The 57,671-nt window shown below is 62.3% G+C and carries 45 protein-coding genes, 3 tRNA genes, 2 pseudogenes and 1 riboswitch (1 of these 51 running past the window's edge); of the genes and pseudogenes, 18 read left to right on the forward strand and 32 right to left on the reverse strand.

Features of this window, described 5'->3' with window-relative positions:
* The 3 genes from AC19YR_RS00005 to emhR form a co-directional block, all read right to left on the reverse strand.
* Window positions 1–496, reverse strand: a 496-nt coding sequence (locus AC19YR_RS00005) for a T6SS effector phospholipase Tle3 domain-containing protein (RefSeq protein ID WP_500596678.1), incomplete at its 3' end; no start/stop codon positions are given.
* A 266-nt stretch (window positions 497–762) separates the two neighbouring features.
* Window positions 763–1,650 carry a DMT family transporter gene (locus AC19YR_RS00010; protein WP_500596680.1) on the reverse strand — a complete coding sequence of 296 codons (888 nt, stop codon included), beginning with the start codon at window positions 1,648–1,650 and terminating at the stop codon, window positions 763–765.
* Between the two features lie 144 nt (window positions 1,651–1,794).
* Complete coding sequence (gene emhR, locus AC19YR_RS00015; protein ID WP_095108179.1) at window positions 1,795–2,427, reverse strand: efflux system transcriptional repressor EmhR; 633 nt, start codon at window positions 2,425–2,427, stop codon at window positions 1,795–1,797.
* Between the two features lie 266 nt (window positions 2,428–2,693).
* On the opposite strand from emhR, the gene emhA reads away from it, so the two are divergent.
* Genes emhA through adeC form a run of 3 tightly spaced genes read left to right on the forward strand, consistent with a single transcriptional unit; the run spans window position 2,694 to window position 8,461 of the window.
* Complete coding sequence (emhA, locus tag AC19YR_RS00020) at window positions 2,694–3,851, forward strand: efflux RND transporter periplasmic adaptor subunit EmhA (protein ID WP_141233956.1); 1,158 nt, start codon at window positions 2,694–2,696, stop codon at window positions 3,849–3,851.
* Window positions 3,852–3,854: 3 nt separating this feature from the next.
* A complete protein-coding gene (gene emhB, locus AC19YR_RS00025) occupies window positions 3,855–7,001 on the forward strand; it encodes an efflux RND transporter permease subunit EmhB (RefSeq protein WP_500596682.1) in 3,147 nt (1,048 codons plus the stop codon).
* Window positions 7,001–8,461 carry an AdeC/AdeK/OprM family multidrug efflux complex outer membrane factor gene (adeC, locus tag AC19YR_RS00030; protein ID WP_500596684.1) on the forward strand — a complete coding sequence of 487 codons (1,461 nt, stop codon included), beginning with the start codon at window positions 7,001–7,003 and terminating at the stop codon, window positions 8,459–8,461. The genes emhB and adeC overlap by 1 nt, the downstream gene beginning before the upstream one ends.
* 272 nt (window positions 8,462–8,733) lie before the next feature.
* Here adeC and AC19YR_RS00035 read toward each other — a convergent pair.
* The 6 genes from AC19YR_RS00035 to alaS all read right to left on the reverse strand — a co-directional run bounded on the left by AC19YR_RS00035 (window position 8,734) and on the right by alaS (window position 13,543).
* A tRNA-Arg gene (locus AC19YR_RS00035) sits at window positions 8,734–8,810 on the reverse strand.
* A gap of 72 nt (window positions 8,811–8,882) precedes the next feature.
* Window positions 8,883–8,959, reverse strand: a tRNA-Arg gene (locus tag AC19YR_RS00040).
* 106 nt (window positions 8,960–9,065) lie between these two features.
* Window positions 9,066–9,156: transfer RNA gene (locus AC19YR_RS00045), tRNA-Ser, on the reverse strand.
* A 62-nt stretch (window positions 9,157–9,218) separates the two neighbouring features.
* Window positions 9,219–9,407 carry a carbon storage regulator CsrA gene (gene csrA / locus AC19YR_RS00050; RefSeq protein ID WP_002554426.1) on the reverse strand — a complete coding sequence of 63 codons (189 nt, stop codon included), beginning with the start codon at window positions 9,405–9,407 and terminating at the stop codon, window positions 9,219–9,221.
* A 187-nt stretch (window positions 9,408–9,594) separates the two neighbouring features.
* Window positions 9,595–10,836, reverse strand: a complete 1,242-nt coding sequence (locus AC19YR_RS00055; protein ID WP_095108174.1) for an aspartate kinase — start codon at window positions 10,834–10,836, stop codon at window positions 9,595–9,597.
* Between the two features lie 88 nt (window positions 10,837–10,924).
* Window positions 10,925–13,543, reverse strand: coding sequence for an alanine--tRNA ligase (gene alaS, locus AC19YR_RS00060; RefSeq protein WP_095108173.1), 2,619 nt, complete (start codon window positions 13,541–13,543; stop codon window positions 10,925–10,927).
* Between the two features lie 317 nt (window positions 13,544–13,860).
* Window positions 13,861–14,032: riboswitch (FMN riboswitch) on the forward strand.
* A 116-nt stretch (window positions 14,033–14,148) separates the two neighbouring features.
* On the opposite strand from alaS, the gene AC19YR_RS00065 reads away from it, so the two are divergent.
* Window positions 14,149–14,658, forward strand: coding sequence for a 6,7-dimethyl-8-ribityllumazine synthase (locus AC19YR_RS00065; protein ID WP_095108172.1), 510 nt, complete (start codon window positions 14,149–14,151; stop codon window positions 14,656–14,658).
* 73 nt (window positions 14,659–14,731) lie between these two features.
* On the opposite strand, the gene astE is transcribed toward AC19YR_RS00065, so the two are convergent.
* The 7 genes from astE to AC19YR_RS00100 all read right to left on the reverse strand — a co-directional run bounded on the left by astE (window position 14,732) and on the right by AC19YR_RS00100 (window position 22,455).
* Window positions 14,732–15,739 (reverse strand): succinylglutamate desuccinylase, encoded by a 1,008-nt coding sequence (gene astE / locus AC19YR_RS00070; protein WP_500596687.1) that lies wholly within the window; start codon window positions 15,737–15,739, stop codon window positions 14,732–14,734.
* Window positions 15,740–15,751: 12 nt separating this feature from the next.
* Window positions 15,752–16,039: a topoisomerase II gene (locus AC19YR_RS00075; RefSeq protein WP_095108170.1), complete on the reverse strand. Its 288-nt coding sequence runs from the start codon at window positions 16,037–16,039 to the stop codon at window positions 15,752–15,754.
* A 59-nt stretch (window positions 16,040–16,098) separates the two neighbouring features.
* On the reverse strand, window positions 16,099–17,445 hold the full coding sequence (astB, locus tag AC19YR_RS00080; protein ID WP_095108169.1) for an N-succinylarginine dihydrolase: 1,347 nt from the start codon (window positions 17,443–17,445) through the stop codon (window positions 16,099–16,101).
* Between the two features lie 78 nt (window positions 17,446–17,523).
* Entirely contained in the window at window positions 17,524–18,993 is a 1,470-nt protein-coding gene (astD, locus tag AC19YR_RS00085; RefSeq protein WP_500596857.1) for a succinylglutamate-semialdehyde dehydrogenase, read from the reverse strand.
* Window positions 18,990–20,015 carry an arginine N-succinyltransferase gene (gene astA / locus AC19YR_RS00090; protein WP_095108167.1) on the reverse strand — a complete coding sequence of 342 codons (1,026 nt, stop codon included), beginning with the start codon at window positions 20,013–20,015 and terminating at the stop codon, window positions 18,990–18,992. The genes astD and astA overlap by 4 nt, the downstream gene beginning before the upstream one ends.
* Window positions 20,016–20,076: 61 nt before the next feature.
* A complete protein-coding gene (aruF, locus tag AC19YR_RS00095; RefSeq protein WP_500596689.1) occupies window positions 20,077–21,096 on the reverse strand; it encodes an arginine/ornithine succinyltransferase subunit alpha in 1,020 nt (339 codons plus the stop codon).
* Window positions 21,097–21,234: 138 nt separating this feature from the next.
* A complete protein-coding gene (locus AC19YR_RS00100) occupies window positions 21,235–22,455 on the reverse strand; it encodes an aspartate aminotransferase family protein (RefSeq protein ID WP_095108165.1) in 1,221 nt (406 codons plus the stop codon).
* Window positions 22,456–22,764: 309 nt separating this feature from the next.
* On the opposite strand from AC19YR_RS00100, the gene AC19YR_RS00105 reads away from it, so the two are divergent.
* Together AC19YR_RS00105 and AC19YR_RS00110 are read left to right on the forward strand one after the other, a co-directional pair.
* Window positions 22,765–27,849, forward strand: a complete 5,085-nt coding sequence (locus AC19YR_RS00105; RefSeq protein WP_500596691.1) for a dermonecrotic toxin domain-containing protein — start codon at window positions 22,765–22,767, stop codon at window positions 27,847–27,849.
* 98 nt (window positions 27,850–27,947) lie between these two features.
* Window positions 27,948–33,860, forward strand: coding sequence for a dermonecrotic toxin domain-containing protein (locus AC19YR_RS00110; protein WP_500596692.1), 5,913 nt, complete (start codon window positions 27,948–27,950; stop codon window positions 33,858–33,860).
* Between the two features lie 91 nt (window positions 33,861–33,951).
* On the opposite strand, the gene argR is transcribed toward AC19YR_RS00110, so the two are convergent.
* The 6 genes from argR to AC19YR_RS00140 all read right to left on the reverse strand — a co-directional run bounded on the left by argR (window position 33,952) and on the right by AC19YR_RS00140 (window position 39,191).
* Window positions 33,952–34,932, reverse strand: coding sequence for a transcriptional regulator ArgR (gene argR, locus AC19YR_RS00115; protein ID WP_095108162.1), 981 nt, complete (start codon window positions 34,930–34,932; stop codon window positions 33,952–33,954).
* 102 nt (window positions 34,933–35,034) lie between these two features.
* Complete coding sequence (locus AC19YR_RS00120; protein WP_095108161.1) at window positions 35,035–35,799, reverse strand: ABC transporter ATP-binding protein; 765 nt, start codon at window positions 35,797–35,799, stop codon at window positions 35,035–35,037.
* Between the two features lie 27 nt (window positions 35,800–35,826).
* Window positions 35,827–36,939 (reverse strand): succinylglutamate desuccinylase/aspartoacylase family protein, encoded by a 1,113-nt coding sequence (locus tag AC19YR_RS00125; protein WP_095108160.1) that lies wholly within the window; start codon window positions 36,937–36,939, stop codon window positions 35,827–35,829.
* 2 nt (window positions 36,940–36,941) lie between these two features.
* The gene (locus AC19YR_RS00130; protein WP_095108159.1) at window positions 36,942–37,640 is read right to left on the reverse strand and encodes an ABC transporter permease; all 699 of its coding nucleotides are present in this window, start codon (window positions 37,638–37,640) and stop codon (window positions 36,942–36,944) included.
* A complete protein-coding gene (locus AC19YR_RS00135) occupies window positions 37,637–38,326 on the reverse strand; it encodes an ABC transporter permease (protein ID WP_095108158.1) in 690 nt (229 codons plus the stop codon). The genes AC19YR_RS00130 and AC19YR_RS00135 overlap by 4 nt, the downstream gene beginning before the upstream one ends.
* Before the next feature lie 91 nt (window positions 38,327–38,417).
* A complete protein-coding gene (locus tag AC19YR_RS00140) occupies window positions 38,418–39,191 on the reverse strand; it encodes an ABC transporter substrate-binding protein (protein ID WP_095108157.1) in 774 nt (257 codons plus the stop codon).
* A 134-nt stretch (window positions 39,192–39,325) separates the two neighbouring features.
* On the opposite strand from AC19YR_RS00140, the gene AC19YR_RS00145 reads away from it, so the two are divergent.
* Window positions 39,326–39,775: a hypothetical protein gene (locus AC19YR_RS00145; protein WP_141233955.1), complete on the forward strand. Its 450-nt coding sequence runs from the start codon at window positions 39,326–39,328 to the stop codon at window positions 39,773–39,775.
* Window positions 39,776–39,786: 11 nt separating this feature from the next.
* Here AC19YR_RS00145 and acs read toward each other — a convergent pair whose 3' ends face one another.
* Entirely contained in the window at window positions 39,787–41,742 is a 1,956-nt protein-coding gene (acs, locus tag AC19YR_RS00150; protein ID WP_095108156.1) for an acetate--CoA ligase, read from the reverse strand.
* Between the two features lie 415 nt (window positions 41,743–42,157).
* On the opposite strand from acs, the gene AC19YR_RS00155 reads away from it, so the two are divergent.
* From AC19YR_RS00155 to AC19YR_RS00175, 5 genes are all read left to right on the forward strand, one after another.
* A complete protein-coding gene (locus AC19YR_RS00155) occupies window positions 42,158–42,421 on the forward strand; it encodes a DUF2790 domain-containing protein (protein ID WP_095108155.1) in 264 nt (87 codons plus the stop codon).
* Window positions 42,422–43,127: 706 nt separating this feature from the next.
* Window positions 43,128–44,375: a ribonucleotide-diphosphate reductase subunit beta gene (locus AC19YR_RS00160; RefSeq protein WP_095108154.1), complete on the forward strand. Its 1,248-nt coding sequence runs from the start codon at window positions 43,128–43,130 to the stop codon at window positions 44,373–44,375.
* A gap of 197 nt (window positions 44,376–44,572) precedes the next feature.
* Window positions 44,573–45,499: a hypothetical protein gene (locus tag AC19YR_RS00165; protein ID WP_500596696.1), complete on the forward strand. Its 927-nt coding sequence runs from the start codon at window positions 44,573–44,575 to the stop codon at window positions 45,497–45,499.
* A gap of 108 nt (window positions 45,500–45,607) precedes the next feature.
* A complete protein-coding gene (locus AC19YR_RS00170) occupies window positions 45,608–45,925 on the forward strand; it encodes a helix-turn-helix domain-containing protein (RefSeq protein WP_500596698.1) in 318 nt (105 codons plus the stop codon).
* A 192-nt stretch (window positions 45,926–46,117) separates the two neighbouring features.
* On the forward strand, window positions 46,118–47,209 hold the full coding sequence (locus AC19YR_RS00175) for a diguanylate cyclase (protein ID WP_500596699.1): 1,092 nt from the start codon (window positions 46,118–46,120) through the stop codon (window positions 47,207–47,209).
* Here the strand turns inward: AC19YR_RS00175 and AC19YR_RS00180 are convergent.
* Window positions 47,169–47,504 carry a DUF2025 family protein gene (locus AC19YR_RS00180; protein WP_095108150.1) on the reverse strand — a complete coding sequence of 112 codons (336 nt, stop codon included), beginning with the start codon at window positions 47,502–47,504 and terminating at the stop codon, window positions 47,169–47,171. The two genes, AC19YR_RS00175 and AC19YR_RS00180, sit on opposite strands and share 41 nt — an antisense overlap.
* A 325-nt stretch (window positions 47,505–47,829) precedes the next feature.
* On the opposite strand from AC19YR_RS00180, the gene AC19YR_RS00185 reads away from it, so the two are divergent.
* Window positions 47,830–48,954: a glycerophosphodiester phosphodiesterase gene (locus AC19YR_RS00185; protein WP_500596701.1), complete on the forward strand. Its 1,125-nt coding sequence runs from the start codon at window positions 47,830–47,832 to the stop codon at window positions 48,952–48,954.
* Complete coding sequence (locus tag AC19YR_RS00190) at window positions 48,944–49,648, forward strand: helix-turn-helix transcriptional regulator (protein WP_500596703.1); 705 nt, start codon at window positions 48,944–48,946, stop codon at window positions 49,646–49,648. Before AC19YR_RS00185 ends, AC19YR_RS00190 begins: the two co-directional genes overlap by 11 nt.
* 1 nt (window position 49,649) lies before the next feature.
* Here AC19YR_RS00190 and AC19YR_RS00195 read toward each other — a convergent pair whose 3' ends face one another.
* Window positions 49,650–50,537 carry a sterol desaturase family protein gene (locus AC19YR_RS00195; RefSeq protein WP_500596704.1) on the reverse strand — a complete coding sequence of 296 codons (888 nt, stop codon included), beginning with the start codon at window positions 50,535–50,537 and terminating at the stop codon, window positions 49,650–49,652.
* Window positions 50,538–50,690: 153 nt separating this feature from the next.
* Between AC19YR_RS00195 and AC19YR_RS00200 the strand changes: the two genes are divergently transcribed.
* Window positions 50,691–50,996, forward strand: coding sequence for a PepSY domain-containing protein (locus AC19YR_RS00200; protein WP_095108146.1), 306 nt, complete (start codon window positions 50,691–50,693; stop codon window positions 50,994–50,996).
* 162 nt (window positions 50,997–51,158) lie between these two features.
* On the opposite strand, the gene AC19YR_RS00205 is transcribed toward AC19YR_RS00200, so the two are convergent.
* Entirely contained in the window at window positions 51,159–51,926 is a 768-nt protein-coding gene (locus AC19YR_RS00205; protein WP_500596858.1) for a methyl-accepting chemotaxis protein, read from the reverse strand.
* A 165-nt stretch (window positions 51,927–52,091) separates the two neighbouring features.
* Window positions 52,092–53,066: pseudogene (locus AC19YR_RS00210) on the reverse strand (HAMP domain-containing protein); the annotation flags it as partial.
* Here AC19YR_RS00210 and AC19YR_RS00215 point away from each other — a divergent pair.
* The gene (locus AC19YR_RS00215; protein ID WP_500596706.1) at window positions 53,065–54,681 is read left to right on the forward strand and encodes an inorganic phosphate transporter; all 1,617 of its coding nucleotides are present in this window, start codon (window positions 53,065–53,067) and stop codon (window positions 54,679–54,681) included. The pseudogene AC19YR_RS00210 and the gene AC19YR_RS00215 sit on opposite strands and share 2 nt — an antisense overlap.
* Window positions 54,682–54,724: 43 nt before the next feature.
* Here AC19YR_RS00215 and AC19YR_RS00220 read toward each other — a convergent pair whose 3' ends face one another.
* Window positions 54,725–55,159: a multidrug/biocide efflux PACE transporter gene (locus AC19YR_RS00220; RefSeq protein WP_095108143.1), complete on the reverse strand. Its 435-nt coding sequence runs from the start codon at window positions 55,157–55,159 to the stop codon at window positions 54,725–54,727.
* Between the two features lie 89 nt (window positions 55,160–55,248).
* On the opposite strand from AC19YR_RS00220, the gene AC19YR_RS00225 reads away from it, so the two are divergent.
* Window positions 55,249–56,103, forward strand: a complete 855-nt coding sequence (locus tag AC19YR_RS00225) for a LysR family transcriptional regulator (protein WP_095108142.1) — start codon at window positions 55,249–55,251, stop codon at window positions 56,101–56,103.
* Between the two features lie 6 nt (window positions 56,104–56,109).
* Here AC19YR_RS00225 and AC19YR_RS00230 read toward each other — a convergent pair whose 3' ends face one another.
* Entirely contained in the window at window positions 56,110–56,322 is a 213-nt protein-coding gene (locus AC19YR_RS00230) for a hypothetical protein (protein ID WP_500596708.1), read from the reverse strand.
* A 96-nt stretch (window positions 56,323–56,418) separates the two neighbouring features.
* On the opposite strand from AC19YR_RS00230, the pseudogene AC19YR_RS00235 reads away from it, so the two are divergent.
* Window positions 56,419–56,901, forward strand: a pseudogene (locus tag AC19YR_RS00235) (GNAT family N-acetyltransferase); the annotation flags it as partial.
* 59 nt (window positions 56,902–56,960) lie between these two features.
* On the opposite strand, the gene AC19YR_RS00240 reads toward AC19YR_RS00235, so the two are convergent.
* The 3 genes from AC19YR_RS00240 to AC19YR_RS00250 form a co-directional block, all read right to left on the reverse strand.
* Window positions 56,961–57,302 carry a hypothetical protein gene (locus tag AC19YR_RS00240; RefSeq protein WP_095108139.1) on the reverse strand — a complete coding sequence of 114 codons (342 nt, stop codon included), beginning with the start codon at window positions 57,300–57,302 and terminating at the stop codon, window positions 56,961–56,963.
* Window positions 57,286–57,561 (reverse strand): prevent-host-death protein, encoded by a 276-nt coding sequence (locus AC19YR_RS00245; protein ID WP_095108138.1) that lies wholly within the window; start codon window positions 57,559–57,561, stop codon window positions 57,286–57,288. The genes AC19YR_RS00240 and AC19YR_RS00245 overlap by 17 nt, the downstream gene beginning before the upstream one ends.
* Window positions 57,562–57,651: 90 nt before the next feature.
* Window positions 57,652–57,671, reverse strand: partial view of a LysE family translocator gene (locus tag AC19YR_RS00250; RefSeq protein WP_500596710.1) — the final stretch only. The gene runs 655 nt beyond the window's last position; only the last 20 of its 675 coding nucleotides appear in the window; its start codon lies off the right edge, out of view; it ends in the stop codon at window positions 57,652–57,654.

Here is a 57,671-nt window from a genome sequence, read left to right on the forward strand (position 1 = left end):
CGAAAAACCCGCCGCCCTTGGCGAAGTGGCGGTCCAGGCGATTGTCGAAAACGTCCTGATACTGGGTGCGCAGCTGGGTCGGGTCACCGTTCTTGTCGCGTTTTATCTCGTTGGGCGCAGCGCGATAGCCCCAGTAGAACGGGATGAAGCAACTGCGGGTGGTTTTATCGGTGCTGCGTTTGTAGAGGTAGGTGTCGGGGTCGTCGGCTACTTCCTCGGCGCTACCGCGCCGCTCCTTCACCGGGGTCGCCTGCGCCGCCGCGAAGTCCGCCCCATAGCGCCCCGCACACAAATCCGGGCGGTGCAGGCGCTCGTTCAAGCCGTGCATCAGCCCGGTTTCCACCGACTCATAGGCAGCGCCAGGGTCATTGACGCCATGCAAGAAAATCACGATGCCGGGCATATCCCGAGGGATGGCGATCAGTCGATCGCTCGGCCGATTCGGCACAAGCCGGGTGCGCAGTTCGGCGATTACGGCGTAGGTGGGGTTGCTCACGGGGGGCGTCCTTGTGTGGCTGAGGGCGACGGACGCTTATCTACGGGAAAGGGATAGCGGTTCGCCTGAGCGCACAAATATGAGCATGGGGAAAGTGAAACCACATGTCGGACGGGGGCCATGCACGAGTAGGAGTGATCCGAAAATGCTCATGCTGCCCGTGGGGTGAGGGCAGGAGCCTGAGCAGAGATTGAACGCCCATGGGTTGCCTAAAATCAAAAGCCCCGGCGTGTGAGCGCCGAGGCTTTTGGCTTTGTGGGCCGCGGTCAGTCTTTTTTGCGCTGCGCCCAGGCCACGGCCAGGCCGCTGAGGCAGATCACCGTGATGCCCACCACCGCGAAGCGGTCGGGGGTGTGGTCGAAAATCAGGTAGCCGTAGAGACCGGCGAAGAGGATCTGCCCATAGCTGAATGGCGCCAGCATGGCCGGGGGGGCGTGGCGAAAGGCCTGGGTCATGAGCATGTGGCCGAACATCCCGCAAGTGCCCAGGCCGATCATGAACAGGCCGTGAACCAGGGTCGGAGTGGTCCAGAAAAACGGCAGGATGGCCGTCATTATCAGGCTGTTGAGGATGCCGGTGAGGAAGTTGCTGGTGGTGGGGCTGTCAATGCCGCTGAGCATGCGCGTGAGCAGTTGGTAGAAACCAAAGCACAGGGCGGCGGCCAGGGGCAGGAGAATCGCCGGGGTGAACAGCGCCCCGCCCGGGCGCACCACGATCAACACGCCGATAAACCCAGCCAGCACCGCCAGCCATTGCGCCCGAGTCACCCGCTCGCCGAGTAAGGGCACCGAGAGCGCGGTGACCAGCAGCGGCGCGAGGAACACCACCGAGGTCGCTTCGGCCAGGGGGATGTAGCGCAGGCCCGTGGTGAACAGCAGGCTGACGCCGATCAGGCACAAGGCCCGCAGCAATTGCAGGCCCGGGCGCTTGGTGCGCACCACCGTGCTGAACCCGGTGCGTGGCACGAAGATCACCAGCATTAGCAGGGTGTGCACCACGTAGCGGATCCACACCACCATGACGATGGGGTAGAAGCCAGAAAGGTATTTGGAAAGGGTGTCGTGGCTGGAGAACAGGAACACCGCCGCCAGCATCAGGGCGATGGCTTTGATCGGCTGTTCGGCGCCCTTGAACAATGGCTTACTCACACTCATTCACAGACTCGCAACAAAATTCCTACAAAATACGTAGTTTGCTACCTATCAACCTAACAGCAGTCGCTATATAAAAGCAGCCCGTTGTTGCAGGGCGAGTGAATAACGCAGGGGCACTCGCCGGGGATATTGACACATGTTGATTCAATTGCGCAGGCTGGGGCTCAGGCGCAGCATGTCCAGGCCCGTCTCGACCCAGCGCTCGGCTTCGGCATGCAGCTGGAAGCTGTCAGGGGCCAGTAGCCATTCATAGAGGATGCCGTCGATATAGGCGTGCAAGGTGATGGCGGCGCGGGCAGTGTCCAGGTCGGCGGGCATCTGGCCACGACTGACGGCATTGCGCAGGGCCAGTTCGATGTGCACGTTGCAGTCCAGGGCGGCCACGCGGCGCTGTTGGCGCAGGTCGCACATTTCATCGGTGAACTCGCACTTGTGGAACAAAATCTCATTGATGCGTCGAGTCTTGGGGTCCAGTGCAACTTGATGAAACAAATGAACCAGCAACTTGCGCATGCAGCCCAGAGGGTCCAATTCTTCTTCGCTCTCGCTCGCCCTGGCCATTTCGTCGAGGGGTTCGCGCAGGGTGTCCAGCATGGCCTGGACCAGGTCCGCCTTGTTGCTGAAGTGCCAGTAGATGGCACCGCGCGTCACCCCGGCGAGGGTGGCGATATCGGCCAATGTGGTACGGGCCACACCCCTTTCATAGAAGGCTTTCTCGGCAGCTTCGAGAATTTGGCTTCGGGTTTCCTGGGCTTCCTCTTTGGTACGACGGACCATGGCAATACAACCTCAATCAGGATGCAGCGGCGATGCGTGAAGGGCATCTGAATAAATGTGGGGCGACGTCTCTCGGGACGCGTCCCCCGGCCTACAATTGCTACCTTTAGCCCTGCTTTGTCAGCACTTTGGCAGTGGTGTCAAGGTGTTTACAAACAACCATGAACGTAAGTATATTCAATAGCAAGCTACTTATCCACCTAGCGCACCTGTCAGCCCTTTCCACATTTCTTGTGCGCACACGCGTACCTGACCCGAGGATCTTCATGCAATTCAAGCCAGCTGTTACCGCTCTGGTCACTGCCGTCGCCCTGGCATCGCTGCTCAGCGGATGTAAAAAGGAAGAAGCGGCCCCCGTCGCTCAAACCCCTCAGGTCGGTGTCGTCACCCTTCAACCCCAAGCCTTTACCCTGACCTCGGAACTCCCGGGGCGCACCACGGCGTACCGCATTGCGGAAGTACGCCCGCAAGTCAATGGCATCATTCTCAAGCGCCTGTTCAAGGAAGGTGGCGAGGTCAAGGTCGGCCAACAGCTGTACCAGATCGACCCGTCCGTGTACGAGGCCACCCTGAAAAGCGCCGAGGCGAACCTGCAATCGACCAAGTCGATCGCCGACCGCTACAAGCAACTGGTCGCCGAGCAAGCCGTCAGCCGCCAGGAGTTCGACACCGCCCAGGCCAACCGCCTGCAATCGGAAGCCGCCCTGCAAACCGCGCAGATCAACGTGCGCTACACCAAGGTGCTGGCGCCAATCTCCGGTCGCGTCGGCCGCTCCTCGGTGACCGAGGGCGCGCTGGTCAGCAGCGGCCAGGCCAACGCCATGGCCGTGATCCAGCAACTGGACCCGATCTACGTCGATGTCACCCAGTCCTCCGTGGAGCTCTTGGAGTTGCGCCGTGAGCTGGAAAGCGGCCGCCTGCAAAAGGCCGGCGACAACGCGGCCAAGGTCAAGCTGACCCTGGAAGACGGCAGCGAGTATCGCCTGGACGGCAAGTTGGAGTTCTCCGAAGTCTCGGTGGACGAAACCACCGGCTCCGTGACCCTGCGCGCCGTGTTCCCCAACCCCGACCACACATTGCTGCCGGGCATGTTCGTCCACGCGCAATTGCAGGCCGGCGTGAACACCGCCGCGATCCTTGCACCGCAGCAGGGCGTAACCCGCGACCTCAAGGGCACGCCGACCGCGCTGGTGGTCGGGCCCGACAACAAGGTTGAACTGCGCCAGCTCAAGGCCAGCCGCACCGTGGGCAGCCAATGGTTGGTCGAAGACGGCCTCAAGGCCGGCGATCGCCTGATTACCGAAGGCCTGCAGTACGTCAAGCCGGGCATCGAAGTCAAAGCCAGCGAGGCGACCAACGTGGCCAAGAGCCCCAAAGCCCCTGCGCAGCCAGCAGACACCGCTGCCGGCAGCAAAGGGGAATAAACCATGTCGAAATTCTTTATCGACCGTCCAATCTTCGCCTGGGTCATCGCCTTGGTGATTATGCTGGTCGGTGCCCTTTCGATCCTGAAACTGCCCATCAACCAGTACCCCAGCATTGCACCGCCGGCCATCGCCATCTCCGTGACCTACCCGGGTGCGTCCGCGCAGACCGTGCAGGACACCGTGGTGCAGGTGATCGAGCAGCAGCTCAACGGGATCGACAACCTGCGTTATGTGTCCTCGGAAAGTAACTCCGACGGCAGCATGACCATCACCGCGACCTTCGAGCAGGGCACCAACTCCGACACCGCCCAGGTCCAGGTGCAGAACAAGCTGAACCTGGCCACACCGCTGTTGCCCCAGGAAGTACAGCAACAGGGCATCCGCGTGACCAAGGCAGTGAAGAACTTCCTGCTGGTGATTGGCGTGGTTTCCCAGGACGGCAGCATGTCCAAGGACGACCTGTCCAACTACATCGTGTCCAACATGCAGGACCCGATCTCGCGTACCGCGGGCGTGGGTGACTTCCAGGTGTTCGGTGCCCAGTACGCCATGCGTATCTGGCTCGACCCGGCCAAACTGAACAACTTCAACCTGACCCCCTCCGACGTGAAGACCGCCGTGGCGGCGCAGAACGTCCAGGTGTCGTCCGGGCAACTGGGCGGCCTGCCGGCCGTCGCCGGCCAGCAACTGAACGCCACCATCATCGGCAAGACCCGCCTGCAAACCGCCGAGCAGTTCAAGGCAATCCTGCTCAAGGTCAACAAGGATGGTTCGCAAGTGCGCCTCGGCGACGTCGCCGAAGTGGGCCTGGGCGGCGAAAACTACAGCATCAGCGCGCAGTTCAACGGTAAACCGGCCTCGGGCCTGGCGGTCAAACTGGCCAACGGCGCCAACGCCTTGGACACCGCTAAGGCACTGCGTACCACCATCGACGGCCTCAAGCCGTTCTTCCCGCAAGGGATGGAAGTGGTGTTCCCGTACGACACCACGCCTGTGGTGACCGAATCGATCAAGGGTGTGGTTGAAACCCTGGTCGAGGCGATCGTGCTGGTGTTCCTGGTGATGTTCCTGTTCCTGCAGAACTTCCGTGCCACGGTCATCACCACCATGACCGTGCCCGTGGTACTGCTGGGCACCTTCGGCATCCTCGCGGCGTTCGGTTTCAGCATCAACACCCTGACCATGTTCGGCATGGTGCTGGCCATCGGCTTGCTGGTGGACGATGCCATCGTGGTTGTCGAAAACGTCGAACGGGTGATGAGCGAGGAAGGCCTGTCACCCAAGGAAGCCACCAAGAAATCCATGGGCCAGATCCAGGGCGCCCTGATCGGTATTGCCCTGGTACTGTCGGCGGTACTGCTGCCGATGGCGTTTTTCAGCGGTTCCACCGGTGTGATCTACAAGCAATTCTCGATCACCATCGTCTCGGCCATGGCCCTGTCGGTACTGGTCGCCCTGATCTTCACCCCGGCCCTGTGCGCCACCATGCTCAAGGCCATTCCCAAGGGCGAGCACGGCACGCCCAAGCGCGGCTTCTTCGGCTGGTTCAACCGCAACTTCGACCGTGGGGTACGCAGCTACGAGCGCGGCGTGGGCAACATGCTCAAGCACAAGGCGCCGTATTTGCTCGCGTACCTGGTGATCGTCGTCGGCATGGTCTGGCTGTTCACCCGCATCCCGACCGCGTTCCTGCCCGAGGAAGACCAGGGCGTACTGTTCGCCCAGGTGCAGACTCCGGCCGGCTCCAGCGCCGAGCGCACGCAAGTGGTGGTCGACGAAATGCGCGCCTACCTGCTCAAGGAAGAATCCGCCGCCGTGGCTTCGGTGTTTACCGTGAACGGCTTCAACTTCGCCGGCCGCGGCCAGAGTTCGGGCATGGCCTTCATCATGCTCAAACCCTGGGATCAGCGTTCTGCGGAAAACAGCGTGTTCAACCTCGCCAACCGCGCCCAGCAGCACTTCTTCAGTTTCCGCGATGCCATGGTGTTCGCCTTCGCCCCGCCCGCGGTACTGGAGCTGGGTAACGCCACCGGTTTCGACGTGTTCCTGCAAGACCGCGCCGGTATCGGCCATGACAAGCTGATGGCCGCGCGCAATCAGTTTCTGGGCATGGCCGCCCAGAGCAAGGTGTTGTCCCAAGTCCGCCCTAACGGTCTGAACGACGAGCCGCAGTACCAACTGACCATCGATGACGAGCGCGCCAGTGCCCTGGGCGTTTCCCTGACTGACATCAACAGCACCCTGTCCATTGGCCTGGGCAGCAGCTATGTCAACGACTTCATCGACCGCGGTCGGGTGAAGAAGGTCTACATCCAGGGCCTGCCGGGCGCTCGCATGAGCCCCGAGGACATCAAGAAGTGGTACGTGCGCAACGCCAGCGGCACCATGGTTCCGTTCTCGGCCTTCGCCAAGGGCGAGTGGATCTACGGTGCACCGAAGCTATCGCGTTATAACGGCGTGGAAGCGATGGAAGTGCTCGGCGCCCCGGCGCCTGGCTACAGCACCGGTGAGGCGATGGCGGAAGTCGAAGCCCTGGCGGCGAAACTCCCGGCGGGGGTGGGCATCTCCTGGACGGGGCTGTCCTATGAGGAACGCTTGTCCGGCTCGCAAGCGCCGGCGCTGTATGCGTTGTCCCTGCTGATGGTGTTCCTGTGCCTGGCGGCGCTGTACGAAAGTTGGTCGATTCCAATCGCGGTCATGCTGGTGGTGCCCCTGGGGATCATCGGAGCGCTGCTGGCCACCAGCCTGCGCGGGCTATCCAATGACGTGTACTTCCAAGTGGGCTTGTTGACGACCATCGGCCTGGCGTCTAAAAACGCCATTCTGATCGTCGAGTTCGCCAAGGAACTGCACGAACAAGGGCGCAGCCTTACCGACGCGGCCATCGAGGCCTGCCGGATGCGACTGCGGCCGATCATCATGACTTCCCTGGCGTTTGTCCTGGGCGTGGTGCCCCTGGCGATCTCCACCGGCGCCGGCTCAGGCAGCCAACACGCCATCGGCACCGGCGTGATCGGCGGCATGATTACGGCCACCGTTCTGGCGATCTTCTGGGTCCCACTGTTCTTCGTCACTGTGTCTTCGATGGGCCGCCGCAAAAACGCGGACCAGGGCGACGCACCTGTAACTCCTAAAGAGGCTGGCTAATGAGCAAGTCGCTACTCTCCCTGGCAGTCGCCGCATTCGTGCTCGGTGGCTGCTCGCTGATACCCGATTATCAGCAGCCCCAGGCGCCTGTCGCCGGGCAGTTCCCGCAAGGGCCGGCGTATTCGCCGGCCCAGGCTGCCAACACGGCCGCCGCCGAGCAGGGCTGGCGCCAGTTCTTCCACGACCCGGCGCTGCAGCAGTTGATCCAGACCGCCCTGCAGAACAACCGCGACCTGCGCGTCGCGGCCCTGAACATCGACGCCTACGCGGCCCAGTACCGCATCCAGCGCGCCGACCTGTTCCCGGCCGTGTCCGCCAACGGCAGCGGCAGCCGCCAACGCACGCCGGAGCGCCTGTCGCAGACCGGCGAGTCGGCCATCACCAGCCAATACTCAGCCACCGTGGGCATCAGCGCCTATGAGCTGGACCTGTTCGGCCGCGTGCGCAGCCTCAGCGAGCAAGCGCTGCAAAGCTACTTCGCCACCGAAGAAGCCCGGCGCAGCACCCAGATCAGCCTGGTGGCCGGCGTGGCGAATGCCTACCTGACCTGGCAGGCCGACAAGGAGCTGCTCAAGCTGACCCAGGACACCCTGGCCGCATACGAAGAAAGCTACCGCCTCACCTCGCGCAGCAATGAAGTGGGCGTGGCCTCGGCCCTGGACCTGAGCCAGTCGCGCACCTCGGTGGAAAACGCCCGCGTACAACTGGCGCGCTACACCCGCCAGGTGGCCCAGGACGAAAACAGCCTGACCCTGCTGCTGGGCACCGGCCTACCGGACAACCTGGGCCAGGGCCAGCCGCTGTCGGCCGACCTGCTGAGCGAACTGCCAGCAGGCCTGCCGTCCGACCTGCTGCAACGTCGCCCGGACATCCTCGAAGCCGAGCGCAAACTCAAGGCCGCCAACGCCAACATTGGCGCCGCGCGGGCCGCGTTCTTCCCCAGTATCAGCCTGACGGCCAATGCCGGCACGCTGAGCCCGGATCTGTCGGGGCTGTTCAAGGGCGGTTCGGGCACCTGGCTGTTCCAGCCGCAGATCAACCTGCCGATCTTCAACGCCGGCGCCCTGCGCGCCAGCCTGGATTACTCGAAAATCCAGAAAGACATCACCGTGGCGCAGTACGAGAAGTCCATCCAGACCGCCTTCCAGGAAGTCTCCGATGGCTTGGCTGCACGCCAGACCTTCAACCAGCAATTGCAGGCGCAACAGGACTTCGTCAACGCCAACCAGGACTACTACCGTCTGGCCGAGCGACGCTACCGCATCGGTGTGGACAGCAACCTGACGTTCCTCGACGCTCAACGCTCCCTGTTCAGCGCGCAACAAGCGCTGATTAGCGACCGTTTGGCGCAGTTGACCAGCGAAGTCAATCTGTACAAGGCTTTAGGTGGCGGCTGGAACGAACAGACCGGGGCCAACACCCCAGTGGCCGAAGAAGCACCGAAGCTCAAGCTGTTCTGATAACAACGCGCTCCGCCCCCATCCGCAGCCCCAAAAAGGCTGCGGTTTTTTTTGCCCGGCTGGCCGACGCCAGTACATCGCACAGCGCCGCCAGCACCTCTCCTAGGGGCCTTACCCCCTCTTTCGCCGCCCCAGCACCGCCAAGCCCTGACAAGCACTACAGCGCACGCCCAAAACCGTCCTACCTGCTCAGCCCCCAACAAAGGCAGCACCACCAAAAAACCGGGACGAAAAAAAACCCCAAACCGCGAGGCCTGGGGCTTTTTCATGTTTGGTGCACTCGACAGGATTCGAACCTGTGACCGCTCGGTTCGTAGCCGAGTACTCTATCCAGCTGAGCTACGAGTGCAATTTGTGTTTTTAGACCAGATCACAACTGGCTTGTAGCAAGTCACCTGCATTGCTGCAACTAACTCTTAAATGGTGCACTCGACAGGATTCGAACCTGTGACCGCTCGGTTCGTAGCCGAGTACTCTATCCAGCTGAGCTACGAGTGCATTTGTTGCCGCGCATTATAGGCCGTCAAATCTTTTTGTAAAGCTCTTTTTCTAGTAAATTCAACAACTTACAGAACAAGCCAGATTACAACGTACTAAAAAATAATGGCGGAGAACGGGGGATTCGAACCCCCGACACCCTTTTGAGGTGTACTCCCTTAGCAGGGGAGCGCCTTCGGCCACTCGGCCAGCTCTCCGCAACACGGGGCGTATATTAACCAGCTTCATCCCCGTTTGCAAACATAAAAAACGATAAAAATTAATGGCTTGGTTCTTCGTCCTTCTCTTTCTTGATCCGCAGGTAAATTTCCTCACGGTGAACCGCCACCTCTTTCGGGGCATTGACACCAATACGCACTTGATTGCCTTTGACACCGAGCACGGTCACAGTGATTTCGCCATCACCAATAATCAGGCTTTCTGCGCACCGACGAGTCAGAATCAGCATACCTTTCTCCTCACGCATTACATTTCAGGGACTACAGTCTGCAAAAAAAAGGCATTCGACCTACAACCAGAATGGTCGCAACCCTACACGCCTAAGTATTGACTAGCGCGAGCAAAAGAACAGGCCAGAGTCGCGCTATTCAAAAAAACAAAGGGCGCGGATCATCCGCGCCCTTTGGGGAAACGCATCACTCGCCCTGTCGGGCCGGTGCGTCCAGTTCGAAAGCCGTGTGCAGGGCGCGCACGGCCAGTTCCAGGTATTTCTCTTCGATCACCACGGAAACCTTGATTTCCGAGGTCGAAATCATCTGGATGTTGATAGTTTCCTTGGCCAGCGACTCGAACATGCGGCTGGCAACGCCCGCATGGGAACGCATGCCGACACCGACGATCGACACCTTGGCGATCTTGGTGTCGCCTACCACTTCACGGGCACCGATCTCGCGCGCAGTGTTCTCCAGCACGGTCTGGGCCGCCTGGTAGTCGTTGCGGTGCACGGTGAAGGTGAAGTCGGTGGTGTTATCGTGCGCCACGTTCTGCACGATCATATCGACTTCAATGTTCGCGGCGCTGATCGGGCCGAGAATCTTGAACGCCACGCCGGGGGTGTCTGGCACACCACGGATGGTCAGCTTGGCTTCATCACGATTGAACGCGATGCCGGAAATGATCGGCTGTTCCATGGATTCCTCTTCATCAATAGTAATGAGGGTGCCCGGACCCTCCTTGAAGCTGTGCAGTACGCGCAGCGGAACGTTGTACTTGCCGGCGAACTCCACCGCACGGATCTGCAGCACCTTGGAACCGAGGCTGGCCATTTCCAGCATCTCTTCGAAGGTGATCTTGTCCAGGCGCTGGGCCTGGGCCACCACCCGCGGATCGGTGGTGTAGACACCGTCCACATCGGTGTAGATCTGGCACTCGTCGGCCTTCAGGGCCGCCGCCAGCGCCACACCGGTGGTGTCGGAGCCGCCACGGCCCAGGGTGGTGATGTTGCCGTGCTCGTCAACACCCTGGAAACCGGCGACCACCACCACGCGACCCGCCTTGAGGTCACCACGGATCTTCTGGTCATCGATTTGCAGGATACGCGCTTTATTGTGCGCGCTATCGGTCAGGATCCGGACCTGGTTGCCGGTGTACGACACCGCCGGGATACCGCGCTTGATTAGCGCCATGGCCAGCAACGCGATGGTCACTTGCTCACCGGTGGAGACAATCACATCCAGCTCGCGGGGAACCGGTTGCTCCTCACCGCTGATCTGCTTGGCCAGATCGATCAGGCGATTGGTTTCGCCGCTCATCGCGGACAACACAACCACCAGGTCATCGCCGGCTTCGCGAAACTTCTTAACCTTGTCGGCGACCTGCTCGATTCTCTCGATAGTGCCGACCGAGGTGCCTCCAAATTTCTGTACGATCAAAGCCATTTCAAAGCCGCCTCTGCCCATGAAGGGCGCCCAATAATCACTCGACAACTACCCGGCCCGCCATGGGACGACAGACCGGGCGGCTGCCTTAAATAGCCTGTTCCACGAAAGGCACGGCCAAGGCCAGCGCCGCATCCAGGGCGCTGGCGTCAGTACCGCCGCCTTGCGCCATGTCTGGACGACCACCGCCCTTGCCGCCCACGGCCGCAGCCGCTTGCTTCATCAGATCACCGGCCTTGAGTTGACCGGTCAGGTCTTTGGTTACGCCCGCAACCAGAACGACCTTTTCCTCATGGACACTGCCGAGCAGGATCACTGCGCGGCCGAGCTTGTTCTTCAACTGATCGACAAGGGCCAATAGCGCCTTGCCATCCTGACCGTCCAGGCGCACGGCCAACACTTTCACACCTTTGATATCCAAGGCAGACGCCGACAGATCGTCACCGGCCGCGCTGGCGGCCTTGGCTTGCAACTGCTCCAGTTGTTTTTCCAGCGCACGGTTGCGCTCCAGCACCGCCGACAGTTTGTCGAGCAGGTTGTCGCGGCTGCCCTTGACCAGGCTGGCCGCTTCCTTGAGCTGCTCTTCGGCAGCGTTCAAGTACGCCAGCGCCTGGGCGCCGGTGACCGCTTCGATACGGCGCACGCCAGAGGCCACGCCGCCTTCGCTGATAATTTTGAGCAGGCCGATATCGCCGGTACGGTTGGCGTGGATACCGCCGCACAACTCCACCGAGAAGCTACCGCCCATACTCAGCACGCGCACTTCGTCGCCGTACTTCTCGCCGAACAGCGCCATGGCGCCTTTTTGCTTAGCGGTTTCGATGTCGGTTTCTTCGGTCTCGACCGGGGTGTTCTTACGAATCTCGGCGTTGACGATCTCTTCCAGGGCCTTGATCTGTTCAGGCTTGATGGCTTCAAAGTGGCTGAAGTCAAAACGCAGGCGCTGACTGTCGACCAACGAGCCCTTCTGCTGCACGTGCTCGCCCAATACCTGGCGCAACGCGGCGTGGAGCAAGTGAGTGGCCGAGTGGTTGAGCGCCGTGGCGTGACGCACGTCAGCATCCACCTGGGTTTCGACGGGGGCGGCAACGGTCAGGCTGCCGGCGCTCATCACGCCGTGGTGCAGGAACGCACCGCCAGTCTTGGTGGTATCACGCACGTCAAAACGCGCGGCGCCCGAGGTCAGGTAACCGCAGTCGCCCACCTGGCCGCCGGATTCAGCGTAGAACGGCGTGCGATCGAGGACGATCACGCCCTCCTCGCCTTCGCTGAGCACGTCAACCGACTGGCCGTCCTTGTACAGCGCGACGATTTTCGCTGCGCCACAGGTGTCGGTGTAACCAGTGAACTGGGTGGCCACGTCAACCTTGACCAGGGTGTTGTAGTCCAGGCCAAAGGCGCTGGCGGAGCGGGCGCGTACACGCTGGGCTTCCATCTCGCGCTCGAACCCGGCCTCGTCGATGGTCAGCTCGCGTTCGCGGGCGATGTCGGCGGTCAGGTCCATCGGGAACCCGTAGGTGTCATACAGCTTGAACACCACGTCGCCCGGCACCACGGAGCCTTTGAGTTCAGCCAGGTCCTGCTCGAGGATTTTCAGGCCGTGTTCCAGGGTCTTGGAGAACTGCTCTTCTTCGGCCTTGAGCACGCGCTCGATGTTGGCCTGTTGCTGCTTGAGCTCCGGAAAGGCTTCGCCCATCTCGGCCACCAGCGCGGCAACGATCTTGTAGAAGAAACTGCCAGTGGCGCCCAACTTGTTGCCGTGGCGGCAGGCACGACGAATGATGCGGCGCAGCACATAGCCGCGGCCTTCGTTGGACGGCAGCACGCCATCGGCGATCAGGAAACCGCACGAACGGATGTGGTCGGACACCACTTTGAGGGACGACTGGTCGTCATTGCTGCAACCAATGGCCTGGGCCGAGGCGCTGAGCAGGTTCTTGAACAGGTCGATCTCGTAGTTGGAGTGCACGTGTTGCAGCACCGCGCTGATCCGCTCCAGGCCCATGCCGGTATCGACCGACGGCGCGGGCAGCGGGTGCAACACGCCATCGGCGGTGCGGTTGAACTGCATGAACACGTTGTTCCAGATCTCGATGTAGCGGTCGCCGTCTTCTTCCGGCGAGCCGGGCGGGCCGCCCCAGATGTCGGCGCCGTGATCGTAGAAGATCTCGGTGCAGGGGCCGCACGGGCCGGTATCGCCCATGGTCCAGAAGTTGTCGGAGGCGTAAGGCGCGCCCTTGTTGTCGCCAATGCGGATCATGCGCTCGACCGGGACGCCAATCTGCTGGGTCCAGATGTCATAGGCTTCGTCGTCGGTGGCGTAGACCGTGACCCAGAGTTTTTCCTTGGGCAGGCCTAGCACACCGGTGAGGAAGGTCCAGGCGTAGGTGATGGCATCGCGCTTGAAGTAATCGCCGAAGCTGAAGTTGCCCAGCATCTCGAAGAAGGTGTGGTGACGGGCGGTATAACCGACGTTTTCCAGGTCGCTGTTCTTGCCGCCGGCGCGCACGCACTTCTGGCTGCTGGTGGCGCGGGTATACGCACGCTTTTCCTGGCCCAGGAAGCAGTCCTTGAACTGGTTCATCCCCGCGTTGGTGAACAGCAGGGTTGGGTCGTTGCCCGGAATCAAAGAGCTGGAGGCGACACGGGTGTGGCCTTGCTCTTCGAAGAAGCGAAGGAAGGCTTCACGGATTTCTGCGCTTTTCATTAGGTTCTTCCACGGAGGCTGCGGCCAAAGGCCAGTGCGCGACGTCATCGGACGGAGCGACGGCAAAGGGCCGCATTATATCGGCGTTAATCAGCAGGTACAGCGTGTTTGTACGATACACAGGCGCAATTGGACGGCCAGGACGATCAATGACGTGAAAAATCGACGAAAGCGAGGGAAAACCCCGGTTTTTGCCGGTGACAGCCGCCCTGATCGGCGCCATTGAGCGAAGAAAGCGATGATTATCATCACCCTCGCCCCATGCACCTGTTGGAAATATATGGTAAAAACTGCCCGCTGCCAGAAAAAGCTGGTGGCAACGTTCTCAGGGCGGGGTGCAATTCCCCACCGGCGGTAATTGCGCGCAATGCGCATAGCCCGCGAGCGCTTGGCGGCACCCACGGCTGTTGCGGTGAGTGGTGCCAAGGTCAGCAGACCCGGTGTGATCCCGGGGCCGACGGTCATAGTCCGGATGAAGAGAGAACGGGATTGGCGCCCAAGGGCCGTAAGACAAATCCTGCCAAGGCAGGGAAAAGTCGTGCGCACCCTTGAAATCCCATTCGATTCATATCGCCCTGTTTTTCACACAAACAGGAGTTCAGAACATGCAACCCACCGCAATCGATAGCAAAAGCAAACACCATCACGGCGAACGCGTCGCCTTTATCCAGGCCTGCTGGCACAAGGAAATCGTCGATCAGAGCCGCAAAGGCTTCGTCGCCGAAATGCTGGTGCAGGGCTATCAAGAAAGTGACATTGATTTCTTCGAAGTCGGCGGCGCCTTTGAAATCCCGCTGCACGCCAAGCTGCTGGCCAAGTCCGGGCGCTATGCCGGCATCGTCGCCGCAGCCCTGGTGGTGGACGGCGGTATCTACCGCCACGAGTTCGTCGCCCAATCCGTGGTCAGCGGCCTGATGCAGGTGCAACTAGAAACCGAGGTGCCGGTGTTCTCGGTGTCCTTGACCCCGCACCACTTCCACGCGGGCGAAGAACACCAGAAGTTCTTCTTCGACCACTTCGTGCACAAGGGCCAGGAAGCTGCGCAGACCTGCGCCGACACGCTGCACAAGATCCGCACCTTGCGCCGTAACGAGCCGCGTGCCGTAGCGGTTTAACCCCACCACGAGCGCCACAAAAAGGGCAGGCCCATAACGGACCTGCCCTTTTTTGCTGTAGCAAGCCTGCTTGCTACAGCAGCGTTTCGGCGTTGTTGGGTACGATCAGGATGCCCGCGCGCAGGCCGTTCTTGACCTTGGGGTTGGGAAAAATGATGCGCGCGCCTTCCTCCTCCACCACCCAGCGCATCTGGGCGATGTCTTCGGCCAGCACGTAGCCGGGTTCCAACTCAGAGAAGTTCTCGATATCGGCCGGCAGGTTCAGTTGGAATTGATCGCTGTGCTTGATGATTTCCCGCGCCACGCTGAACAGCTGCAAGCCGTCGAGGTTGCCGTCGAGCGGCGGCTCGGTGCCTTCGATGATCTGCTGCAGGCGTGTTTCCAGGCGCGAGACGTCCACGCCTTCGTTCTGCCCGAACGGCCGCGCCTTGCCCAGTTCCAGGGTGAAGGCCTCGGCGCCGAGTTTGTCGTAGGTAAACGAGCTGAACACGATGGACGGCTTGTTCTGCAACAACACCGCCTGCATGCCGGCCGCGCGCAGGCGCGCCAGCTCCAGGCGCGAATGGGTGCGGCCTTCCTTCCAGGGGTAGAGGGCGAACTGCTCGATCTTCGAACCGCGGATGGCGGTGTGCAGGTCGTAATGCAAACGGCCACGCTCGGGCAGGCTGAAGAAGGTGCTCGCCAGGCGTTCCAGCTCGCAGGCACGCAGGGCTTCACTGCCACTGCTTTGTTCGTGGCGGCCGTTGAAGAGGCGATTGACGTCCTGCTCGATATAGCGCTCGCCGCGGCGCATGGCCTCGGGGTTGCCGAACAGGAACAGAATGCGTGCGCGGGGCTTGAGGTCGCCCCGGGCGATGGCGTGCAACAGACGGTCGAGCAACTCGATGGGTGCCGTCTCGTTGCCGTGGATGCCCGCCGATAACAGCAGGTCCAGGCCATTGTCGCGGGCTTCGGGAGGCCGCACTTCCAATGCGCCCTCGCTCAGCCAGCGCATACGCACACCGTCGACAGTCAGTTGAGTCTTTTGCGCCGGTTCGCGACCGGCGAGGGTCAGTTCAAGCAGTTTGCCGAGGGCGAGCATAGAACGACTTCCTTAGTGGTCGTGCTGGCAATCCGGGCCATGCACATGGTCTTCGTCGCCAGCGTCGGCCGGTTCCATTTCCAGTTGCAGGCTTACCAGGTTAGTCGCCAGCGGGCGCAGCAGCAGGTTGGCGTATTCCGCGTCGCCTTCTTCCACATCGACGCCAATCAGCAATTGGCCGCGGCCGTCGTGCTGGATCCAGACTTCCTTGCCCTGCCACACCACCGCCACGCGGGTGCAAGAGGTTTGCAGTTGGGTGCCGTCGGTGTCTTCAAGGATCAGCTGCAGGGTATCGCTCATGTCTTTAGGCTCTCGTTTGGGAGATAACGCAGCGTGCCGAGGGGCTGGCACGCCGGTTTTCAATTGATCTGGAAAGGGTAAACCGCGCCCAGTTTAAGGATTTGCGTCAGTTCATCCAGTGCCGTGCGGCATTCAAGCAACAATTGCGGGTCCGCCAGGTCGGTTTCGCTCATGCGGTCGCGGTAGTGCTTCTGCACCCATTGGGTCAGGGAGCCGTACAAAGGCGCGGTCATGATGACGCCGGGGTTGACCGCCGCCAGCTCGGTTTCGTTGAGGGCCACCCGCAGGCGCAGGCACGCCGGGCCACCGCCGTTCTGCATGCTTTGCTTGAGGTCGAAGACTTTCACCTCGCGAATCAGGCCGTTAGCGGCGGTCAGCCCTTGCAGGTAGTTCCACACGCGTTCGTTGTTCTGGCATTCCTGGGGCACGATCAGCAGCATCGAACCGTCGGCACGCGACAGCAACTGGCTGTTGAACAGGTAGGAGCGCACCGCGTCCTCCACCGTGACCTGGGAACGCGGCACGCAAATCGCCTTGAACTGGCCGCCACGGGCCGCCAGTTTGTCGGACAGTTCCTTGAGCATCGCCTCGGTGTGGAGGAAGGCGTCCTCGTGATAGAACAACGCCTCGCCGTTGCCCACTGCGATCACGTCGTTGTGGAACACGCCGGCATCGATCACCGCCGGGTTCTGCTGGGCGTAGACCACGCCAGCATCGCTCAGGCCATGCAGGCGAGCGACAGCCTGGGAAGCTTCCAGGGTCTGGCGCGCCGGGTACTTTTGCGGCGCCGGGTAGCGGTTGTCGAAGGCACTGCGGCCGAACACGAAAAACTCCACCCCGGCCTCGCCGTAGTCGCGGCAAAACCGCGTGTGGTTGGCCGCGCCTTCATCGCCGAACTGCGCCACCGCCGGCAAGGCCGCGTGGTGGGCGAAGTGCTGCTGATCGGCGAACATCGCCCCCAGGACGCGGCTGGTCGTCGGGTGTTCGATACTGCGGTGGTACTTGCAGTTGAGGTTGGCGGCGGTGAAGTGCACACGGCCGTCCGCGGTATCGGCGCTGGGGCTGACCGTGGCGGCATTGGCCACCCACATGCTGGAGGCCGAGCAACTGGCCACCAGCAGCGGCATCGCCTGCTTGGCGGCCTGCTCGATCACTTGCGCGTCGGTGCCGGCAAAACCCAGGCTGCGTAGGGCGGCCACGTCGGGGCGCTCCTGCGGCGCGAGCACGCCTTGCACAAAGCCCATGTCCATCAGCGCTTTCATTTTCGCCAGGCCTTGCAGCGCTGCTTCCTTGGGGTTGGAGGCCTGCTGGCTGTTGCTCTGGGATGCGACGTTGCCGTAGGACAAACCGCCGTAGTTATGGGTCGGCCCCACTAGACCATCAAAATTGACTTCATAGGATTTCATCAGCGAGGCTCCACGAACATCTGTTTTTATAGGGCCCTGCCTATGGCAGCGAGCAAGTCCGCTGCTACAGGAACAGGGTTACACCAACCGCACACCCGGCGTCAGTGTGGCGGGCAGCACCAGGCTTGGGGTTTCCAGGGACGCTACCGGGTACGCGCAGTAGTCGGCCGCGTAGTAGGCGCTGGCGCGGTGGTTGCCCGAGGCGCCGACGCCACCGAACGGCGCGCTGCTGGCGGCGCCGGTCAGTTGCTTGTTCCAGTTGACGATCCCGGCGCGGCTTTGCAGCCAAAACTGCTGGTAGCGCGCCTCGGAATCCGACAGCAAGCCCGCGGCCAAGCCGTACTGGGTGTTGTTGGCCTCGGCCATTGCCGCGTCGAAGTCAGCGTAGCGGATCACTTGCAGCAGCGGGCCGAACAGCTCTTCGTCGGGGCGCTCGGCCACGGCTGTGACGTCGAGGATGCCCGGCGTCAGCAGCGCCGCGCCGGCCTGGGGCTGGGTCATCGCCAGCAGCGCCTGCGCCCCGTTAGCCAGCAAGTGAGCCTGGGCGTCCATCAGGGCGCGGGCCGCTTGCAGGGAAATCACCGAGCCCATGAACGGCGCCGGTTGCTGGTCGAACGCCCCCACCTCGATGCTCGCGCTGACCGCCACCAGGCGCGCCAACAGGCTGTCGCCCCAGGCGCCTTGCGGCACCAGTAGGCGGCGGGCGCAGGTGCAGCGTTGGCCGGCGGAAATGAATGCCGACTGGATGATGGTGTACACCGCCGCGTCCAGGTCCGCGACCTGCTCCACCACCAGCGGGTTGTTGCCGCCCATCTCCAGGGCCAGGATCTTGTCCGGGCGCCCGGAGAACTGCGCATGCAAGTGGTTGCCGGTGCGGCTGGAGCCGGTGAAGAACAAGCCGTCGATACCCGGGTTCGCCGCCAGGGCAACGCCGGTGTCGCGGGCACCTTGCAAGAGGTTCAGCACGCCGGCGGGCAGGCCAGCCTCGATCCAGCATTTGACCGTCAACTCAGCGACCTTGGGCGTCAGTTCGCTGGGTTTGAACAGCACGCTGTTGCCCGCCAGCAGCGCCGGGACGATATGGCCGTTGGGCAGGTGCCCGGGGAAGTTGTAGGGGCCGAACACCGCCACCACACCGTGGGGCTTGTGGCGCAGCACGGCGGTGGCGTCGCCCAGCGGGCCGCTCTTCTCGCCGGTGCGTTCGCGGTAGCTCTGCACCGAAATGGCAATTTTGTTGACCATGCTGGTGACTTCGGTGGCCGACTCCCACAACGGCTTGCCGGTTTCCTCGCCGATGCAGCGAGCCAACGCGTCGCCGTGGTTTTTCAGGCTGGCGGCGAAAGCTTCGAGCACGCTGATGCGTTCGTCCAGGGAACGGCTGGCCCAGGCCGGGAAGGCCTCGCGGGCCGCTTGCACGGCCACCTCGACCTGCTCGGCGCTGGCGCCCTTGCCGGCCCACAGTACGTCCTGGCTCACCGGGTTGAGGGATTCAAATGCCTGGCCCAGGCCTTCGACCCAGCGGCCGGCGATGTATAGCGAATTCATTATTTTGGCTCCCGGGCAGCGGACAGCGGCACGGCGCGCACTTGGTCGCCGGCGTTGAGTTTCAGGCGTTTGGCGGTCAGCGGGTCAACCACCAGGGTGCCCGCGGCAAAGCGCGCAGGGGCGGCGGTGATGCGGCAGTCCTCGCGCTTGCGGTTGTGAATCAGGAAAGGGGTGGCGTCGTCGCCCGGCGTACCGATGGCCAGCACCAGCGCCTGGCTGTCGCGCACTGCGCGGATCTTGCTGGTCTCGCACTCCACCGCCGGGCCGGCGTCGAAGATGTCGACGTAGCCCTGGTAGCTGAAGCCTTCGCTTTTGAGCATGGCCAGCGCCGGCTCGGTGTCGGTGTGCACTTTGCCGATCACGTTGCGCGCATCTTCGGAGAGGAAGCACGTGTACAGCGGGAATTTAGGCATCAGTTCGGCGATGAACGCCTTGTTGCCCACGCCGGTCAGGTAATCGGCCTGGCTGAATTCCATCTTGAAGAAGTGCCGGCCCAGGCTTTCCCAGAACGGCGAGCGGCCGGCCGGGTCGGACATGCCGCGCATCTCAGCGATGATCTTATTGCCGAACAACTGCGGGAACTCAGCGATGAACAGCATCCGCGCCTTGGCCAGCATCCGGCCGTTGAGGCCGCTGCGGTAGTCGGCGTGCAGGAACAGCGAGCACAGCTCGGAGTTGCCGGTCAGGTCGTTGGCCAAGAACAGGGTGGGGATTTCGCGGTAGATCTTCAGTTCCTGAGAGGCGCTGACCGTCAGGCCGACCCGGAAGTTGTACCAGGGCTCGCGCAGACCCACGGCGCCCGCGATGGCGGAGATGCCCACGACCCGGCCGTCATCGTCTTCAAGCACGAACAGGTAGTCGGCGTCGCCGCGTTCGGCTTCGCCGCGAAAGGTCTTCTCGGCCCAGCCGACCCGGTGGGCCAGGCGTTCTTCGTTGGCCGGCAAGGTGGTCAGGCCGGTGCCGGTGCTGCGGGCCAGCTCGATCAGCGCCGGTAGGTCGCTGCTGCGTACGGGACGAACGATCATGCTTTCTCCTCAAACGGGCCGTCGCTGGCGACCACCCGTAAAACTCGCTGCTGTAAAGGCGTTAAACCGCCACCAGGCGCACGCTGGCACCTTCGCCGACGCCCAGGGCCTCGGCGGCTTGCAGATCCAGGGTCACGGGTTTACCCGGCGCCCAGTCCAGCTCCAGCAACACCGCGCGGTAGTCCTGCAACTGGCAGTTGGAAACCAGGTAAGGCCGGGTGCCGCCCTTGCCGGTCTCGCCGATTTTCACCGGCACCACACGGCTCTGGGCGATGGAACGGATGCTCGACACCCGTGCATGCAGGGTCGGGCCACCGTCGAAGATGTCGATGTAGTGGTCGGTCTCGAAGCCTTCGCGCATCAGGATGTCGAAGGTGATCTGCGCCCGCGGGTGCACCTGGCCCATGGCCTCCTGGGCCGAGTCGGGCAGCAAGGGTACGTAGATCGGGTAGTGCGGCATCAGTTCGGCGAGGAAGGTGCGGCTCTTGAGCCCGCACAGGCGCTCGGCGGCAGCGTAGTTGAGGTCGAAAAAGTTGCGCCCGATGGCGTCCCAGAACGGCGACTCGCCGTGCTCGTCGCTGTAGCCGACGATTTCGGTCACCACCGAATCGGCAAAGCGCTCCGGGTGGCTGGCGACGAACAGCAGCCGCCCGCGGGAGTTGAGTTCCGACCAGGGCGAACCCACCAGCTCGGGCACCACGTAGAAACTGGTCAGCAGGCTGTTGCCGGTCAGGTCGTGGCACTGGGAGAGCACGTGGATCTTGTTGTGGATCTTCAGCTCGCGGGAGGCGTGCACGAAGGTTTCGTTGCGAAAGCTGTAGAACGGCTCGGAATAGCCGGCCGAGGCGACGATGGCCGAACAGCCCACCAGTTTGCCAGTGGCGCTGTCTTCGAGGACGAAGAAGTAGCTTTCTTCACCGTTGAAGCTGACTTCGGCGGCGAACGAGGCTTCGCTGGCCGCGATCTTGTCGCTCAGGCGTTCGACATCATCCGGCAGGGACGTGACACCAATCGGGCTGTCCGCGGCCAGACGCTGTACCTCGCCCAGATCAGCCATTTGCGCGGGGCGCATCACCAGCATGGTGTCACTCCTTAACTTGAAAAAACCTACAGAGGAAAAAATGCCGGGCCATGGACCTGGTTCAACCCAGATACGGTGTGGCAGCCCGGCACAAAAAATGGGTTTCGCTGCCCGGTTGCCCGGGCAGCGAAAGGTCTATCAGGCTTGCGTGAGCTTTTGCACGGCGCGCTCGAAGCGGGCCAGGCCTTCTTCGATGTCGGCCTCTTCCACCACCAGGCTTGGGGCAAAGCGCACCACATCGGGGCCGGCTTGCAGGATCATCAGGCCTTCACGCTCGGCGGCGTTGAAGATGTCCTTGGCCTTACCCTTCCAGGCATCGCTGAGCACGCAGCCCAACAGCAGGCCGAGGCCACGGACCTGGGTGAACAGGCCGTATTGCTCGCCGATCTGTTCCAGGCGCGCCTTGAACTGCGCGTGCTTGGCCTTGACCCCAGCGAGCACCTGCGGGGTGTTGATGACGTCGATCACCGCTTCCGCCACCGCGCATGCCAGCGGGTTGCCGCCGTAAGTGGTGCCGTGGGTGCCGACCACCAGGTGCTTGGCCAGCGCTTCGCTGGTCAGCATCGCGGCGATGGGGAAACCGCCGCCCAGGCTCTTGGCGCTGGTGAGGATGTCCGGCGTCACGCCGTAGTGTTGGTAGGCGAACAGCTCGCCGGTGCGGCCCATGCCGGTCTGCACTTCGTCGAATACCAGCAGCGCGTCATGGGCGGTGCACAGTTCGCGGGCGCCTTGCAGGTAAGCCAGTTCGGCCGGCAGCACGCCGCCTTCGCCCTGGATCGGCTCCAGCACTACGGCGCAGGTCTTGTCCGAGATGGCGGCTTTGAGGGCGGCCAGATCGTTGAACGGAACGTGGGTGATACCGGTGATTTTCGGCCCGAAACCGTCGGAGTACTTGGACTGGCCACCGACGTTGACGGTGAACAGGGTGCGGCCGTGGAAGCTGTTGAGGGCGGCGATGATTTCGTATTTTTCTGCGCCGAACTTGTCGAAGGCTACGCGGCGCGCCAGCTTGAAGGCTGCTTCGTTGGCTTCGGCGCCGGAGTTGCAGAAGAACACGCGCTCGGCGAAGGTCGCGTCGATCAACTTGTGGGCCAGGCGCAGGGCCGGCTCGTTGGTGAACACGTTGGACACGTGCCACAGCTTGTTCGCCTGCTCAGTCAAGGCACCGACCAGCGCCGGGTGGGCGTGGCCCAGGACGTTCACCGCGATGCCGCCGGCGAAGTCGATCAGCTCGCGGCCGGACTGGTCCCACACGCGCGAGCCTTGGCCACGCACGGGGATGAACGCGGCAGGGGCGTAGTTGGGAACCATAAGCTGATCGAAATCGGCGCGTTGTACCGCAGCGTGCTCAACGGACATCGGAGTCTCCTGGTAAGGAACACTCGCCTGGAACTGGCGAGCGATGAAAGGGATTGTAAGGACAGTTTTCAGCCCGGCCTTGCCGCCAAGCGACAACTTCTTATAGCGCGAACCCCGGTTTTCCCCGGGTTTACGGCAATGCGACATATAGCGTCGCAAAGGCGCAGTTTAAACTGCCCGCCGCCTTTATAGGCAGCGCCGGGGGATTTGATTTCAAGCGCGCAGGCCTTCCCGATAACTATGTAGCGCCCCTGTCCGATAGCGCTTTGCTTTCCTAGTCGCCCCTCCAGGCACGACAAGGATTGAACAATGCCTCACCCACACACACCGGACCTCGGGACCAGCGCCCCGCCCCTGCACGCGCCATCCCACTACCACTTACTACTGGATGCGGTGCCCGACTGGCTGCGCAATGCCCCGCCGGCCCGGCGCCAGGCCTTGGCCCGTGCCCGCACGCAGGTGCCGCCCTGGCACGCCAGCGCAACGCCTGACCAACACCAGCAGTTGCAGCAACTCAACAACGCCCACTGGAGCGCGCAAAACCAGGTCGACGAACTACTGGCCCAAGTACAGGACATCAACGCCTTCGCCGAACCCCTGCTCATCGCCGCGCTCAAGGCCCAGCACGGGCTGGATCTGGACGTTCGCCGCACCTTCCTGCAACTGTACATTCCGGCGACCGCCGAGCCCTTCCCCATCCCAACCGGCGCCACGCGTACCTGGACGGTGTCACTGCTGGCGGCGGCCCTGCATAACTTTGAAGCCGACGAAGCCGAGGAAGACGCGTTCGACGCCCACTCCGACTACATCAGTGAGCCCGACCGGCTCAACCAGTACGACATTCTCCCAGGCATCAAGCAGCGCCTGCCGATCGCCGCGTTCGTCCGCCTGTGCAGGGCGCTGGACATTGGTCAGCGTTACCAGGCCTACCTGGAACGCCAGCTGGGCGTGACCGATGCGACGCTGAACGCCACCCTGCGCGCCAGCGTCGGCCGTAGCCAGAAAGCCGCACTAAAGGCCGCGCTGCACCTGGCACGGATGCAAAACGAAATCAGCCAGGACAGTTTTCACGCCCTGCGCCGCTACCTCGACGGCCACCCGGACGTCACCCTCGATGGTCAGCCTCTGTGCCATCACGACCTGGCGATCATGTCCAGCAGGTTGACCGGGATCGTGCTGTTCGGTGCCGATTTTGAACAGCACGATCAAGTGCTCAAAATCGTGGCGTACGTTCCCGACGACCCGGCGCACCCGCTCCGCGAATATGAGTCCGCAGCGGCGTTCACCGAAGAACTGGTTCGCCAACTACGTGAGCCCGACTATCAGCATTTTTTCAGCCGTTTCGTCGCCCAGCAGGACCGCCCGCCGTTCTTTGCGGGCCTGCAACAGCGCCTGAGCCGGGTCACCTGGCATCGCCATGTGCCCGGCAGCCCACTGCCCTCGTGGCGCGCCGAACCCATTGAGCGGCCGAACCTGCAACTGTCGGCCCTCGCCGTGCGCGAAGACCTGTGGCTGCACCTGCATCACAGCAAGCTGGACAAGATCCTCAACGACGCCCGGGTACTCGCCGTGCCCACTGCAACCGTCGACAGCCAAGTGCGCTGGGCCTTGTGGGACACCTTCACGAAAATTGCCAGTTCGGTGCTCAACGCAGCCTCGATGCTGCTGGCACCGTTCGTGCCACTCCTTGGCGAGGTGATGCTCGCCTACATGGCTTATCAGTTGCTGGATGACACCTTCGAATCTGTCGTCGACTGGGCCGAGGGCCAGAGGCAGCAGGCGTTCGAGCATCTCATGGAGGTGGTGGAGTCCATCGTCCAGCTTGGCACCCTGAGCGTAGGCGGGGCGGTTGCCGCCGACGCCTTTCGCGACGCCCTGCCGGCACCAGTGCAGGCCTTTATCGACCGGCTCAAGACAGTAACCGCCAGCGACGGCAAGCTGCGCTACTGGCAGCCCGACCTCGCCCCCTATGAAACCACCCTGCGCCCCACCCCCGGTGCCCGGGCCGACAGCCTCGGGCTGCACGCGGCCGAGGGCAAGCAACTGCTGACCCTTGAGGGCAAAACCTACGCGGTGACGCATGACCCGCTGACCGGCGAGCACCGCATCACGCACCCGCAACGCCCCCACGGCTACCGCCCCAAACTGCGCCATTACGCCCAAGGGGCCTGGCAAACCGAACTGGACCAGCCCCTGGAATGGGACAGAGGCACGGTGCTGCGGCGCATGGGCCTCAACGCCGGGCGCCTGACCGCCAGCGAAAGCGAAGAACTGCTGCGCTTTAGCGGCTATCACGAAGACGTGCTGCGCAAGATGCACGTTGAGCACGAGCCGGCCCCGCCCCTGCTCGCCGACATGCTCACGCGCCTTAACATCGACAAGGACATCCAGGCGCTGATCGAGCAGCTCAAGAGCGACGACCCCGCGCTCTATCACCAGGCCGACATCCAGTCCCAACTGCACCTGATGACCAACTACGGCTTGTGGCCCGAGTCCAAGGCGCTGCGCGTGGTGGACACCGACGGCAATAGCCTGTGGACTTTCAATGCCGATCGCGGGTTGCCGGTCATCCAGGTCAGCACTGAACACTTCAACAACGGCCACTTCCTGCAAGCGGTTCTGAGCGCGCTGGATGACACTCAAATCAAAGCGTTGTTCGGCGAAAACTTCGGCGCCCCCACCCTCAGCCTCCAGGCCCGCACGCGTCAGTTGCGCAAGGCCCTGGCACAGACCGCCGAGAACAAACGCGCCTCAATTTTTGAAGCACGCTACCGGGGCGTGGAGCACTCCACCGACCCACGGGTGCAGACCCTGGTCGCCGCCGCACCCGGCCTGCCCACCGCCGTCGCCGAGGAACTGCTGCACAACGCCAGCGCCGCGCAACTGACCGAGCTGGACCAAGGCCGCTTACCCGCCTCCTGGACCGAAGCGAGCCGTGCAGCCCTGTTGCAGGTTCGCGTGTCGCGCGCCTACGAGGGGTTGTACCTCAAGTCATTCGAGAACACCGACAGCCATCGCCTTGCACTGCATTCGTTGCCTAATCTGCCCGGGTGGCTGGCCGACACCAGCATCAGCGTGCGCGATTATTCATTCGACGGCGCCCTGAGCGATCGTATCGGCCCCCCTCAGGCCAGTGTCCAGAAGGTTTTGGTGCGCCTGGACGATGGCCGCTACCAGGCTTACGACGACCGGGGCCAGACCCTGCACGCCGCCAGCGAGTTCCACGATGCGATCTTGCAAGCCTTGCCGGACGAGCACCGCCGCGCCCTGGACCTGCACATCGGCCAGGGCGAGCGTCTGCGCCAGAGCTTGCGCGACCATGCGCTGGATCGCGAAAACCTGGGCCAGTTGCTGGAGCAGCAGCCCATCCGCAAACCCGCATACGACCCGGACTTGATGCGCCTACCCGGTGGCATGGAAGGCTACGGCCAACTGAGCGTTGGCTACACGGCCTTGCAAATGCGAGCCAAACAGTTGTTCCCCAGTTTCGGCCGCCAGCGTATTCAGGCCTTCTTGTATGCCCTGCAATCCACCTCGGCCGGCGCCCTGGCCAGCCTGGATCGCCTAGAGCAGGAGTTTGCCGAACTCACCGCAACGCTGGCCAAGTGGGTTGTCACCCCTCCCCAAAAACACCCCATCACCGCCAAGCTCATCAGCGACAGCGAACGGGTGCTGCAACAACTCACCCGACGCCGCTTCATGGCCAAGGTCAAAGCCTCCTGGCGGCAAAACGTCCAGCATGAGTTCCTCCACGACCAACAGCACTTGGAGCTGCGTTTTTCGGAGGACCTCATCGGCGAATTGCCGCAACTCCCCTGCGACTTCAGCCACCTCACGGTGCTGGCGCTCAAAGGCAACAATGCCACGCTGGGGGCCCATGGGTTACTGCTGCGGTTCCCCAACCTGCATCGCCTGGAGCTCGATAGCATTGCGCTGGGCACTCTGCCCGGCGCACTCGAGCACATGCCCCAGCTCAAGGAGTTGCTGCTGACCCATTGCCAACTGCAACTGACCACCGCCACCCGCGGGCAACTGGCGACCCTGACCGGGCTGGAGATCCTGGATCTGTTCGGCAACCCGCTTGAACTGTCCCCCGATGTCAGCGCCATGGACAACCTGCAGTACCTGGATCTAAACCGTACGCACATCCGCGAACTGCCCAACGGTTTGCTTAGCCGGACACGGCTGATTAGCGCACGGCTTCGCAACAACAACCTGCAGCAGTTGCCGCCTGCGCTGTTCAGCAACCACCTGACGTTCGCCGATGAGCTGGAGTTGGGCAACAACCCTTACCCCGAAGCCGTGCGCCAGCGTATCCGCGCACACTTTCAAGCCACCGGGCACAATTTCGGGGTCGAGGCCGCGATGCCCGATATACAACGAGTTCAAGCGCTTTACCCCAAGTTCACCCAGAACGACGCCAGCCGCTTCTTCTATCGTTTGCCCGGCGACACTCAAGGAGCCCGCCAGGCATTGACAGCCCTAGAGGCCGAGTTCGAAAAACTGGGGGACGACTTGCAAGCCTGGACCGTCGCGGTGCCAGGCGACCATTTGGTCCTTGGGCGGGCGTTGAGCGCCACAGAAGTTGCCCAACAACAGGCCCTGCGCCTGGAGTTTTCTAATCAGCTCAAAATATGCTGGCGGCGCCTGAGCGAGCGTGACAGCGAGGACACAGACCTCCTGGTACCCGGCCACATGCTCTCCGCCAGCCTATCGATCATGGGCGAACTGCCCGCACTCACGGCGGACTTCAGCCACGTCACCTACCTCTCGTTGCACAGTAATGGCCTGCTGCTGGAAGTCGATCGCTTCCTGGCCCTCTTTCCCAACCTGGACAACCTGTACCTACACAACCTCCAACTGGACGTGGTACCGAGCGCCGTTTCAAGGCTGGGCAACCTCGTGGCCCTGGACATCGTGCATTGCTCCCTGCGGCTTACGCCACAAACTGCCGGTTGGCTAGCCGAGCTTGAACAGTTGGAGTACCTGGACCTGAGCCACAACCGCCTCGGCCAAACGCTGGACGTGAGCAAAATGAGCGCACTGATAGAGCTGTCGCTGCAAAACACTGGCACCACCGAAATCCCCAAGGGCCTGCTGACCATCGAGGGCTTGCAGAAAGCCGACTTGAGCAACAACAACATCAGCGAAATCCCTGACGACCTCTTCGAAATACCCGCCCAGGTCAGCGAGAACTTTGACTTGCGCCGCAACCCTCTGTCCGAACAGAGCCTGACACGGCTCAAGCACTACTACCGCCAGACCGGCGTGCAGTTGAACGTCAACCTGAGCAACCCGATGGAAATCAACCTGGGCACCGAACAGTTCCCCAACTACGGCGACCCCACGGCCGGCGTCATCGTCGACCCGGTCGTACAGCCGATCGAGGAATAGGTTTTTAGCGGCAAGCGGCGAGCTTCAAGCGGCAAGACATCACGGATGAGCCTGCCGCTTGCCACTCCCCATATTCATTACCTGACAAGGACGACCTCATGTCTCTTCCCCCCCTTCCCCCCGTGCGCTTTCGCGACCTGCACCGCGAGATTCTTCAGAACGCCATTCCCCAATGGCTGGGCGAGGCCTCAGCGCATAAGCAGGCCGCGCTCAAAGCCGCGCCAGTGGTTATTGCCGACTGGTACGCCAGTGCCTCGGGCGAGCAGCATCGGCAACTCAAACCCTTGATCGCCCAGGCCTGGACCACACAGAACCTGGTCGACAAGGCCCTGCAAGACCTGCAAAGCCCCGAGGACTTCGCCAGCGAGCGCCTGCAACTGGCCCTGAAAAGTCGCTTCGGTATCGAGCAGGATGTGGCGACCATTTACCTGCGCCTCTACGTGGCGGCGCCGCTTTCTGCCTTCTCGATCGCCGCCAACGCCAGCCGAGTGCGCACCCTGTCATTGCGCGATGCGGCGCTGCACAACTTCGAGCAGGCCGAGACCCTGGCCGATGCCTACGACCCCAACTCCCGGTTCATCAGCCGCCCCGACGCCAACGGCCTGTTCGAGAGCCTCTCGGCCATCAATGCGCGGCTCAGTGTGCCAACCTTCGCCCGCCTGTGCCGGGAGCTGGACATCGGCGCCCAGTACCAGCGCTACCTCAAGCAATACCTGGGGCTGGACAACCCCGTGGCCGACGCGCGCCTACGCGGCAAAGTGCGCGACAGCCAAGTGGCGGCCCTGAAGGTCGCCCTGCAGATGGCACTGATGAAAAACGACATTCCTGCCAGCACCTATTCATCGCTGCACTTCTTGCTCGACGGCACGCCCCCTCTGGAAGCAGGCTGCGAACCCCTGTTGTGCCACGACCTGTACCTGATGTCGGCGAGGATGACCGGCATCGTGCTGTTCGCCCCGGACCTTGAGCACAGCCAGGGCGTAGCGCCGGTGATCGCCTACATCCCTGAAGACCCTCAGCACCCGCTCAAGCACTACCCGTCCAGCGCCGACTTCATGCAAGACCTGCTCGCCCGCTTGCGCACACCGCAGTACCAGAAGTTTTTCAGCCGTTTTGTGGAGCATTCGATACGCCCACATTTTTTTGCCGACCTCAACAACCGCCTCAGCGCCATCACCTGGCATCCCCATTCCCCGGGCGACCCGCTGCCGACATGGCGCGAAGAACCTATCGAGCGCCCCAACCTGCAACTGAGGGCCGTGAAGTTCGACGACGAGTTGTTCAAACATCTGTATGAGGCTCAGTTCAATGCCCTGATAAACGACGCCCAGAGCATCGCCGTCGCCACCGCCCGCGCTGACCAGCAGGCACGCTGGCGGCGCTGGGACGCTGTGGCGAAAATCGCCAGCGGCCTGTTGGAGGTCGCAGCGTTCATCGCGACGCCCTTTGTCCCACCCATGGGCCTGTTGATGCTCGGCTACAGCGCCTACCAACTGCTGGACGAGACCATCGAAGGCATTGTCGACTGGGCCGAAGGCCAACGCAGCAAAGCCTTCGAACACCTGATGTCGATCGCCGAGCAACTGGTTCAGCTCGGCTTGTTCGCCACAGGCCTGCCCCTGGCCGAAGACGTGTTGCGCAAGACGCTCTCGCCCCAGCTGTGGGCGTTTTTCGACCGACTCAAACCGGTCACCTCGACAGACGGCAAGACCCGTTTGTGGCAACCGGACCTCAGCCCTTACGCCCATGACCTGCAACTGGCCAAGCACTCGCGCCCCGACACCCAGGGCCTGCACACCTTGCGCGGGCAACAGGTGCTGCCCCTGGCCGGCAAGCACTATGTGGTCGCACCGGACCCAGCCAGCGCCCGTCCGCACCTGCTCCACCCCTTGCGCCCCGAAGCCTACCGCCCCCTCGCCCGCGGCAACGGTGAAGGCGCCTGGTTGGGCACCGAGGAAAACCCACTGGCGTGGAATGACAGCACCCTGATGCGGCGCCTGGGCTACCACGCGGACGGCTTGAGCGACAGCCAACTGGCGCAAGTGCGCCACATCAGCGCCACCGACGCCGATGCACTGCGCAAACTGCACCTCAATCAAGAGCCAATGCCGCCGCTGCTCAAAGACAGCCACAAGCGTTTTGTGATCGACCAGGCCCTGGGGGAATTCATCGCCCAGCTCAACAGCGACGACCCGGCGGTGTATGCCTTAGCCGATAAACAGACCCAGGTCATGCTGCTCAGCCACTATGGCCTGCTGCCGCGCAGCAAGACCCTGCGCTTTCTCGACGGCCAGGGAAAAACCGCCTGGGAACTGGCCGGCGACCCGGACGCCAGCGTGGTACAGATCCACGAGGCTCAGTTGGACAATGGCGAGTTTTTGTCCACCGTCCTGCAAAGCCTGAGCGAACCGGAGCGCAAGGTGCTGCTGGAAGAGGAATTCGGCTACCCAGCAACCTCGCTGCAAGCGCGCACGCAAAAGCTACGCAAGCGGCTCGCCAGCCTGGCCCAGGGCAAACGGACATCGCTGTTCGATTCACGTTACCGCACCCAGGAATACACCCAGGACCCCAGGCTGACGACCCTTATCGACACCACACCGGGCCTGCCCCTGAGCGCCGCCGAGGAGCTGCTGAGTAACGCCAGCGCCGCTGACCTCAAGCAAATCGACGCCGGGCGCGTGCCCACGCACCTGGTCGAACTCGCCCGCTGGGCACGCCTTGAAGTACGCATCAGCCGCGCCTACGAGGGGCTCTACCTGGCGAGTGTGGACAACCCCGACACCGATAGGCTGGCGCTGCATTCTCTGCAGCAACTGCCGGGCTGGCCCACAGATGTGTGCATTCAAGTCAAGCAATACTCGGCCGGCGGCCGCAACCGCGAGATCATCGGCAATCCTTACGGGGCCGTGCAGCGGCTGTTGATCGCCACCGAGGACGGCCACTACATCCCAGCCGACGCCAAGGGCCCGCTGTTTGGCCAGACCGACCTGTACACCGCAATTCTCCAGGCCTTGCCCGATGCCGCGCGTGATGCCCTGAAAATCCACATCGCCCAAGGCCCGCAGCTCAAGCAGGGCATCATCCGACACGCCATCGACCGTACGCGCCTGCGCGCCCTGCTGGCCGCAGAACCGGTGCGCAAGCCGACCTATGACCCACGCCTCATGCGCCTGCCCGGCGGAATGGAAGGTTACCGTGCCGCACCTACGCCAGGGCCAAGCCAAGGCCCGTCCCTGGAGCAGCAAGTGCATCAGTTGTTCCCGGCCTGGTCCCCGGAACAGATCCGCGACCTAAGCGTCAATTTGCGCCGCGTACCCGGCGGAGCTCAGTCGGCACTGGCCAGCCTGCAACACGAATACCTGACCCTGGATCAGGACATTGCCGTGTGGGAAAACAACGTGCGCCGCCCCTCCCTCGGCCCCAACCTGCAACTGCGCCAACAGCAACATGCCTACGAACGCCAGACCCGCCGGCTCTGGGGCCAGGAGCTGCGGCGCGCCTGGCGCCATGAAACCGCGCTCGACGACTACTACGAACCGCCCACGCGCAATGGCCGCACCCTGCACCTGGGGACTTCGCTGGAAAGTGAGTTGCCGCTGCTCAGCGTAAGGTTCGAGTACATCTCCCACTTGACCCTGGAAGGCAACAACCTGCCTCTGGGCAACCTCAATGCCTTCTTGCAGGGATTTCCACGGCTGCGCTTTTTGGCCATCCGCAGCATTCCCCTGGGCGAGCTGCCGCCCGCAGTCTTCGACATGACCACCCTCAACGAGCTGGTGCTCAGTGAGTGCAACATCACCCTCACCGCCGACAGCCAGCGCCGACTGACGGCCATGCCACGCCTGAAAACCCTGGACCTGTTCAGCAACCCCTTACACCTGACCCCTAGCGTGGAAAACATGCCAGACCTGGAATACATCGACCTGGAGGGCACCAGCATTGCCCAGTTCCCGCCCGGCCTGAGCAACCGCCCGCACCTGCAAACAGCAATCCTCTCCAACAACCGGATCGAAGAGTTGCCCGCCGCACTGTTCGACCTGCCAACGCGTACCAGCGAGCGCTTCGACCTGGGCAACAACCCGCTGTCGCGTGCGACGCTGGAACAAGTCAAAGCCTACTGCCATCGAACCGGCCAATACTGGGAAGCCGACGCCCCCGCCGCCGACCGAGCCCAGGTCCAGGCCCTGTATCCCACCTTCGGCCATCAGGACATCAACCGTTTTATCTACGGCCTGCCCGGCAACCTGGAAATGGGGACCATCGAGCTGGCGCGCCTGGAGGTGGAGTACGCACAACTGGAAAACGACTTGAGCCCCTGGATCAGCGACCCGAACGCCAGCGAGGCAACACGCACCGCGCGGTTGGCCTTCAAGAACGAACTCCAGGCCTGCTGGCGCCGAGAAACCGCGCTGGACCCCGACAGCCTGGGCTCTCCCCCCACCCACGAGTTGGCCCTCGACCTCTCGGCCACGGGCCCATTGCCCGAACTGCACGCCGCCTTGGGGCACGTTTCGACGTTGACGCTCAAAGGCGATGGCACCGCCGTGCAGATCGCCAACCTGCTCGGCAACTTCACCGCCCTGGAGCGCCTGAACACGGAAAACCTGTTGTTGGGGAGCATCCCGCCCAGTGTTTTCCAACTGTCACGGTTACGGGGGCTGAGCCTGAACAAGGGCGCCATAGAACTGACTGCGCAATCGGTGCAAGCCCTGGCCGGGTTGCCGCATCTGCAACGCCTGCATCTGGACGACAACCCCATTGGCCTGCTGCCGGATGTGGCGCGCATGCCTCATCTGATCGAGCTCTCCCTGCAAAATACCGGGCTCAACGAGATCAGCACCACGCTGCAAGACGCCCTGCCCAGGTTGACCCTGAAGATGAACCGCAACGCCATCACCCAAGTGCCCGACGAACTCTTTGCCATGCCCGCCGCGGCCACCCAAGGGCTGGACCTTAGCGCCAACCCCTTGTCAGCAGCGACCCTGGAGAAGATAAAAAGCTACTGCCAGGCCAACCGCGTACACCTGGGGGCCGACGCCCCGCCCCAGGACCAAGCGCGCGCCCGCATGCTCTACCCCACGCTCGCGGACGACGACATCAACGGCGTGCTTTTCCAACTGCCGGGTACCCTGGACGACATCTCCCTGCACCTGACGCGCCTGGAAACCGAAGCACAAACGCTCGACGCCGATCTTTCGCAATGGGCGCTGGACGTACCGTTGCAGCACCCTCTGCACGGCACCCCACTGGACGAACAGAGCCGCGCCGCGGAACAAGTCCGGCGCCTGTCTTTTAAGGCACAATTGCAGCGTTGCTGGCACCGCGAACCGCCCCAGGACGCCATGAACCCCCAGCGACTGTTGATCGACACCCACGTCATGGGCGACCTGCCACAGGTAGGCGCCCGTTTCGAGGCCATCACCGAGCTGGAGTTGGTGGGGGACAAATCCGGGATGGACGTCAGTGCGTTTCTCAAGTCTTTCCCGCACCTCAACAGCTTGAGCATCAGCGGCTACGCCCTGCGCGATGTGCCGCAAGTGGTGCTGAACACACCGAGGCTGATCGTCCTGGGCCTGGATGACTGCGATGTCCACCTCAGCGCCTCAAGCGCCGATGCGTTAAGCGGCATGAGCAACCTGGAGTTCCTCGACCTGGAGGAAAACCCGCTGGGCCGCACCCCCGACCTGAGCCATATGCACAAGCTCACCACCCTCTACCTCGGCCACACGGGCCTGACCGAAGTCCCGCCGGGGCTGTTCAGCCTTAGCCAGTTGAGAGCCTTGAACCTGCGCAACAACCTGATCCGCGAGATTCCCTCCGACATCCTGGAACTGCCTACGCCGCTGGACGATGACTCCGACCTGAGCGGCAACCCGCTGTCGGAGCAAAGCCTGGAGTATTTGCGCCAGTACTATGTGCTGACCGGCAACAGCCTGAATGTGGAAGAAGCGACTGTGGCGGCCGATGGCACCCCACTGACACCGCAACCGATGAGGCCGTCAGAGGCTTGAGGCGCGAGGGCCTTACAACCCAGCAGGCACCGAGTTTGCTCGCGATAACGATATTGGGGCGGCCATCGCTGGCAAGCCAGGCTCGGTAGCCTTAACCCCGCTCCGAAGGCACCGAAGACAGCTCAAAAGGGCTGCTGCTACGCCGCTGGTTGCGGTCTTCCCGGGGCGTAGCGCCGAAGAAGTTGCGGTAGGCGCTGGAGAAGTGCGGCCCCGAGGAGAAGCCGCAGGACAGGCCGATCTGGATGATCGACTTACTGGTCTGCATCAACATCTGCCGGGCCTTGTTCAGGCGCAGTTCCAGGTAGTACTGGCTCGGCACTCGGTTGAGGTATTGCTTGAAGATGCGCTCCAACTGGCGCCGCGACACGCACACATGCTGGGCGATTTCGTCGGTGGTCAGCGGCTCCTCAATGTTGGCTTCCATCAGCAAAACCGCCTGGGTCAGCTTCGGATGGCTGGAGCCGAGGCGGTTCTGCAAGGGGATGCGCTGGCGCTCGCCACCTTCACGGATACGTTCGACCACCAATTCTTCCGACACCGCCCCGGCCAACTCCGCGCCGTGGTCGCGGGCCAGCACCGCCAGCAGCAGGTCGAGCACCGACAAGCCGCCACACGCGGTCAGGCGATCGCGATCCCAGTCGAACAAATGGCTGGTGGCAATGACCTTGGGATAACGCTCGGCAAAGTCGTCCTGCCAGCGCCAGTGCACGGCGGCACGGTAGCCGTCGAGCAGGCCCAGTTGCGCCAGGGGATAGACACCGGCAGAGAGACCGCCGATCACACACCCGGCACGCACCAGTTGCTTGAGCGCGCCGCTGAGCGCAGGCACCAGGGCGGCGGGCGGTTCGTCGGCCAACAGAAACAGCTTGTGCAAGCCTTCGAGCTTGCCGGCCCAGGGCTCGCCCGGCAGTTGCCAGGCACCTTCGCCGGGGGCTTCGGCCTGCAAGAACGACAATTGGTAGACCACATCCGGGTGCACCCGCTGAGCAACGCGCAAGGCCTCCTCGGCCAGCGCCAGCGTCAAGGCTTTAGTGCTGGGCCAAATCAGGAAACCAATTCGATGGGCAGTCATGGCGGGCAATCCGAAACGAAAACAGGGTTAAAACGGCGACCCAACCAGGCCAGTGGCCGCGCGCTGCGCAGCATGACCTAATTGGGTGCACAACAGGAACTATTACTTCAGGCTGCCCGAAAGGAACTGTTGCAGACGCTCCGATTGCGGGTTGACCAACACTTCGCGCGGGTCGCCGGTTTCTTCCACCAGGCCTTTGTGCAGGAAGATCAACTGGTTAGACACTTCCCGGGCAAAGCCCATTTCGTGGGTCACCACCACCATGGTGCGGCCTTCCTGGGCCAGGGCCTGCATGACCTTGAGCACATCGCCCACCAGCTCCGGGTCCAGGGCCGAGGTCGGTTCGTCGAACAGCATCACCTCAGGCTCCATCGCCAACGCCCGGGCAATCGCCACACGTTGCTGCTCGCCGCCGGACATATGGCCCGGGTAGGCGTCCTTGCGGTGGGCCACGCCGACCTTGTTCAGGTAGTGCTCGGCTTTTTCCCGGGCCTCGGCCTTGGACACGCCCAACACATGCACCGGCGCTTCCATGATGTTTTCGATGGCGGTCATGTGGGACCACAGGTTGAAGTGCTGGAACACCATCGACAGGCGCGAACGCATGCGCTGCAACTGCTTGGGGTCGGCGGCCTTGAGCGCACCGTCCTTGTTGGCCACCAGTTTGAGCTCTTCGTTATTGAGCAGGATCTTGCCCGCGTGGGGCTGCTCCAACAGGTTGATACAGCGCAAAAAGGTACTTTTGCCGGAGCCACTGGAACCGATGATGCTAATCACATCGCCGGCGGCGGCTTTCAGGGACACGCCCTTGAGCACTTCGTGACTGCCGTAGCGTTTATGCAGGTCTTGGACTTCAAGTTTGTACATGCGGTCGGTTCTCACAAAAACAGTCAGTCAGTCGTTGAGCAAGCGCCCGTGGCGCAGCGCTTCGCGCCCCGCCACCTTGGCCAGCCATAAACCGGGTTGGGCATAACGTTGCCGTTCAACGGCGAACAACACGCCGGATGTGCCGGCGCACACGGTGCTGACCCGATCGGCCAGCGGGTCGATGACCTCGAAAATCTCATCGCCCACCTCGACCCACTCCCCAGGCCGGCGCAGGTAACTCACCACACCCGGGTGCGGGGCGAACAGCAATTGGGTGCCTTCAAAGGGCATGCCTTCGCAGTGCGGGTGGGCGGCGGCAGGCCACTGGCCGCCAATCAAGCCTTGTTCGGCGAGAAATGCCAGGATGCCCTCGGCGTGGGCGCAAGCCTGCTCGCGGGTGGTGTCGGCCTGGCCGCCCAGCTCCACCGTAGTGGCTAGGCACGCCAGGGGAATCTGCGCCTCAGGGAAGCGCCGCGACAAGCGCAGCCACGGCAGCGAGCAGGCTTCATCGAAGGAATTACCGCCCGAATCCTCGGCCAACAAGCCGACTTTTACCCCCAGGTGCGCGGACAAGGAACGCCACTGCGGCCAATGCTGGGGCAAGGCGTACATATGCAGCGCAGCTTCGGCGTCGCAATGCAGGTCGAGCACCACGTCGGCGCTACAGGCGTGGGTCAGCAGCAGGCGTTGCATGCCCTGCAACTGCGTCGCCGCCGGCGGCAGGGCCGCCAGGGTGTCGAGCATGGCCTGGCGGATCAGCCGCACGTTGGCATGGGGGTCATCGCCCAGGTGCCCGTCGAGCTGTTGCGCCACCGGCTCGCTCAACTCGGCGAAATCACGGTTGAAGTTCTTGCCGCTGCCGGCCTCGAAACGGCCCTGGTGGTTGTGGAGCAGCAGTTGCCCCAGGCCCAGCGGGTTGGCCACCGGCACCAGTTCGATGACGCCGTTGAGCAGGCCTTGGGCCTCCAGCTCGCCGAGGCGTTTTTTCAACTCCCACGCGGTGCGCATGCCCGGCAGTTCATCGGCGTGCAAACTGGCCTGGATGTAGGCCTTGCGCTCGCCCTGGCCGAAACGGAACACCGACAGGCTGCGCTCGCTGCCCAAGTGGCTCCAGGGCAATGGATGATCGATACGTTCCATGGTCAGGCCTTACGTGGGGCCATGTAGCCCAGCCAGCGGTGCTCGGCCAGTTTGAACAGGCGCACCAGGATGAAGGTCAGGCACAGGTAGAACACGCCAGCGGTGATGTAGGCCTCAAACGGCAGGTAATACTGGGCGTTGACCGTACGCGCCGCACCGGTGATGTCAATCAGGGTCACGATGGAGGCCAGGCTGGTGGTCTGCAGCATCATGATGACTTCGTTGCTGTACTGCGGCAGCGCCCGGCGCAGGGCCGACGGCAGCAGGATGCGGCGGTACAGCTTATAGCGCGACATGCCCATGGCCTTGGCCGCTTCGATCTCGCCATTGGGCGTGGCCCGCAGGCTGCCGGCGATGATTTCGGCGGTGTAGGCGCTGGTGTTGATGGCAAAGGCCAGGCACGCACAGAAGGTCGCGCTCGACAGCCAGGGCCAGAGGAAACTCTCGCGCACCGCCTCGAACTGGGCCAGGCCGTAGTAGATCAGGAACAGCTGCACCAACATCGGCGTGCCGCGGATCACGTAGGTGAAGAGCCACGCCGTCATGTTCACCACCGGCTGCTTGGAGACGCGCATCAAGCCCAGGGGCAAGGCGGCCAGCAAGCCGAAGAACAGCGAAATGCCCAGCAGTTTCAAAGTGGTCAGCAGCCCGCCCAAGTACAGCGGCAGTGCCTCCCAGATGACGTTGTAGTCGAAGATCATAGATCAGCCGCCCTTACGCCTACCGAGTAGCGCTTCTCAAGGTGACGCAATGCCAGCAGCGAGACACTGGTAATCACCAGGTACATGGCCGCCACTGCAAGGAAGAAGGTGAACGGCTCGCGGGTGGCATCTGCCGCCTGCTTGGCCTTGAACATCATGTCTTGCAGGCCCACCACGGAAATCAGCGCGGTGGCCTTGGTCAGCACCAGCCAGTTGTTGGTGAAACCGGGGATCGCCAGGCGAATCATCTGCGGCACCATGACCCGGAAAAACACCTGCAGGCTGCTCATGCCATACGCCAGGCCCGCTTCGGCCTGCCCCTTGGGGATCGCCATAAAGGCACCACGAAAGGTTTCCGACAGGTACGCACCAAAGATGAACCCCAGGGTGCCGATACCGGCGGCCAACGGATTGAGGTCGATGTAGTCGTCAAAACCCAGCAGCGGCGCCACGCGGTTGAGCAGGTCCTGGCCGCCGTAGAAGATCAGCAGGATCAGTACCAGGTCGGGAATGCCGCGGATCACGGTGGAATACAGGTCGCCCAGCCAGGCCAGCCAGCGCACGGGCGACAGGCGTAGCGAGACCCCGATCAGCCCCAGAACAATGGCCAGAACCATGGATGACAAGGCGAGCTGAAGCGTCAACCATGCGCCATCGAGGATGACAGCCCCGTAGCCTTTCAACATGATTCAGGTCCTCGGAAGTTGGGATGAAAAAATGGCGCAAACCTCAGAAATCCTGTTGCTTGCGCCATTTAGGACTTGTCGCTGCGACGGTTTACTTGCCGTAAATGTCGAAATCGAAGTACTTGTCCTGGACTTGCTTGTATTTGCCGTTCTCGCGAATGGCCAGGATGGCGGCGCTGATCTTGTCTTTCAGTGCGTCACCCTTGCGGACCGCGATGCCAATGCCGTCGCCGAAGTACTTGGCGTCGGTGAAGGCCGGGCCCACGAAGGCGAAGCCCTTGCCAGCGTCGGTTTTCAGGAAGCCGTCGCTGAGCAAGGTGGCGTCGGCCACGGTGCCGTCGAGGCGGCCGGCGGCCACGTCCAGGTAGATTTCGTTCTGGGTGCCGTAGGGAACGATGGTGGCGCCTTTCGGGGCCAGCACTTCCTTGGCGAAACGGTCGTGGATCGAACCGCGCTGCACGCCGATCTTCTTGCCGCTCAGTTCAGTCAAGGCGTCGCTGAGCTCAGCGCCTTCCTTCATCACCAGACGCGCCGGGGTGTTGTAGTACTTGCCGGTGAAGTCCACGGACTTCTTGCGGTCGTCAGTGATGGACATGGACGACAGGATGGCGTCGATCTTGCGCACCTTGAGGGCGGGGATCAGGCCGTCGAATTCCTGCTCGACCCAGACGCACTTGACCTTCATTTCTTCGCACAGCGCATTGCCGATGTCGTAGTCGAAACCGACGATGCTGCCATCCGGCGCTTTGGAGGCGAACGGCGGGTAAGCCGCTTCGATGCCGATTTTCACAGGCTTTTCATCGGCAAAAGTCGGCAGGGACAGCACGGACAGTGCCAGTGCGCCAAGAAGCACGAGTTTCTTCATCTTAGGACTCCATCGGTAAAGGGCGAAAACGGCAAAGTGAGCGATAGCCCAAATATGCGAATGGGTGGAACCTGAAAAGCGCTGCTGCGGCGTAGGACGCTTGAGTCACATTAAACCCAAGCAACGGCGAGCGAGTGATCGGCATTCTAACGACAGGTACTCAGCCGATATTTCTTCAATGCGACAACAATTTACAGAAGCACCGAGAAAACTGGCCAAGCTCATTGACAGCTCTTTTGTTTTGTGCAAGAGCAAAAGACATTGAACCGATCTATGCTGCAAATAGCGGGCCTATTATTCGCAAACCCTTCTATTCCGGCAAGCGCAGCGTTTCATCTTATTTCCCGGCCCGCCGGAATCGGGCTTTTTCGGTGCAAGATGTGTCAGTTCGCCCCGTATTTGGGCGCAGGGTTACACATCCGACTTCAGCGGTAACGATAGGAATCATCCTACCCATAAAACAGATATTTATTGGCTATAGCACCAAGAAGCCCTACACCAAACGTAAGAGTCGTCACGCAAAACCAAAAAACGCATCCACAAAAAAGCCCCGCCCGGGGCTAAACCGGGAGGGGCTCGGGTGACCGTGGCGCGCTTATGCGACGTTCATGGTCTTGTGGGTGTCGATCAGGTGTTGCACCACGCCCGGGTCAGCCAGGGTGGAGATATCCCCCAGGCCGTCGTACTCGGCGGTGGCAATCTTGCGCAGGATGCGCCGCATGATTTTCCCCGAACGGGTTTTCGGCAGGCCGGGCGCCCACTGGATCACGTCCGGTGAGGCAATCGGGCCGATTTCCTTACGCACCCAGTTTTTCAATTCCAGGCGCAGCGCTTCGCTCGGCTCTTCGCCACCATTGAGGGTGACGTAGACGTAAATGCCCTGCCCCTTGATGTCGTGCGGTACACCCACCACGGCGGCTTCGGCGACTTTCGGGTGCGCAACCATCGCACTCTCGATCTCGGCGGTACCCATGCGGTGGCCGGATACGTTAAGCACGTCATCCACGCGACCGGTGATCCAGTAGTAGCCATCTTCGTCGCGACGGGCACCGTCGCCGGTGAAATACATGCCACGGAAGGTCTTGAAGTAGGTGTCAACGAAACGGTCATGGTCGCGGTACAGGGTCCGTGCCTGGCCTGGCCACGAATCGAGGATCACCAGGTTGCCCTCGGCGGCGCCCTCGATGATGTTGCCCAGGTTATCCACCAGCGCCGGCACCACGCCGAAGAACGGACGGGCCGCAGAACCTGGCTTGAGGGCATGGGCACCCGGCAGCGGGCTCATCAGGGTGGCGCCAGTCTCGGTCTGCCACCAGGTATCGACAATCGGGCAGCGCGACTGGCCGACGTTCTTGTAGTACCAGTCCCAGGCTTCCGGGTTGATCGGCTCACCCACCGAGCCCAGCAGGCGCAGGCTGCTGCCATCGACACCTTCGATTGCCGCTTGGCCGGAGGCCATCATGGCGCGGATTGCGGTCGGCGCGGTGTAGAGCACGTTGACTTTATGTTTATCGACAATCTTGCCGACGCGAGTGATATCCGGGTAGTTCGGCACGCCCTCGAACAGCACAGTGGTCGCGCCGTTGGCCAACGGGCCGTAGACGATGTAGGTGTGGCCAGTGACCCAACCGACGTCGGCGGTGCACCAGTAGACCTCGCCGGCGCGGTAGTCGAACACGCGCTCGTGGGTCAGGGCCGCGTAAAGCAGGTAGCCGGCGGTGGTGTGCTGCACGCCCTTGGGCTTACCGGTGGAACCGGAGGTGTAAAGGATGAACAGCGCCTCTTCAGCGCCCATTTCCTTCGGCGCGCACACGCTGCCCGCCACTTTCATCAGGTCTTCGTACCAGATGTCGCGATGCTGGTTCCACTTGATGTCACCGGCGGTGCGCTTGCACACGATGACTTTCTGGATGCTGCTGGTTTCCGGGTTGGTCAGCGCGTCATCGACGTTGCTCTTGAGCGGGATCTTCTTGCCGGCACGGATGCCTTCGTCGGCGGTAATCACCACTTTGGATTTGCAGTCGATGATCCGCCCGGCCAGGGCTTCGGGCGAGAAGCCACCGAACACCACCGAGTGGATCGCACCGATACGCGCGCAGGCCAGCATGGCGACCACGGCTTCTGGAATCATCGGCATATAGATGGTCACCACGTCGCCGCGGTGCACGTCCTGGCCACGCAGGGCGTTGGCGAACTTGCAGACTTCTTCGTGCAGTTCGCGGTAGGTGATTTCGCGGTGTTCGGAAGGGTCATCGCCCTCCCAGATGATCGCCAACTGATCGCCGCGTTCGGCGAGGTGGCGGTCCAGGCAGTTGTAGGAAACGTTCAGGGTGCCGTCGGCAAACCATTTGATGTCCACGTGGTGGTCATCGAAGGAAGTCTGTTTCACCGTGGTGAAAGGTTTGATCCAGTCGAGGCGCTTGGCCTGCTCGCGCCAGAAGCCGTCCGGGTTGACCACCGACTGCTGGTACATGGCCTTGTAGGTCGCCTCATCAGTCAGCGTATTGGCCGCAACCTCGGGACGAACGGGATACAGGGAAGCCGCACTCATCTTTCTTACCTCGGTGACATAGTTGTTTTTGTATGACCCTGTTTTAGCCGGCCCAGCCCTATAGAACCATTCGACGATGGTAGTAACAAACCCCTACAAAACGCTCTAACAAGCCGCCAGAGGCTCAAGCCCGGGGCTTCTGGCTCCCTGTATTTAGCTTGTATTTACCGCAGCAGGCGCCCGCCGGGCGGTTTTTCCAGGGATTGTTACAAAATCTGTCAAAAGTCTTTATCAAAAGCACGGCTATATGAATGCCAGGCGCACGCCTAAAATCAGCCTCGCCAACCCGGCAACGTGATTAACCCAGTTGCAGCCCCCACGAAGGCAGTTAATCCAAATACTTTTTACTTAAGTTCCACACGCAACCTGCAAAAGGTTGCGTGACCCCACTCGACCCAAGAAAGGTAAACCTGAAATGAAAGCGTTATTAGTTCTGGCCCTCAGCAGTCTTTGCGCTACCGCCATGGCTGACGAGACACCAACGCAAGTTGGCAGCCAGGAAGTTCCAGTAGTGGAATACACTTACTCCACCCATCTGGATATCGCCAAAGTTCTTTCAATGAGTGAAATACCGAATGTCTGCGAAGTTGTACCGGCCCGCATGGAATATGAAGATTCCAAAGGCCAGCGGCACATCCTGCAATACAGCGTCATGGGCAACGGTTGCTCTAACGGTTAACGGTTCCCGTCAGGCATGGCGCCCCTTATCGCCACCTTTGCCTGCCACTGCGGCCATCACCCCCGTACAGGGATGACCGACCGCAACCTGACAGCCCGATTTCGGTCGGGCTCAGTTGTGTTTCAAACCGCACCCAGGCGCCAAAAAACACAAGATGTAGTGAAAAACCGGTTTTTTGGTTGTTTTTTGCACAAAAAAAACACCTCGCACAATTTCATCCAAAAACTGAACACAATTGGCCCGCCAAATCCCCCTCGTCGCTCTGTAAGTCACGTCCTACCTGACTTCCCGCGTTTTGCCGCACAACCGCCCCGCCATCGGAACCCAGCCGGCTTGAAAAACCCGTAAAAAAAAACTTCATCGGGCAAAGCCCCATAAACCCTTGCCCCCGCGGGAAAACGCCGTCCGCCGAGGCCTGCCTGAGTGATTTCGCCGCAGCACAGCGACGAAAAAGTCCCTATAATGCGGCCTAAATCGGGCCTGCAATATTCCCTTACAGGCGTCCGGCGCCAACGCAGAAGCGACCTTTGTCACCTGCGCCCATCAAGGCCTCGGAATACCCGTACAACATCTTGTTTTCTTGCCTGCGTTAGCTGATGCAAAAAACGATTCCTTAAGATCCAACGCGGCCCGTTAGGCCGTGTGAAAAACCAACCTCAACAGTTTTCACACGGGCATCTGGCCCTCACGCAGGAGACGACACGTCATGCTGAGCTGGGACGAATTTGACAAAGAAGACGGCGAAGTAGTCGCCAAGGGCGCCAACGCCGGCCACGCCGCCGAAGCCACCATGGACCGCCTCGACAGCGCCGGCGGTGCCGCAGCCCTCCAGGCCCGTGCCGTGACCGCCAACGACTCCGCTGCGATCATCCGTGCCAAAACCGCCCTGGACAACCTCGACATCGCCGAAGGCCTGGCTGAACTCGAAGGCGCTTCCGCCCGCGTGGCCGTCGACGAAAAACGCATGATTAACTGCCGCGCCGACCTCAACCAACTGGTGCCCTTCAAATACGATTGGGCCTGGCAGAAGTACCTGGACGGCTGCGCGAACCACTGGATGCCGCAAGAAGTCAACATGACCGCCGACATCGCCCTCTGGAAAGACCCCGAAGGCCTGACCGACGACGAGCGCCGCATCGTGATGCGCAACCTGGGCTTCTTCTCCACCGCCGACTCCCTGGTTGCCAACAACCTGGTACTGGCCGTGTACCGCCTCATCACCAACCCCGAATGCCGCCAGTACATCCTGCGCCAGGCCTTCGAAGAGGCGATCCACACCCACGCCTACCAGTACTGCATCGAATCGCTGGCCATGGATGAAGGCGAGATCTTCAACATGTACCACGAGATCCCATCGGTGGCGAAGAAGGCTGCCTGGGGCCTCAAATACACCCGTTCGATCTCCGATCCGAAGTTCGAAACCGGCACTGTCGATACCGACAAGGAGCTGCTGCGCAACCTGGTCGCCTACTACTGCGTCCTGGAAGGCATCTTCTTCTACTGCGGCTTTACCCAGATCCTGTCCATGGGCCGTCGCAACAAAATGACCGGCGTCGCCGAGCAGTTCCAGTACATCCTGCGCGACGAGTCCATGCACCTGAACTTCGGCATCGACGTCATCAACCAGATCAAGCTGGAAAACCCACAGCTGTGGGATGCCGAGATGAAAGAAGAGGCCACGCAGATGATCCTGCAAGGCACCCAACTGGAAATCGAATACGCTCGCGACACCATGCCACGCGGCGTGCTGGGCATGAACGCGGCCATGATGGAGGACTACCTCAAGTTCATCGCCAACCGTCGCCTGTCGCAGATCGGTTTGAAAGAAGAATATCCAAACACCACCAACCCGTTCCCATGGATGAGCGAAATCATGGACTTGAAGAAAGAGAAGAACTTCTTCGAGACGCGGGTAACCGAGTATCAAACAGGCGGCGCACTGAGTTGGGATTGATTTCACAACTCACCAGGCACTACCGGGCCAACTAAGCCGGTAACGCAAGTTGTATAAAAGCCTCGCACTCGTGCGGGGCTTTTTTATACCTGGGTAAAACCTGTAGCTGTTATCCAGGCAACTTGTGGAGTTGCACCGCCGCCAATGGCCGGCGACTATAGCGCCCACCTCATTCCCCCCCACAGGACCCCGCGCCCATGAAATTCGATAAAGCGTATTGCCTGAGCCTGGCGGACAAATTGTCGATCTACGACGTGCGGGAGCTGAATTTCGACGAAACCCTGGCTTTCGACTCCACCCACGAACACTTCCTGTGCCCGGACGATGCCTGCCGCGCCGCGTTCCCCCAAAGCAACGTGCTCGGCACCTTCAACGCGCGCAACGTCAACTATGTGCGCACACCCCACTTCAAGAACCTGCCCGCCACCCTGCACCGCGAAGGCTGCCCCTACGGCCAGCGCAAAAACAGCGCAGCAGAGGAAGAAAACCGCGAGGAGCATTTCCCCTCAGAGCTGCTGCTGACCCGGCGCCAGTATTCGCTCCCACCCACGCCGGCCAATCCGCCCGCCGCACTCCCACCACCACCGCGACCTACCGAGCCGCAGGAACGCAGTCCCGCGCCTGATAAGACCAGCGTGTTTGCCCACCCGGTGGAATGCTTTGTGTCGAACATCGGCGACAAGGATTTACTCAAGCGCATGCCCTTGAAGATCGGTGAGCAAACGGCCACTTATTGGACATTCTTCAAGAAGGTCGAATACCTGCAAGACAATAAGGGCTTGATCTACTGGGGCCGGATCAAAGAGATCAAGGACTACACCAGCAGTTTTCGCATCGACTTTGAAAAAAAGGTCTGGGCCGACAAGAAGCCCCACTCGGTGAACATCTACCTGAGCAAACGGCTGATCGAGGGTTACCGCAAACGCAAAGCGTTCCTCGAAGAGATCAAGTACGCCATCGACAGCCAGCGCGAACTGTATTGCTTCTTCTACGGGGTCACTCCGCAACTCAAGCAAGTGCCCAGCAAAAAGAACCCGCAACAAACCTTCGCCGTGTTCAGCGCCGACATCGACAACCTGGACCATTTGATTATCCGCGAGGTGCCCGGCCTGGAGCGGTCCTGAGGGCAGGGCCGATACGCATCAAAAAATCCGTTTGATCCGGTGGCGAAACAACTGTACAAAAACACAGTTGTTTTTTGGTATCGTCTCGCTCGCCATCCGGAGAAAACCATGGCCTCTCTCGCAATGAAAACCACCCTTGAACGCATGGCCCTTTACCAGTTCACCCCACTCCACTGTGTGCAAGCGCGGGAACTGCTGGGCTGGAGCCCGGAGCAGTTATCGCAACGCTCGGGGGTTTCAGTCGCCGCCATCAACCGCTATGAGGCCCAGGGCCGGGTGCTGGATGTCACCCGCCTGGCCCTGGCCTTTTGCCTTGAAACCGAAGGCCTGGTGTTCTTTCCCGGGTTCGCTCCGGGCCGGGGCATGAACATCCAGGGCTCCACGCCCAACCCCATCGGGCGCCCCGACTACGCCTTGATCGAGTGACCCCGCGCCGCCGGTGCTTGCTCTGCCAGCGTGTGCCCCTCTACCTAGCGGCATATCGCCACTAAATGGCTTGGAAGGACACTGATTATTCAGGTTGGAATAAATGACAATGCTCGCCCGTTTAATCCAATGAACGGCGAGCCGCCCCACAACACTCCAACCTGTGCAGAAAACGCTTTGGTGCAAAGACCTATGGAAAAACAACGAGGCAAGGGGCTGTCATTTGCCCGGCGCATCTACATGCCCAGGACGGTAGGCCTAGGCATCGGCAGCCTCAGTGTCGGCGCCGCGCTCTACCCGTTGCAGGTGCCTGCGTGGGTCTGGGCGCTGTTGTTGTTCCAGGGGTTTGCTTGGGCGCACCTGGCGTACCAGTTGTCGGCACGCTCGCACTTTCCCTACCAGGCCGAGCGCCGCAACCTGCTCTACGACTCCCTGAGCGGCGGTTTCTGGGTGGCGGCCATGCAGTTCAACCCGCTGCCCAGCATCACCATCCTGTCGATGATGACCATGAACAACGTTGCCGCAGGAGGCCTGCGCCTGCTCGTGCGGGGCACTGCGGCCCAGGTGGTGGGGATACTGGTGGCCTGGGGGCTACTGGGCTTGGGGTTCACCACGCAAGCCAGTTCCGCACAGGTCTACGCCTGCATCCCGATGCTGACCCTCTACCCCATCGCCCTGGGCATGGTCTGCTATCGCCTGGCGATCAAGCTGTCGGAGCACAAGCGCGCCCTCAGCGCCCTGAGCCGTACCGACAGCCTGACCGGCCTGCTCAACCACGGTTCCTGGAAAGACCTGTTGCACCTCAAGTTCCACCAGTGCCAGCAGCAAGGCTGCCACGCCACCGTCGCTCTGATCGACATCGATCACTTCAAGGCGATCAATGACCACCACGGCCATATCGTCGGCGATAGCGTATTGCGCCAATTGAGCGCCGAACTCAAGCTCAACCTGCGCGAGCATGACCTGAGCGGGCGTTACGGGGGTGACGAGTTCTGCGTGATCCTGCCCGACACCACTGACGCAGCGGCTGCCGAGGTCATGGAGCGCCTGCGCGAGGTACTCAGCCACTACCGCAATGCCGCGATGCCCGACTTACGCGTCAGCCTGAGCATCGGCCTGGCCGCTTACACCCCTGGCTTTCGCGATGCGGCGACCTGGCTCGATGCCGCGGACAAGGCGCTGTACGCCGCCAAGAGAGGGGGCCGCAACCGCATCGACATTGCCGCCCACCCCGCCCCGCCCGTCAGCCCAGGCTCGGTTGCACCAGGCTGCGCAACGCCGTGATTTGCGGGACGTCCTGGCGGCGCATGTACACGCGCAAAGGCTCGGTGATGTTGATGCGATCGTCGATGTTCTGGTCCAGCAACAGTTGAATCTGCTCGCGCTTGAGGGTCATGGTCTGGCCCTCCAGTACCTCCCAGACGAACTCGCTGGCGGGGATGATGGCGTCGTCGGCGACGTCCATGCCGAAGGAATCTTCGCTAAAGCGCACGATGTAGCGCCCGGTCTTGCGATTCAGGCCGACAAAACCGTTGAGCTGGTCGGCGGCCTGGCAGATAAGTTCGGAAGTGATACGCATGGTAAACCTCACTACGGGTCCCGCAGGACAGGTGATCGATGGTTTACACGCAGGGCAGGGCTTGGGTTTCCCTCTGACGGGGAAACTGGTGGGCGAAGATTACTGCAAAGCGCGCCACAAAGGCGCTGAAAAAACCACAAGGGCCGCTTTATGTCGGTATCGCGATAGCAGCCTGGCGCCTCAGTTGTTAAAAGAGAGACCTTGGCCAGGTGCCGGGCAGTAAAGGTGTCCTCCTGTGGAAGCGGCTTGCCAGCTCCCACGCAAAACCTGCCCCAGGCGCCCCACCAAGCCCTTTGCCATCGTTCTTCACGAGAGGACCTCGACCATGCCCGTGACCTTGCGCAAAAACACCCTGCTGCTGCCCCTGCTTCTGGGCCTATCCCATCCGGCCCACGCCACATCCGCCCCCGCCGCTCTGGCCAGCGCTGCCGGGATACCGCACCCGGCAGTCATCGCCCACCGCGGGGCGTCCTTCGATGCACCCGAATCCACCGCAGCCGCCTACCTGCTGGCCCGGGACCTGGGCGCCGATTACCTGGAACTGGACCTGCAACGCAGCAACGACGGCGTGCTGTTTGCCCTGCACGACGACAACCTGCAACGCACCACCGACGTCGCGACAAAATTCCCCGAGCGCAAGGACAGCCCCGCCAACGCCTTCACCCTGGCCGAACTGAAAACCCTGGACGCCGGCAGTTGGTTCAACACCGCCTACCCGCAGCGCGCCCGGCCGGCCTTCGTCGGCCTGCCAATCCTGACCCTGGATGAAATCATCGACATCGCTCAGGGCAACCCGGCACACACACCCGGCCTGTACATCGAAACCAAGGAACCCGCTCAATTTCCTGGGTTGGAACGCGACCTCAAGAACACGCTGCAAGCACGCGGCTGGCTCAGCCCCAGCGGCTCGACACAGGCCAAAGGCGAAGGGGCTGTCGGCCAGGGCAAGGGCCGCGTCGTATTGCAAACCTTCGACAAAAACAGCCTGGCCCTGCTGCACAAGGAAATGCCCCAGGTGCCGAAAATCCTGCTGCTGTGGGTCGGCGATGGGTACATCAAGGCCAAGTCCGAGCAGACCTTCGCCGCCAGCGGCCTCACCGACAAAGCCGCGTTCTACGCCCAACAGCAACCCCACAGCACAGCCGAGTTCCAACGCTGGGTGGACGATGCCAAGGCTTTGGGCGCCATCGGCACCGGACCTTCGGCGGCCCTCACCGGCGGCGGCGCGCAGAGCTACGCCGACCTGGTGCAGCCGTGGATGAACCAGTACAGCCACGACCAGGGCCTGCTGGTGCATGCCTACACCGTTGACGCCGCCGTGGACTTCAAGCACGTACTGGGCGCCGGCGTCGATGGCCTCTTCACCAACCGCCCCGACGCACTGCTGGAGTACCTGCAACGCCCCGCGCCCGCCAGCGCTACCAAGTTACTTGAGCGCCATGGCTACTGAAGCCGGCGAACCAACGCCGCGCACCCAATGGCGCGGCCAGTTGTGGCTGGGCCACGATTACGGCTTGATCCGCGGCGGCGTGGGGCACACCGCGCCCCATGCCCACTACGCGCACCAACTGCTCCTCGCGCCGCAAGGGCCGGTCACTGTCAGCCTCGACGGCGTCGAGCATAGCGGCCATCGCGTGTTTATCGAGGCCCTGCGCGAACACGCCATCCTCGACGCGCCCGGCATGGTGTTCGCGGTCTATGCCGAGCCCTTGTTGATCGACGCTCAGGTGCTGCAACAAGCACTACAAGGCGTGGCCCTTGAGCAAGACAGCCTGATCGCCGCCCTCGACAGCTGCCCGCGCACGCCCCTGCAAGACCCGCGCATCGAAAGGGCCTTGGAGGCGCTGGACCAACTGCTCAGCGCCAAGGTCTCGGCCACGGCGCTGGCGCGGGAGGCCCACGTCTCCCTGAGCCAATTGGAACGGCTGTTCGCCAGCCATGTCGGCCTACCGGTGCGGCGCCTGGTGTTGTGGCGGCGCCTGCGCCTGGCGCTGGCCCTGATCCTGGGCGGGCACAACATCACCCAGGCCGCCCACGGCGCCGGGTTTGCCGATTCGGCGCACTTCTCGCGCACCATGAAACGCCTGTTTGGCGTCACCGCCGGCCAGGCACTGCACGGCATAGAATTGCGCCTATTGGCTTGAATCAGTGGCGTAACGCGGCAGGCACGGGCGGCTCCTTGCCGCTGGGGCCGGGGTTGAGCGGGTCAAGTAACTGGCCCAGGTAATCGTCGGGGAAGTCCGGGCGGCTGCCGATGCCCAGGTCGCCCTGTTTGATCGCGTAATCGCGGGTGTAGAACACCGTCCCCAGCAGCCAGTCCCAGAGGTTGAAGAACAGGCCGAAATTCACATCCCCGGCGCGACCGTACTTCATGTGGTGGAAGCGATGCACCGGCGCCCAGGCAAACACCCAGCGCAGCGGCCCCAGGCGCATATCGACGTTGGAATGCTGCAACAGCAACTGGATGGCAATGGCGAACGCCAGCAAGGTCGCCACCGGCAACGGAATCCCCAGCACCAGCAACGGCAACAACCCGGCGCTGGCCTCCACGGCTTGGTGCAGCGGGTGCTTCATCAACCCGTTGAAGCCGTAGAGGCGCTGCACGCTGTGATGCACCGCGTGCAAACGCCACAGCCACGCACTCCGATGGCTGGCGTAATGGGCCAGGGTGATGCCGCAATCGGCCACCACAATCGCCAACAACAACTGCCAACCCAAGGCCCAGCCGTGGGGCCATACGCCGTCAATAGCTAGCAGCGCCACCAGTGCTGGCAATGCCAGCAGGCCGAGGGCATTGAGGGCCTCGTTGACCAGCGCATGCAGCGCATCGCGGCGCCGATCACCCTGGGCCTGATTCCAGCAGGGCTCGTAGGGCGCCCACGCCTCGGCGGCAAACGACACCGCCACGGCCAGCGCGAAAAGCGGCACCAGCCACACCAACGCCCACCCTGGCTGCACCGCCAGCCACAACGCCATACCGATAAAACCCACCGCGAACACAGGGGCATACAGCCCGCAAAACAGACGTTTCATAAGAGTCTCCATTGATCGAGACCCTACGATGCCAGGGGGTAAAACGGCGCGATTGAACAAACGGCGCAATACGCGGAAACGAAATTAAGGCTGAGTTAAGTTCGAGCCGTTAACCTGAGGCCACTTAAACGAATCAACCCAAGGAAAGCCCCCATGAAAATGTTGACCGCTCTGTTCGCCGCCACCGCCCTGACCCTGACCGCTGGCCTGGCCCAAGCCGATGTCCGTCCTGACCAAATTCCTGGCCTGCTCAAAAACAACACCATCCAAGACATGGAGCAACTCAACCAGAAAGCCCTGGCCAAACAGGCTGGGCAGATCGTTGACACCGAACTGGACCAGCGCAAAGACGGCACCTACGTCTACGAAGTGGAAGTTCTGGCCGCCGACGGTAAGAAATGGGATGTGGAATTGAACGCCAAAACCGGCGAAGTCATCCGCCACCAACAAGACCACTGATCCCCAGCCACAAAAACGCCCCATGGCCTTCAAGCCGTGGGGCGTTTTTGTGTGGCCGCTTGCACGCGGCACCTGGCACGCAGCCATCGCGGGCAGGCGCAGCGCCGCCCGGCCCTCTCCCACACGGGGCCTGCCTACACAGTTGCTGCCCCTACCAACCCATCACGCACTCAAGCGCGAGGTCAGTTCGTTGAGCTGCCCGGACAACCCATGCAGGTTGCGGCTGGCCGCTTCGGTGCGTTGCACGTTGTCCTGGTTGGTGCTGGCGATGGCAGTGATTTGGCTGAGGTTGCGCGAGATGTCCTCGGCCACCGAGGTCTGTTCTTCGGCGGCGGTGGCGATTTGGCGGTTCATGTCGCGGATCGCCTCTACCGCCGTGGTGATGCGCTCGAGCATGACCCCGGCCTGGGTCACTTGGGCGACGCTTTCTTCGCTGCGCGACTGGCCGCTTTCAATGGCGTGGGCCGCATCCACCGCGCCGCTCTGCACGGTTTGGATGATTTGGTTGATTTCCACGATCGACGCCGCCGTGCGCTGCGCCAGGCTGCGCACTTCGTCGGCGACCACCGCAAAACCGCGCCCGGCCTCGCCCGCGCGGGCGGCTTCGATGGCGGCATTGAGGGCCAGCAGGTTGGTTTGCTCGGCAATCGCGCGGATCACTTCCAGCACCTTGCCGATGCGCCCGCTGTCGCTTTCCAGTTGGCGGATCACCGTAGCGGTGTTGACGATTTCACCGCGCATCTGAGTGATGGTGGCGATGGTCTGCTGCATCACCTGCTCGCCCTGCTGGGCCGAGTGGTCGGCGTCATCCGCGGCGTGGGCGGCATCCACCGCGTGGCGCGCCACTTCCTGGGCGGTGGCGGACATTTCGGTCATGGCCGTGGCCACCTGGTCGGTGCGGTCGAATTGCTCCTGGGTGCCTTGGGCCATTTGCCCGGCGATGGCGTTGAGCTCGCCGCTGGCGCCGTCCAGGTCCACGGCATTGCGCTGCAAGCTGGCAAAGGTTTGCGCGAGGAAGTCACGCAGGGTATTGGCGGCCACCGCGAGGCGGCCCAGTTCGTCCTGGCGGTCGCTCGCCACGCGCTCGGCAAAGCGCCCCTGGCTGAGTTGGGCAACGTATTCGATCAATTGGCGGATCGGCTGCACCAGGTTGCGGTTGACCAACCACAGGCTGAACACACCGATCAGCAGGCCCGACACCAGCATCACCGCCAGCCCCAGCCACACGGTGCGGTCGGCCGCGGTGCTGATAAGCAACGACTGTGCCCCGCCCTGCTGGCGCAATTGGCTGACCAACGCGCTCATCTGCTCGCTGGTGGCGCGGTCCACACCCTTGACCGCGTGGTCCCCGGCCACCGGGTCGCCACCGGCCGCCACATAGGCATCGCGGCCCTTGCGGTAGGCCTCGCCCAGCAGGCGATGCTCTTCGCGCAGGTGTTCGAGGCGGGTCTTGAGCAGGGCGTCGGTGGCGGGCTCGCGGATCAATTGCGCGAGGATGTTCTGCACATCGCCCTGGCGATCCTCGAACTGCTTCCAGTACTTGTCCAGGTCCGCTGGCTGCTTGCCGCGCAGCAGTACGTTTTTCCATTCCTGGACCTGAATCTTGAATTGCAGGTTGGCTTCGTCGATCAGTTGCGAGGTGTGCAGCGGCCCCTCGATCAACTGGCGGTAGCTCTGCACACCATTGGACAGAAAGTGGAAACAGGCCAGGGCGATCAGCAGCATGGCCAACAGGCTGGAGCTCAGCAGCACGAGGATTTGCGCCCTCAGGGATTTGTGCACAGACATCGCATGACTCTCATGACAGGGATGAAGCAGGCCGCGCGAGCGGCAGGAATGACGCTTCGACGTCCCTGTCAAGGCCCAGCGTGAAACCAAAACAAACCGCTGGCAGAACAATGATCGGCACGCGACGCGCTTTCTTGAGGGCGACAAACGTGCGGTGTAGAGCGCTGCCAATCCGATCGATGGCGCTACCAATCGGCAAAACACTGACCTGACGCAGAGCAGCCGTAACAATTGGCAACGATCATGGCGGGCATTCCTTTTCGCCACAGGCTTGACCACCATGGCCACCCCCTCCCTCACCGCCGCCTCAGCCGCCCGCACCGAGGACGCCCGACCGCAACTGGAGAAAAAAACCAGCGCACTGACCGTCGTCGTCTTTTGCGCCGTGCTGGCCCTGGGGTTGCTGTTCACCGCCTACAGCCTGATGCACGACGTCAATCAACTGGACACCCCCGTCACCACCTGGACGCCCTTCCTGCTGCTGGGGGTGGCGCTGCTGATCGCCCTGGGCTTTGAGTTCGTCAATGGCTTCCACGACACCGCCAACGCGGTGGCCACGGTGATCTACACCCATTCCCTGCCGCCGCAAGTGGCGGTGGTGTGGTCCGGTTTTTTCAATTTCCTCGGGGTGCTGTTGTCCAGCGGCGCGGTGGCGTTCGGCATCATCGCCCTGCTGCCGGTGGAGTTGATCCTGCAAGTAGGCTCCTCATCAGGCTTTGCCATGATCTTCGCCCTGCTGATTGCCGCCATCCTGTGGAACCTGGGCACCTGGTGGCTGGGCTTGCCGGCGTCGTCGTCCCACACCCTGATCGGCTCGATCATCGGCGTCGGCATCGCCAACGCCCTGATGCACGGGCGCGACGGCACCAGCGGCGTGGATTGGGCGCAAGCGACCAAGGTTGGCTATGCCTTGTTGCTCTCGCCGTTGATCGGCTTTGCCTTTGCCGCGCTGCTGCTGTTGGCCCTGCGCGCGTTCGTGAAGAACCGCGCGTTGTACAAGGCGCCCAAGGGCAACACACCACCGCCCTGGTGGATTCGCACCATGCTGATCCTGACCTGCACCGGCGTGTCCTTCGCCCACGGCTCCAACGACGGGCAAAAAGGCATGGGCCTCATCATGTTGATCCTGGTGGGCACCTTGCCCATGGCCTATGCGCTGAACCGCACCATGCCCGCCGACCAGGCGTTGCAGTTCGCCGCCGTGGCCGAAGTGACCCAACAGGCCTTGAGCCGCCATACCCCGCAAGCCGCACCCGCCGACCCCCGGCAGGTGCTGTCCGATTACGTGCGCAGCAAGGAGGCCAGCGCGCAACTGATCCCGGCCCTGGCCGCCCTGACCGGCAATATCGGCGCCGAGGTCAAGGGTTATGGTTCGCTGTCCAAAGTCCCGGCCGAGGCCATGGGCAACGTGCGCAACGACATGTACCTGGCCAGTGAAACCATTCGCCTGATGGACAAAAAACAGGTTGGGCACTTCGATGCCGACACCCAGGACAAGCTGCAACTGTTCAAGCAGCAAATCGACAACGCCACGCGCTTCATTCCGCTGTGGGTGAAAATCGCCGTGGCCATCGCCCTGGGCCTGGGCACCATGGTCGGCTGGAAGCGCATCGTGGTGACCGTGGGCGAAAAAATCGGCAAGACCCACCTCACCTACGCCCAGGGCGCCTCGGCGGAAACCGTGGCCATGCTGACCATCGGCGCCGCCGATATGTTCGGCTTGCCGGTGTCCACCACCCACGTGTTGTCCTCGGGCGTGGCCGGGACCATGGTCGCCAACGGTGCCGGCCTGCAGATGCGCACCATCCGCAACCTACTGATGGCGTGGGTACTGACCCTGCCGGCCGCGATCCTGTTGTCGGGGAGTTTGTATTGGCTGTTTACCCAGTTTTTTTGAGGCAGGCACCGTAACCCCTGTAGCAAGCGGGCCCGCTTGCTACTTACTGCGCGGTGTGGGCGGGTACGAACCGCTCACGCACCAGGTCATACACCCAGTGGTAGACATAGGTGTAGGGCAGAAAGAACAACAACACGCCCATATCCAGGATCAACGCTTGCAGCAGGCTGATGTCCAGCCACCAGGCAATCAGCGGCACGCCCACCGCCACCAGCCCCCCCTCGAACAGCAGCGCATGCACCACCCGGGTGCCAGCACTTTTGCGCAGGTTCCAGCGCTTGAGCACGCGCTCGAATAGACCGTTGAAGATCACGTTCCAGATCAGTGCCAGCACGCTGATGGCCAGGGTCGCCACGCCCATGTCGAGCATCGGTTTGTCCATCAGCCAGGCCAGCAGCGGCGTACACAGGGCCAAGGCCAGCAGCTCGAAACCCAAGGCTTGCAGGCAACGTTCGGTAAGGGATTTTTGCGGGCTCATGGTCGGCCTCCAGAGGTGAATGTGGTTGCGATCATCCACGCCCATACCGATACTTCATAATCAATAACCATCGATCAAGGCGATAGTTCATGGCCTCACAAGAAGTGCTGCAAGCCTTTGTCCTGGCCGCCAGCGAAGGCTCGTTTTCCGCGGCGGCGCGAAAACTCGGCAAGAGCCAATCGACCATCAGCGCCGCCGTCGCCAGCCTGGAAATCGACCTGAACCTGGTGCTCTTCGACCGCAGCAGCCGCAAGCCGCGCCTGACTCCCGCCGGCCATGTGCTGTTGCAACGAGCCGAGGACATCCTGGCCGCCACCAGCCGCCTGCACATCAGCGCCGGGCAATTGGCCCAGGGGCTGGAGGCCAAGCTCACGGTGGCGATTTCCGACACCTACCAGTCCGACCGCTTCGAGCGTTCGTTGATTGATTTCGAGCAGCGCTACCCGGACCTGGAACTCGAATGCCTGATCGCCGAATGCGACGACTTGATCGCCCTGGTACAACGTGGCCGCGCTCACATTGCCTTCGCCGAGTTGCAACCGGCGTACCCGCCCGACCTGGTCAGCGCCACCGTGGACGAGTGCACCGAAATCGCCCTGTTCGTCAGCCCCCGCCATGCCCTGGCCAGCGCCTCACACATCGACCAGGACAGCCTGCGCCAGCACCGCGAGCTGCGCCTGGCCACCATCGTCAACCCCTATGAAACCCGCGCCGGGGGCCGCGTGTGGTCGGCGCCCAGTTACCTGATGCTGCTGGAGATGGCCCAACGCGGGTTCGGCTGGGCGCCGCTGCCACGCTGGTTGGTGACGCGCTGGGGCAATGGCGAATTGGTGGAGCTCACCGTGCGCGGCTGGCCACGCCCGGTGGCGGTCGATGCGCTGTGGTCGCGCCTGCACCCACCAGGCCCGGCGGGCAGTTGGTTGCTGGAAAAAATGCTGGCCTGAGCCGCACTACAACTGAGCGAGTGGGCGCGCGATGAACTGGCGCTGCGCGAGGATCGCCTCGACCAACACCAGCCCCGCCGCCGGCCCCTCGCAGCGCGCCACGGCCACCGCGCGGTTGAGTTCGATCACCGGTGACGGCTGTCTGCGCAGCAGCACCTCATACAGCGCGGCAATCTGCGGCCAGTCCGTGTCCTCGGCCCGGGGTACATCGTCATGCACGCCTGCCAGTGCGCGCGGTAGACAGGCGCTGAAAAAAAATAATCGCCTGCGCGAAACTCGCTAGACTTCGCGGCTCACTCGCCCCAAGGACTCGCGATGACTGCCCGACTCGTCCCCTACGAACACCTCGACGCCCTGCAACGCCAGCAAGTGCAAGCCATTGAGGTCCATCCCGAGCAAATCCCCTTCAGCGGCGACATCCACGGCGCCCTGCACAGCCTGCTGTCCAAACCCGGCCCCGGGGTCAAGGGCTTCGCCCTGCTGGCCGATGACGTGCCGGTGGCGTTCCTGCTGCTCAAGCGCCCGCCCGCCTTACCGGCCTGGGCCGACGAACACAGCGCCACCCTGCACGCCCTGCAAGTCGACCGCCGCGCCCAGGGCCGCGGCCATGGCAGCGCCTGCCTGCGCGCCCTGCCTGCCGCCGCACGCCAGGCCTGGCCCCAGATCCGCGCGCTGGAATTGTCGGTGGACGCCACCAACAACGCCGCCATCGCCCTCTACAGCAAGCACGGCTGGGTCGATAGCGGCGAGGCGTACAAAGGCCGCATCGGTTATGAGCGGCGGATGGGGTGGGTGTATGCCGACGCGCCCCACGAAAAAGGGTTGCCCTCTGGCAACCCTTTAGTGAGCCTTGCAGATCAGAGCAGCAGACAGTAATCGATCAACTGTTGCTCAACGCTCTGGCGTTGCCCCAACACCAACGCCACGACCACCAAGCCTTCACTGGGATAAATTTCATACAGCACACGCTGGCCCATGGGCAGGTATTCGTGGAAGTGGGTGACCCCCAGGGAAACGGCCTGCTGGCACAGGCTGTAGGTATGGGCTTGGGTGGCGAGAGTGGAGACAATCTGGCGCACCAGTTCATCCACCCATTGCGCGGCCTTTTGCGCGCCACATTGGCCCGTGAGGTAGTGCTCCAACAACATCACGCCATGCTCGGCCGCCGTCGCGAACTGGACGTTATAGGTCTTGGGCATCGTCATTTTCTTGCAGCAACTGACGCCGTTGGGCGAGGCGTTCGAGCAAAGTGTCGCCGCTTATCAACTTGCCTTGCTCTTTGTCGCGCGAGGCGAAGGAAAGCAGCTTAAGCAGGGCGATGGCTTCATCCCTGCGCTTGCGCGCCTCGTAAGACTCGATCACATAGGCCGGTACGCCGTTCTGGGTCACCAGCATGGGTTCGGACAAATCCAGAGAGGCAGCGTTTTTCTTCACAAAACTGATGGTTTCAACTCGCATGGGAATGCGTCCTCGGCACACGGCCTACCAGTGCTCAACAAGGCCTCAATTTAGACCACAAAAAGACCAGGCACAACAACACGTCCGTTTTCAACCGTGCCCCACCCCCT

The sequence above is a fragment of the Pseudomonas sp. MF08817 genome (assembly GCF_059862705.1).

What these genes read in the sequence shown, in the direction of transcription:
- AC19YR_RS00010 (WP_500596680.1), bottom strand. Translation starts at nt 1,650, where the DNA reads ATGAGTGTGAGTAAGCCATTGTTCAAGGGCGCCGAACAGCCGATCAAA.
- emhR (WP_095108179.1), bottom strand. Translation starts at nt 2,427, where the DNA reads ATGGTCCGTCGTACCAAAGAGGAAGCCCAGGAAACCCGAAGCCAAATT.
- emhA (WP_141233956.1), top strand. Translation starts at nt 2,694, where the DNA reads ATGCAATTCAAGCCAGCTGTTACCGCTCTGGTCACTGCCGTCGCCCTG.
- emhB (WP_500596682.1), top strand. Translation starts at nt 3,855, where the DNA reads ATGTCGAAATTCTTTATCGACCGTCCAATCTTCGCCTGGGTCATCGCC.
- adeC (WP_500596684.1), top strand. Translation starts at nt 7,001, where the DNA reads ATGAGCAAGTCGCTACTCTCCCTGGCAGTCGCCGCATTCGTGCTCGGT.
- csrA (WP_002554426.1), bottom strand. Translation starts at nt 9,407, where the DNA reads ATGCTGATTCTGACTCGTCGGTGCGCAGAAAGCCTGATTATTGGTGAT.
- AC19YR_RS00055 (WP_095108174.1), bottom strand. Translation starts at nt 10,836, where the DNA reads ATGGCTTTGATCGTACAGAAATTTGGAGGCACCTCGGTCGGCACTATC.
- alaS (WP_095108173.1), bottom strand. Translation starts at nt 13,543, where the DNA reads ATGAAAAGCGCAGAAATCCGTGAAGCCTTCCTTCGCTTCTTCGAAGAG.
- AC19YR_RS00065 (WP_095108172.1), top strand. Translation starts at nt 14,149, where the DNA reads ATGCAACCCACCGCAATCGATAGCAAAAGCAAACACCATCACGGCGAA.
- astE (WP_500596687.1), bottom strand. Translation starts at nt 15,739, where the DNA reads ATGCTCGCCCTCGGCAAACTGCTTGAACTGACCCTCGCCGGTCGCGAA.
- AC19YR_RS00075 (WP_095108170.1), bottom strand. Translation starts at nt 16,039, where the DNA reads ATGAGCGATACCCTGCAGCTGATCCTTGAAGACACCGACGGCACCCAA.
- astB (WP_095108169.1), bottom strand. Translation starts at nt 17,445, where the DNA reads ATGAAATCCTATGAAGTCAATTTTGATGGTCTAGTGGGGCCGACCCAT.
- astA (WP_095108167.1), bottom strand. Translation starts at nt 20,015, where the DNA reads ATGATCGTTCGTCCCGTACGCAGCAGCGACCTACCGGCGCTGATCGAG.
- aruF (WP_500596689.1), bottom strand. Translation starts at nt 21,096, where the DNA reads ATGCTGGTGATGCGCCCCGCGCAAATGGCTGATCTGGGCGAGGTACAG.
- AC19YR_RS00100 (WP_095108165.1), bottom strand. Translation starts at nt 22,455, where the DNA reads ATGTCCGTTGAGCACGCTGCGGTACAACGCGCCGATTTCGATCAGCTT.
- AC19YR_RS00105 (WP_500596691.1), top strand. Translation starts at nt 22,765, where the DNA reads ATGCCTCACCCACACACACCGGACCTCGGGACCAGCGCCCCGCCCCTG.
- AC19YR_RS00110 (WP_500596692.1), top strand. Translation starts at nt 27,948, where the DNA reads ATGTCTCTTCCCCCCCTTCCCCCCGTGCGCTTTCGCGACCTGCACCGC.
- argR (WP_095108162.1), bottom strand. Translation starts at nt 34,932, where the DNA reads ATGACTGCCCATCGAATTGGTTTCCTGATTTGGCCCAGCACTAAAGCC.
- AC19YR_RS00120 (WP_095108161.1), bottom strand. Translation starts at nt 35,799, where the DNA reads ATGTACAAACTTGAAGTCCAAGACCTGCATAAACGCTACGGCAGTCAC.
- AC19YR_RS00125 (WP_095108160.1), bottom strand. Translation starts at nt 36,939, where the DNA reads ATGGAACGTATCGATCATCCATTGCCCTGGAGCCACTTGGGCAGCGAG.
- AC19YR_RS00130 (WP_095108159.1), bottom strand. Translation starts at nt 37,640, where the DNA reads ATGATCTTCGACTACAACGTCATCTGGGAGGCACTGCCGCTGTACTTG.
- AC19YR_RS00135 (WP_095108158.1), bottom strand. Translation starts at nt 38,326, where the DNA reads ATGTTGAAAGGCTACGGGGCTGTCATCCTCGATGGCGCATGGTTGACG.
- AC19YR_RS00140 (WP_095108157.1), bottom strand. Translation starts at nt 39,191, where the DNA reads ATGAAGAAACTCGTGCTTCTTGGCGCACTGGCACTGTCCGTGCTGTCC.
- acs (WP_095108156.1), bottom strand. Translation starts at nt 41,742, where the DNA reads ATGAGTGCGGCTTCCCTGTATCCCGTTCGTCCCGAGGTTGCGGCCAAT.
- AC19YR_RS00155 (WP_095108155.1), top strand. Translation starts at nt 42,158, where the DNA reads ATGAAAGCGTTATTAGTTCTGGCCCTCAGCAGTCTTTGCGCTACCGCC.
- AC19YR_RS00160 (WP_095108154.1), top strand. Translation starts at nt 43,128, where the DNA reads ATGCTGAGCTGGGACGAATTTGACAAAGAAGACGGCGAAGTAGTCGCC.
- AC19YR_RS00165 (WP_500596696.1), top strand. Translation starts at nt 44,573, where the DNA reads ATGAAATTCGATAAAGCGTATTGCCTGAGCCTGGCGGACAAATTGTCG.
- AC19YR_RS00170 (WP_500596698.1), top strand. Translation starts at nt 45,608, where the DNA reads ATGGCCTCTCTCGCAATGAAAACCACCCTTGAACGCATGGCCCTTTAC.
- AC19YR_RS00175 (WP_500596699.1), top strand. Translation starts at nt 46,118, where the DNA reads ATGGAAAAACAACGAGGCAAGGGGCTGTCATTTGCCCGGCGCATCTAC.
- AC19YR_RS00180 (WP_095108150.1), bottom strand. Translation starts at nt 47,504, where the DNA reads ATGCGTATCACTTCCGAACTTATCTGCCAGGCCGCCGACCAGCTCAAC.
- AC19YR_RS00185 (WP_500596701.1), top strand. Translation starts at nt 47,830, where the DNA reads ATGCCCGTGACCTTGCGCAAAAACACCCTGCTGCTGCCCCTGCTTCTG.
- AC19YR_RS00190 (WP_500596703.1), top strand. Translation starts at nt 48,944, where the DNA reads ATGGCTACTGAAGCCGGCGAACCAACGCCGCGCACCCAATGGCGCGGC.
- AC19YR_RS00195 (WP_500596704.1), bottom strand. Translation starts at nt 50,537, where the DNA reads ATGAAACGTCTGTTTTGCGGGCTGTATGCCCCTGTGTTCGCGGTGGGT.
- AC19YR_RS00200 (WP_095108146.1), top strand. Translation starts at nt 50,691, where the DNA reads ATGAAAATGTTGACCGCTCTGTTCGCCGCCACCGCCCTGACCCTGACC.
- AC19YR_RS00205 (WP_500596858.1), bottom strand. Translation starts at nt 51,926, where the DNA reads ATGGCCCAAGGCACCCAGGAGCAATTCGACCGCACCGACCAGGTGGCC.
- AC19YR_RS00215 (WP_500596706.1), top strand. Translation starts at nt 53,065, where the DNA reads ATGGCCACCCCCTCCCTCACCGCCGCCTCAGCCGCCCGCACCGAGGAC.
- AC19YR_RS00220 (WP_095108143.1), bottom strand. Translation starts at nt 55,159, where the DNA reads ATGAGCCCGCAAAAATCCCTTACCGAACGTTGCCTGCAAGCCTTGGGT.
- AC19YR_RS00225 (WP_095108142.1), top strand. Translation starts at nt 55,249, where the DNA reads ATGGCCTCACAAGAAGTGCTGCAAGCCTTTGTCCTGGCCGCCAGCGAA.
- AC19YR_RS00240 (WP_095108139.1), bottom strand. Translation starts at nt 57,302, where the DNA reads ATGCCCAAGACCTATAACGTCCAGTTCGCGACGGCGGCCGAGCATGGC.
- AC19YR_RS00245 (WP_095108138.1), bottom strand. Translation starts at nt 57,561, where the DNA reads ATGCGAGTTGAAACCATCAGTTTTGTGAAGAAAAACGCTGCCTCTCTG.